Here is a 55,209-nt window from a genome sequence, read left to right as displayed (position 1 = left end):
TTGTAGATCCACACCTTGACGCCGATGCGGCCGAAGGTGGTGTGGGCCTCGTGGGTGCCGTAGTCGATCTCCGCGCGCAGGGTGTGCAGCGGAACGCGACCCTCGTGGTAACGCTCGGTGCGGCCCATCTCGGCACCGCCCAGACGACCGGAGCACACGACCTTGATGCCCTTGACCTGCGGCTGGCGCATGGAGGACTGGATGGCCTTGCGCATCGCGCGGCGGAACGCCACGCGGTTGGTCAGCTGCTCGGCGATGGACTGGGCGACCAGCTTGGCATCCGCGTCGATGTTCTTGACCTCGAGGATGTTCAGCTGGACCTGCTTGCCGGTGAGCTTCTCCAGCTCACCGCGGATGCGGTCGGCCTCCGAACCGCGGCGACCGATGACGATGCCCGGTCGGGCGGTGTGGATGTCGACGCGAACGCGGTCACGCGTGCGCTCGATGACGACGTCGGAGATGCCGGCGCGCTCCAGGCCGGTGGACAGCAGATCACGGATCTTGATGTCCTCGGCGAGGTAGTCGGCGTACTGCTTGTCGGCGTACCAGCGGGACTTCCAGTCGCTGGAGATTCCCAGCCGGAGGCCGTGGGGATGGATCTTCTGTCCCACTACTGAGCACTTCCCTTCTGGCTCTCGACGACCACGGTGATGTGGCTCGTGCGCTTGCGGACGTGGAAAGCACGGCCCTGCGCACGGGGGCGGAAGCGCTTCATGGTCGGTCCCTCATCGGCCCAGGCCTGGGCGATGACGAGGGTGCGGGGGTCCAGGCCGAAGTTGTTCTCGGCGTTGGCCGCGGCGGACGCGACCAGCTTCGAGATCGGCTCGGAGGCGGTCTGCGGGGCGTACTCCAGCATGGAGAGCGCCTCGGAGACCGACTTGCCGCGGACCGTGTCCAGCACGCGACGGGCCTTCATCGGGGTGACGCGGACGAAACGCGCGGTGGCGCGGGCGGAGGTGATGTCGTTGCTCATGGCTTATCGACGTCCCTTCTTGTCGTCCTTGATGTGACCCTTGAAGGTCTTCGTGGGCGCGAACTCGCCCAGCTTGTGGCCGACCATCGAGTCGTCCACGAACACCGGCACATGCTTGCGACCGTCGTGGACGGCAAAGGTGTGGCCGATGAAATCGGGGAGAATCGTGGAGCGGCGGGACCAGGTCTTGATGACCTGCTTGGTGCCCTTCTCGTTCTGAGCGTCCACCTTCGCAAGGAGGTGCTCATCGACGAACGGGCCCTTCTTAAGGCTGCGTGGCATTCTCTGTTCCCTCCTTAGCGCTTCTTGTTCTTGTTGGTGCGACGGCGACGGACGATCAGCCCGTCACTCGGGCGGTTGGGCTTGCGGGTGCGGCCTTCCTTCTGGCCCCACGGCGACACCGGGTGGCGACCACCCGAGGTCTTGCCCTCGCCGCCACCGTGCGGGTGGTCGACCGGGTTCATCACGACACCGCGGACGGAGGGGCGCCAGCCCTTCCAGCGCATGCGGCCGGCCTTGCCCCAGCGGATGTTGATCTGGTCGGCGTTGCCGACCTCACCCACGGTGGCGCGGCAGCGCGCGTCGACGCGACGGATCTCGGAGGACGGCATGCGCAGGATGGCGTACTTGCCCTCCTTGCCCAGCAGCTGGATGGACGCACCCGCGGAGCGGGCGAGCTGGGCGCCGGCGCCCGGCTTCAGCTCGACGCAGTGGATGGTCGTACCGGTCGGGATGTTGCGCAGCGGCAGGTTGTTGCCCACCTTGATGTCGGCGTTGGCGCCGGACTCGACGATGGTGCCCTGCTTCAGGCCCTTCGGCGCGATGATGTAGCGCTTCTCGCCATCGAAGTAGTGCAGCAGCGCGATGTTGGCGGTGCGGTTCGGGTCGTACTCGATGTGAGCGACCTTGGCCGGCACGCCGTCCTTGCCGTTGCGGCGGAAATCGATGACGCGGTACTGGCGCTTGTGACCGCCGCCCTTGTGGCGGGTGGTGATGTGGCCGTGAACGTTGCGGCCACCGGTCTTGGACAGCGGGCGCAGCAGAGACTTCTCGGGAGTCGAGCGAGTGACCTCGCTGAACTCGGAGACGGAGCTCTGGCGGCGACCCGGCGTAGTCGGCTTGTACTTGCGAATAGCCATACTTTTGCTCTTCCTTAACTTCCTCGTCGACCAGCCGTTAGGCGGCCGAACCGCCGAAGATGTCGATGGGATCGCTGCCGGCCGCGAGAGTCACGTACGCGCGCTTGGTGGCCTTGCGCTGGCCGTAACCGGTGCGGGAGCGCTTGCGCTTGCCCTCACGGTTGACGGTGTTCACGCTGGCGACCTTCACGCCGAAGATCTCCTGGACCGCGATCTTGATCTGGGTCTTGTTGGCGTCGGTGTGGACCAGGAACGTGTAGACGTTCTGCTCCATCAGTCCGTAGGACTTCTCCGACACGACCGGGGCGATGATGATGTCACGGGGATCCGCGATGGTGGCCATTACTTCTCCTCCTCCGCACCGGTGTTGCGGGCGATGAACTCGTTGAGCGCCTGCACGGCGAACACGACGTCATCGGCCTTCAGCACGTCGTAGGTGTTCAGCTGGTCCTGCGACAGGGTGTGGACGTTCGCCAGGTTGTTGACGGACTTCCACGCCGTGACGTCCTCGCGGGGGAGGACGACCAGCACGGACTTGCGATCGGTCAGACGCTCGATGAAGGTGCGCGCCGACTTGGTCGACGGGGTCTGGCCGGCGACGAGCTCCTCGACCACGTGGATGCGGTCGTGGCGGACTCGGTCGGTCAGGGCGCCGCGCAGGGCGGCGGCCTTCATCTTCTTGGGGGTGCGCTGCGCGTAGTCGCGCGGCTGCGGGCCGTGGACGACGCCGCCGCCGGTCCAGTGCGGAGCACGGATCGAACCCTGGCGGGCACGGCCGGTGCCCTTCTGGCGCCACGGCTTGCGGCCGCCGCCACGCACCTCGGCGCGGGTCTTGGTCTTGTGGGTGCCCTGGCGAGCCGCGGCGCGCTGGGCGACGACGACCTGGTGCATCAGGGCGGTCGACACCTCGGCGTCGAAGATCTCGGCCGGGAGTTCCACGGAGCCGTTCACGCCACCGTCGGCGGTGTGGACGTCAAGCTTGAGGTTCGTCATGCGTGAGCACCACCCTTCACAGCGGTCTTGACAACCAGGAGGCCGCCGCGGACACCCGGAACCGCACCCTTGATCAGGAGCAGGTTGGAGTCGGCGTCGATCTTCTGGATCTTCAGGTTCTGGGTCGTGACCCGGTCATTGCCCATGCGGCCGGCCATGCGCTTGCCCTTGAACACGCGGGCGGGCGTGGCGCAGGCGCCGATGCCGCCGACGCGACGGTGCGCGGCCTGGTTGCCGTGGGAGGCGCCCTGGCCGGCGAAGCCGTGGCGCTTCATGGCGCCGGCGAAGCCCTTGCCCTTCGAGGTGCCGGTGACGTCGACGTACTCGATGTCGCCGAACACGTCCACGCCGACCTCCTGGCCGACCTCGTAAGAGGAAGCGTCGGGGGTCCGGATCTCCACGGTGTGGCGACGCGGGGTCACGCCGGCCTTCTTGAAGTGGCCGGCCTGGGGCTTGTTGGCCTTACGGGGGTCAATCTCGCCGTAGGCGATCTGGACGGCGTCGTAGCCGTCCACGTCCTTCGTGCGCACCTGGGTCACAACGCACGGCCCGGCCTCGACGACGGTCACCGGGACGACCCGGTTCTCCTCGTCGAAGACCTGGGTCATGCCGAGCTTCGTGCCCAGGATGCCCTTGATCTCGTTTTCACTCATTATCTAGTCTCCGCTGCCGTAGTCCAGGCTCACTGAATGTTGACGTCGACGGACGCCGGAAGGTCGATGCGCATGAGAGCGTCAACGGTCTTCGGGGTCGGGTCGAGAATGTCGATCAGGCGCTTGTGGGTGCGCATCTCGAAGTGCTCGCGCGAGTCCTTGTACTTGTGCGGCGAGCGGATGACGCAGTACACGTTCTTTTCGGTGGGCAACGGCACGGGGCCGACCACTCGGGCGCCCGTACGGGTCACCGTCTCGACGATGCGACGCGCGGACGCGTCAATCGCCTCGTGGTCGTAGGCCTTGAGCCTGATGCGGATCTTTTGTCCCGCCACGCTTGTCCTCTCCTCGGTCGGCGCGCCCTCGAGGGGCGTCGACCCTGTCATTGTCTTCTGTGCGCCGGTGTGCCTAGCCGGTCATGGCCAGCGCCAGATTTTCGATGCTGGGTTATCGCTTTCGTCGTGTGACCACCGTCGTCGGGCATGGCGCAGCACAGCGCCGATGCAATCCGAGAGGACGGTCATCCCCGTGCGCATGCACGGTTCACGACCGGATATCCCAGTTCAGGAGAGGCTCCCCCGAGTTGAAGCGTGGGTGCCCTGCCTACTGCCGCTGTGTATTTGCCATGCCAACCCCGGTCCCCGCGGTCGGGCGTGTCGCCCTCATTTTGACCGCAGGGCACGTCGCCGACCCCGGTTTCCCGGTTCCGGCTCTCGTGGCCATGCTCACTTCACCAGCGGCGTCTCCCGCGGCTGCGCCGGTTCCCTGGGGCCTGGCGGGGCTCGCGTCGATGACGCCGTGTTAAAGCAACCCGTGTATTAAAGCACGGCCCGGGCGTGTCCCCCAAATCTTTTCCCCGGATGTGACGAACATCGCTCCGCGGCGGCGGCGATCGGTCGTTCGGGGGCACAATGGACCCAGACGAGGGCGGCCCCGGTCGCCCGGGAAGGGAGACCGCATGTCCGGCCCATTGAATTACGGTCCCGATTCCGGCACCGATTCCGGTTCCGGCGAACGCGGCGTTGCGGCGGAGAAGGTGACCGGCATCGTCGCAAAGCAACTGCTTGACGACGGCACGGCGCCCGAGTCGCGCGGCCGCACCGTCATCGAGGACGTCGTGGTGACCAAGATAGCGGGCCTCGCCGCCCGGGAAGTGTCGGGCGTGCATTCGCTCGGCGGGGGCGGTGCCCGATTCGTCGGCGCGGTGCGCGAGCGGATCCCCGGCGCCGGGGTCGACGTGGCGCAGGGCGTCGCCGTGGAAGTCGGCCAGTTCCAGGCCGCGGTCGATGTGTCCATCGTCGCCGAGTTCGGGGTGGCCATCCACGAGCTCGCCGATGCCATCCGCGAGAACATCATCGTGTCGGTGGAACGGATGACGGGGCTGGAGGTCACCGAAGTCAACGTGACCGTCCACGACGTGCACCTGCCGCAGGACGACGACGAGGACGGCGACCATGACGGCGCCACACCGGCCCGCGTCCGCTGACGCGCGGGCGATTGCCGCGGCCGTGTCGGCGGTGCCGTCGGTGGCGGGCCTCGACTCGGGACGCCACGGCGAAATCGCGATGTTGTATCCCGGCGGGCGCGTGCTCGGACTGAGGTGGGCCAATGGCAGGTTGGAGATCCATCTGCGCGCCGCCTTCGATCCGACCGACCCGCGGCCCCTCGCCGAGACGTGTGAACTGGCCCGCGCCGCCGCAGCCGGGGTGCTGGGCCCGTCGGCGACTCTCGACGTGATCGTGTCGGACGTTGCCCTGGCCGCCCCGCTGGAGGGTGCCGTCGCCGGCGCCCGGGAAGAGGAGAGCTGACATGGAGTACCTGAAGTTCGGCGTGTACGCGGGCTTGCTGCTGGCCATTGCCGCGGCGGCCGGTGGATTGCCGGGATTCCTGATGGGCCTGGTGTTCGCCGGCGTCGGCGGCGTGCTCGGCGCCCACCGGGACGGGCTCATCGACCTGCGCGCGATGCTCGGTTCCGCCGGCCGCGGGAGGCGCTGACCATGGACGCGGCCAACGGCGCGACCACGAAAGCCACCGCCGACGTCACATCGAAGGTCACCCCGGACGACCCCGCAGCCGCGGCGGACGGCCGTTCCCCCGGGCGGGGAGCGACCGTCATCGGGGAACGCGCGGTGGAGAAGATCGTGGCCGCCGCCATCGATTCCGTCCCCGGCACCGTTTCCGCGGGCAGCGCCATCAACCGCATGGCCGGGCGCGCCTATCCCCGCGTCGACGTCCAGATCGACGCCCGGGGCGGATCCGTGACCGTGGAAACCGACGTCGCCGTGTCATGGCCGACGCCCGTGCGCGACATCGCCCGCATCGTCCGTGACACCGTCGCCGAGCGCGTGCGCGCCACCACCGGATTGACGGTCGCCCGATGCGACGTGCGCGTGGCCACCATCGTCGGCGCCGACGGCGACCGCCCGTGGAGCCTGGTCACCCGCGACGACGTTCTGAACCACGATCTCTCCCCTCGGTTGCGGACGCCCGTCGCCACTCCCCTGGGGGTGCGGCCGGTGAGCGCGCCTCGATCGGAACCGGCGCCGAGGCGGCGAGTGCGATGAACGCTCGAGAGCCCGCCGCCGATCCCGCGGCCGAACCCACCATCGATACCGCCGACGACACGACCATCGGCACCTCCTCGGCCAGGTCGCCCTCGCCTCCGGTGCCCCTGGCCGCGCCCGCCGCCCGGCCCGTCGCCTACCTGGTCGCGCTGACCCTGGCGGCCATCAGCGTCATCGCCGGCCACGATCTGCTGGCCCGGCTCGAGGCCATCGACCGCCCCGAGGTCATCGCGGGCTTCGTCGGCTGGCTGGACGGCCACGGATGGGACGCCGTGTTGCTGCCGGCCTCCATCGCCGCGATCCTCCTGGGCACGGCTCTCGTCCTGGTGGCGGTCAAACCCCGCCGGCGCACACACGTCCGGGCGCCCGGTGACGCCGACATGTGGCTGCGGCCCGTCGACGTCGGCCGCATCGCCTCGCGCACCGCCCGCCGGTGCCCCGGCGTCTACGACGCGACCGCTATCGCGGCACCCCGCGCGGTCACCGTGACCGTCGACGGCGCGGCATCCAACGGCGATGATCCGGCCGACAAGGTCCGCGACGCGGTGGCGGCCGAACTCGCCGGCACCGTCGCCGATCCGCCCGTCGTGAAGGTCCGCACCCTGCGCGGTGCAGAAGAACGGGAAAGGCGGCCCAGACGATGAAGCGTTCCACCGCCATCCTCGACCGACTGGTCGCCGGGCTGCTCGGGGCCATCTGCCTCGTCGCCGGCCTGCTCGGCCTCGCCGCGCAGTACGGGATCGCTCCCTTCTCGGAATGGACCGACGGCCTCCGCCCATCCCGTTTGCCCGGGCACGTCGCCGCCGACTGGTTCACCTGGGCCCTAGCCGGTGCCGCCGTCACCGCCATCGTTTTGTCCATCGCCCTCCTCGCGGCGAACCTCGACCGGCGGCTGACCCGCACCCGCATCGACGAGGCGTCCGACGACACCGGCGAACTTCGGTTCCACCTCTCGGATGTGGCGGAGGCCGTCGCAAAGCACCTGCAGCTTCACGACGGCATACGCCGCGCCCGGGGCCGAGCCGAAGTGGACAGGGGCGCCGACGTCATCACCGTGATCATCGACGCCAACCACGACGCCGACGTCGAATCGATCCGGCGCACGTGCGAGGTCGCCTCCGCCGACGTCACCGCGGCGGTCGGCGACACGTGCGCCGGAACCCGGTTCCTCATCCACCTCGATCCGCCCCCGAACCGCTGAAACGGGCCCACGGCCGGGCCCCGCACCGCTGATCCCCCGCCGCGCTCGGCACCCCGGGCGCCGAGCCGCACCCCGCACACGAAAAGAGGGCCCCGCCTCCCGAGTAACTCGGGAAGCGGGGCCCTCTTTCAGGCCGCGGGTGAATTCACCGGCCAGGCCGGCGAACTCGATCCGCTAGAGCAACAAGACTTACTTGTTGATCTTGGTGACGCGGCCGGCGCCGACGGTGCGGCCACCCTCGCGGATGGCGAAGCGCAGGCCCTCGTCCATCGCAACCGGCTGGATCAGGGTGACGGACATGTCGACGTTGTCGCCCGGCATGACCATCTCGGTGCCCTCCGGCAGCTTCACGACGCCGGTGACGTCGGTGGTGCGGAAGTAGAACTGCGGACGGTAGTTGTCGAAGAACGGGGTGTGGCGGCCGCCCTCGTCCTTGGCCAGGATGTAGACGGAGCCCTCGAACTCGGTGTGCGGGGTGTAGGCGCCCGGCTTCGCGATGATCTGGCCGCGCTCGATGTCCTCGCGCTTGATGCCGCGGAGCAGCAGGCCACAGTTGTCGCCGGCCTCGGCGGAGTCCAGCAGCTTGCGGAACATCTCGATGCCGGTGACGGTGGTGGTCTGGGACTTCTCCTGGATGCCCAGGATCTCGACCTCGTCGTTGACCTTCAGGGTGCCGCGCTCCACGCGACCGGTGGCGACGGTGCCGCGGCCGGTGATGGTGAAGATGTCCTCGACGGGCATCAGGAACGGCTTGTCGGTCTCGCGGACCGGGTCCGGAACGTTCTCGTCGACGGCGTTCATGAGCTCGACGATGGAGTCGACCCACTTCTCTTCGCCATTGAGGGCGCCCAGGGCGGAGATGTGCACGATCGGGGCCTCCTCGTCGTAGTCCTGCTCGGCGAGAAGCTCACGCACCTCCATCTCCACGAGCTCGATGATCTCCTCATCGTCGACCATGTCGCACTTGTTCAGGGCGACGAGGATGTAGGGGACGCCGACCTGGCGGGCCAGGAGGACGTGCTCACGGGTCTGCGGCATCGGGCCGTCGGTGGCGGCCACGACCAGGATCGCGCCGTCCATCTGGGCGGCACCGGTGATCATGTTCTTGATGTAGTCCGCGTGACCCGGGGCATCGACGTGCGCGTAGTGGCGCTTCTCCGTCTGGTACTCAACGTGGGACACGTTGATGGTGATGCCGCGCTCCTTCTCCTCCGGCGCCTTGTCGATGGCGTCGTAGGCGAAGGACTCGTTCAGGTCCGGGTACTTGTCGGCCAGCACCTTGGTGATGGCAGCCGTGGTGGTGGTCTTGCCATGGTCGACGTGACCGATGGTGCCGATGTTGACGTGCGGCTTCGTACGCTCGAACTTCGCCTTCGCCACTGTTAGTCCTCCTGGACGTCATGGTGGCCACGACTTTCGTAGCCACAGATTGTGGTCGCCCACTCCCACGTCTCTGCGAAACCCGACGAAAGACGGTGTTTCAGGACGTAAAGAAGGGAGCGGACAGTGCATTTTCACTGTGCCAGTTACACGATCCTAGTGGGAGGGCCGGGCCCATATCAAACTCGGCTCCCCCGGATCGCTTACGGGGTAACGGCCTGCACCGCGCACCACCTCCGACGCCGGGAAACTTCATCCGGATCAGCGGTGAAAAGTGCGGGCCGCTACCCCTCCCCGATCCGCGGCACTGCGGATCGGGCGGGGATTTTCGACCGCTCCGGCCCTTCCCGCAATTGGTGCGGTACGGGCCGGCGGGCCTGGACCCTGCACCGGAAGCGATTCCGGTGCGGGCCCGAACGCGGGCTTAGTTGCCGGTGCGCTCGGAGATGATCTCTTGGGCCACGGAGGAGGGGACCTCGGCGTAGGAGTCGAAGATCATCGTGTAGTTCGCGCGGCCCTGCGTCTTGGAACGCAGGTCGCCGACGTAACCGAACATCTCGGACAGCGGGACCAGGGCCTTGACGGCCTTGACGCCCGTGCGGTCCTCCATGGAGTTGACCTGGCCACGGCGGGAGTTGATGTCGCCGATGACCTCGCCCATGTACTCCTCGGGGGTGATGACCTCGACGGCCATCATCGGCTCGAGCAGGACCGGCTTCGCCTTCTGCACGGCCTCCTTCAGAGCCATCGAGCCGGCGATCTTGAACGCCATCTCGGAGGAGTCGACCTCGTGGTACTGACCGTCGAGCAGGGTCGCCTTGATGTTGACCAGCGGGAAGCCCGCCAGGGTGCCGTACTGCATGGCGTCCTGGATGCCGGCGTCGACGGAGGGGATGTACTCCTTCGGCACGCGGCCGCCGGTGACGGCGTTGTCGAACTTGTAGGTCGCCGACTCGCCCTCCTCCAGCTCGTCCTGGTTCGGGGCGTAGGGCTCGAGCGAGATGATGACCTTCGCGAACTGGCCGGAACCACCGGTCTGCTTCTTGTGCGTGTAGTCGTACTTCTCGACCGGCTTGCGGATCGTCTCGCGGTACGCGACCTGCGGGGCGCCGACGTTGGCCTCGACCTTGAACTCGCGCTTCATGCGGTCGACCAGGACGTCGAGGTGGAGCTCGCCCATGCCGCCGATGACGGTCTGGCCGGTCTCCTCGTCCAGCTTGACGGTGAAGGTCGGGTCCTCTTCGGCCAGGCGCTGGATCGCGGTGCCCAGCTTCTCCTGGTCGGCCTTCGACTTCGGCTCGATGGCCACGGAGATGACCGGGTCCGGGAAGGTCATGGACTCGAGCACGACCGGGGCGTCCTGGGCGCAGAGGGTGTCACCGGTGGTGGTGTCCTTCAGGCCGATGAACGCGTAGATGTTGCCGGCCACGGCCTCGTCGACCGGGTTCTCCTTGTTGGCGTGCATCTGGAACAGCTTGCCGACGCGCTCCTTCTTCTCCTTGGTGGAGTTGAGCACCTGGGCGCCCGGCTCCACGCGACCGGAGTAGACGCGGACGAAGGTCAGCTTGCCGAAGAACGGGTGCGCGGCGATCTTGAAGGCCAGCGCGGAGAACGGCTCGTCGGCGGACGGCTTGCGGGTGAGGTCGACGGACTCGTCGCCCACCTGGTGGCCGTGGACCTCGCCGACGTCCAGCGGGGTCGGCAGGAAGTCGACGACCGCGTCGAGCAGGGGCTGGACGCCCTTGTTCTTGTAGGCGGTGCCGCAGTAGACCGGGTAGATCTCGGAGTTGACGACCATCTTGCGGATGGCGCCCTTGATCTCGTCGATGGTCAGCTCTTCGCCGCCGAAGTACTTCTCCATGAGCTCTTCGTCGGACTCGGCGACGGTCTCCACGAGCTTCTCGCGGTACTCGTTGGCCTTGTCGACGAGATCCGCGGGGATCTCCTCGATGGTGGCCTCGGTGCCGATCTGGGTCTTGCCGCGCCAGGTCAGGGCCTTCATCTGCAGCAGGTCGACGACGCCGTCGAAGTCGTCCTCGGCGCCGATCGGGAGCTGCATCACCAGCGGCTTGGCGCCGAGGCGATCGATGATGGTGCCGACGGTGTACTCGAAGTCGGCGCCCAGCTTGTCCATCTTGTTGACGAAGCAGATGCGGGGGACGTCGTACTTCTGGGCCTGTCGCCAGACCTGCTCCGACTGGGGCTCGACGCCCTCCTTGCCGTCGAAGACGGCGACGGCGCCATCGAGCACGCGCAGCGAGCGCTCGACCTCGACGGTGAAGTCGACGTGGCCCGGCGTGTCGATGATGTTGATCTGGTTGTCGTTCCAGAAGCAGGTGACGGCGGCGGACGTGATGGTGATGCCGCGCTCCTTCTCCTGCTCCATCCAGTCGGTGGTCGCGCCACCATCGTGCGTCTCGCCGACCTTGCGGTTGATGCCCGTGTAGTAAAGGATGCGCTCGGTCGTGGTGGTCTTACCGGCATCGATGTGAGCCATGATGCCGATGTTGCGGACCTTGTGCAGGTCCTTCTTTACGGGAAGTGCGCCTTCTGCCACTTGATTCCCCACTCGTTTCAAATCGTGTGGCGGGGGCATCGGACGCTATCGACGTCGTCGCCTCGACCGCCAGCGGTCGGGTTGCTCGATCTATCTTGCCACCGATTGGGCCCGGTGGCTCGCCTTAATTTTCCCCGGGGAGCGCGATGGCCCCCGGGCGCCGGCGCCGGACGCGGCCCCTGGGGGCCTCATCCGGCGTTCGCGATGACTACCAGCGGTAGTGCGCGAAGGCTCGGTTGGCCTCGGCCATCTTGTGGGTGTCCTCGCGGCGCTTGACGGACGCGCCGAGGCCGTTGGAGGCGTCGAGGATCTCGTTGGCGAGACGCTCCATCATGGTGTTCTCGCGACGCTGGCGCGAGAACATGAGCAGCCAACGCAGGGCCAGGGTGTTGCCGCGGCCCGGACGGACCTCGACGGGGACCTGGTAGGTCGCGCCGCCGACTCGGCGGGAGCGGACCTCGAGGGCCGGCTTGACGTTCTCGATGGCGCGCTTGAGCGTCAGCACCGGGTCGGTGCCGGTCTTCTCGCGGCAGACCTCGAGGGCGCCGTAGACGATGCGCTCGGCGGTCGACTTCTTGCCGTCCTGCAGCACCTTGTTGATGAGCTGGGTGACCAGCGGCGAGCCGTACACCGGGTCGTTGACGACGGGACGCTTGGGGGCGGGACCCTTACGAGGCATGTTTTACTTCTCCTTCTTCGCGCCGTAGCGGGAACGGGCCTGCTTGCGGTCCTTGACGCCCTGGGTGTCGAGGGAGCCGCGGACGATCTTGTAGCGGACGCCCGGGAGGTCCTTCACTCGGCCACCGCGGACGAGCACCATGGAGTGCTCCTGCAGGTTGTGGCCCTCGCCCGGAATGTAGGCGGAGACCTCGATGCCGGAGGTCAGGCGGACACGCGCGACCTTTCGGAGAGCCGAGTTCGGCTTCTTCGGGGTGGTGGTGTACACGCGGGTGCACACGCCACGGCGCTGCGGCGAGCCCTTCAGGGCGGCCGTCGACGTGGCCGACTTCTTGTCGTGGCGGCCCTTGCGGACCAGCTGCTGGATAGTGGGCATGAAGCCTCTTTCTTTTTCGTGCCGATCACGCTGCGGCGTCCGTCTGGCCGGGCGGTGGATCGGTTTTTAAACGTGCGAAACCCAGTCAGCCGCTCTCGCTGGCCTACCGGGTGATGTCGTCGAACTCCCAAACAACTCTTGGGACTGTTCATTGACAGTAGTGCAACCTGCGACGATCACCAAAAGTCGCAGGTCGGAAATCGGAAGAGGGGCCGTCGCAAAGCTCGTTTTGCTTTGCGACGGCCCCGCACGACCCGTGGGGCCGGTCCGGAGACGTGGCCGGCTCCGCCTGAAGGGGCGGGGGCCGTGCCGGGTCGTGTTACGGCTTGGCGAGTGCGTCGGACTCGCGGACGAGCTGGTTGTGCTCGTCGATGTCGTCCTCGTGGTTGGAGCGGATCCGGGTGACCGCGATGCACGAGGTCAGGGAGATCGCGGCGAGGAAGAGGCCGACCGCGAGGCCGCCGTAGGCGTCGGCGAGCGGGGCGGCGATCAGCGGCGGGATGGCGCCGCCGAGGATGGCCGCGATGTTGTAGGCCAGGCCGGCGCCGGTGTAGCGCAGGTCGACGCGGAACATCTCGGGAAGCATCGCACCGGCCGGGCCGTAGGAGATGCCGAAGATGACCATGGTCACGGTCAGGCCGAGGGCGAAGTGCCAGATGGTGCCGAAGTCGAGGACCCAGAACAGCGCGGGGGTCCACAGCACCGCCAGGACGGTCGAGGTCAGGATGACCTTCGTGCGGCCGATGCGGTCGGAGATGGCGGCGGAGGCTGCGATCGCGGAACCGAAGATGATCGCGGCGCCCATGCCGACGGCGAGGATCTGGATGCGCTCGAGGCCGAGCTTCGCGGTGCCGTAGGACGTCAGGTACGAGGTGCCCATGTAGAACAGCGAGAACAGGGAGGCCAGCGCGATGCCGCCGGTCATGGCCTCGCGCCACTGGTAGCGGATGGTGTCCATGAAGGGAAGGGTGCGGCGGACGCCGTTGGCCTTGTCTTCGGCGCGGCGCTCCTGCTCCTTCTGGAAGGAGGGGGTCTCCTGGATGGCGAGGCGGACGTACAGGCCGACGAAGACCATCAGGATCGACAGCAGGAAGGGAATGCGCCAGGCCCACTCGAGGAAGGCGTTGGAGGTCTCGCCGATGGCGAGGAAGACGACCACGAAGGTGCCGGAAGAAAGGAAGAAGGCGATGGCGGCGCCGAGCTGCGGGAACATGGCGTATGCGCCGCGCTTGCCCGGCGGCGCGTATTCCGCCGTGAGCAATGTCGCACCGGCCCATTCACCGCCGACGGCCATGCCCTGCAGGAATCGCATGACGACCAGGAGCACCGGGCCCCAGACGCCGATGCCGGATTCGAAGAAGCCGAATACGCCGGTCTCATAGCCCGGCAGCAGGCCGATGAAGAGGGTCGCGATGCCCATCATCAGCAGCGTCCACACCAGCGTGCGCTTGCGACCGAGGATGTCGCCGAAGTGGCCGAAGACCACGGAGCCCAGGGGGCGGGCGAGGAAGGCGACGCCGAAGGTGGCGAAGGACGCCACGGTCGACAGCATCGGGGTCATGTTCGGGAAGAACACCGTCGGGAACACCAGCGCGGCGGCAGTGCCGTAGATGAAGAAGTCGTAGAACTCGATCGTCGTGCCGACGAGGCTGGCCGTGGCCACCCGCCGCAGCGAGGGGCCCTTCTTGAGGTCGTCCGGCGAACCGGGGCCCGCGGGCCCGGTGCCGATGGTGGACGAGTCGTCCACCGTCAGGGAGTTGGTCATTGGCGTCTCCTGCCTTGGGGACGGCCCCTGGGGACCATCCGTTCAACAATGTGACGCAGAACATATCCAGGCGTGACGGGCGTCTCACATACCCGAAAGAGGGTGTTATGAAGATAGTTGTTAATCGCGAGTAGCGGTTTCGTTCACGATTGAGAAGTATCGCCGGGCTGGAATCGTTTTCCACCTGCGGCGATGGATTGGCCAACGGCGTTCGCAATCTTCGCCAGCGGCAGCGGAAATTGTGCGGAAAACTTTGCCGATCGGGGGTTCATCCGCGTTCACGCGCCCGTTTCAGGCACCCTCACTCCCCCTCCCCGCACGCCCCCGGATCAGGGAATGAGGCCGAGCACGCGGGCGCGGCTGACGGCCGCGTGCCGCCCCTTGGCGCCGAGCTTGGCGCTGGCGTTGCGCAGATACGCCTTCACGGTTTCCACGCTCAACGACAGGCGCGCGGCGGCCTCCGCGTTGGTGCAGCCCAGCGCGACCTGGGCCAGTACGTCCAGCTCCCGCGCGGTGAGCGCCGGGACCTCCGTGGACGGCTCCACGGCAGCGTTTCGCTCGGCCCCGGGCGCCGTCGCATCCCCGACCCCGGGGAACAGCATCGCCGCCAAGCCACCGGAGGCGGCCAGCAACTTGTCGCGCGCGTCGGGGTCGGCGGTCGTCGCGGCGATCGCCCGCAAGTCGGCGTGCAGCTCGCGCAGGCGCTCCAGATCGGACGACCCCGGCCCCTCCCCCGCCTCGCGAATTTCGGCCGTGCTGCGGTGGGCCATGCCGATCCGGCGGTCGACCTCGTCTCGGATGCGCAATTCCGTGGCGGCCTTGCCGGCGAGCTTCATGGCCACGCCCCGAATCCTGTCGCCGAACTCGAACTGCTCGCGGTGGGCCCCGTAGAGCACCATGCGCGTTTCGCCGATCGTGGAGAGGATGGGCACGGCCATCACCGGCCCGAGGCCCTCGTTGTGCACCTGCAGGCGGTAGCTGTCGGTGATGGTGCGCGCGGCCTCGTAATCGGCGACCGCGGCCGGCCTGCGGTCCCGCAGCACGCGACCCCCGAGCCCCTCCCCCGGCACGACGGTGATCCCCCGGACGCCGTCCGGGCGCAGCCCGATTCCCTCCCCGATGGTCACGCCGGCTTGCCCGCCCATGCCCAGGAACACCACCGGGAGGTCGGCGTCCCTGCGCAACTCCCGCACAAGCTGCTTCGCCAGGTCGCGGTCTCGCGGCCGGTTGTGCGGCATGGGTCCCTTTCATCGTCGCGGCCCCGGTTTCCGGGGCCGTGGATGACGCGCATCGCCGAAACGGGGCGCATCGAGGTCGTTTGCGGGGCGTGTTCCCCGTTCGGGACATCGTAGCGGGCATTGTTCTCCCAGCGAACATTCATCCCCGACGGGTTAACCCGATCAACGGCATTCAAACGTTTTTCCTTGGGGTACGATCGCCCCGACAACTGAATATTCCCACGGGAGCGCCCACCGAACCGGCGCTGAGAGGGCATCGGGAATCCGGATGCCGACCGTTCGAACCTGTCCGGGTAATGCCGGCGTAGGAAAGGACCCGCGATGGCGAAGCACGCCTCCAACCCCATGGACGAGGCCCGGGACCAGGTGACCACCGGCCCGATTTACCGCTCCGAGAAGCTTTACGACGACGTCGTGTTCGACGGTTCGCCGTTCGATTCGGAGGACGCCGTCCTCCGCATCCCGGTGCGCCGCATCAACCTCACCGATGGCACTCATTTCGACGCCTACGACACGTCCGGCCCGTACACGGAAACGGACGCCCATCGCGATCTGCACGGCGGCCTGCCGAAGATCCGCGAATCCTGGCCGACGCCGGCTCCCGCGCCGGCGTCGTCGGAAAGCCCCGAACTGGCCGCGTCGACGCAGCTCGCCTGGGCGCGCGCAGGCATCACGACCCCGGAGATGGCGTTCATCGCCGCACGCGAGGGCGTCGACGCGGAGCTGGTGCGCACGGAAGTCGCCGCCGGCCGCGCGGTGATCTGCGCGAACAAGAACCATCCGGAGCTGGAGCCGATGATCATCGGCAAGAAATTCGCGGTGAAGGTCAACGCGAACATCGGCAATTCGGTGGTCACCTCGTCGATCGCCGAGGAGGTGGAGAAGATGGTGTGGGCCACCCGCTGGGGCGCCGACACGATCATGGACCTGTCCACGGGCGCCGACATCCACGAGACCCGCGAGTGGATCCTGCGCAACTCCCCCGTCCCGGTGGGCACCGTGCCCATCTACCAGGCGCTGGAGAAGGTCAACGGCGACCCTGCGGCGCTGACGTGGGAGATCTACCGCGATACCGTCATCGAGCAGGCGGAGCAGGGCGTCGACTACATGACCGTCCACGCCGGTGTGCTGCTGCGTTACGTGCCCTTGGCCGCCAACCGCGTCACGGGCATCGTTTCGCGCGGCGGGTCGATCATGGCGGCGTGGTGCCTGGCCCACCACCGCGAGTCCTTCTTGTACGAGAACTTCGCGGAGTTGTGCGACATCTTCGCCCGGTACGACATCACCTTTTCGCTCGGCGACGGTCTGCGCCCCGGCTCCATCGCCGACGCCAACGACGAGGCGCAGTTCGCGGAGCTGCGGACGCTGGGCGAGTTGACGAAGATCGCGAAGTCCCGGGGCGTGCAGGTGATGATCGAAGGGCCGGGACACGTGCCCATGCACAAGATCGCGGAGAACGTCCGGCTCGAGGAGGAGTGGTGCGAGGAGGCGCCGTTCTACACCCTCGGCCCGCTGGCCACCGACATCGCGCCGGGCTACGACCACATCACCTCGGCGATCGGCGCGGCGATGATCGCGCAGGCCGGCACGGCGATGCTCTGCTACGTCACCCCGAAGGAGCACCTGGGGCTGCCCAACCGCGACGACGTGAAGGTCGGCGTGATCACCTACAAGATCGCGGCGCACTCCGCGGACCTGGCCAAGGGGCTGCCCCGCGCCCAGGAGCGCGACGACGCCCTGTCCAAGGCCCGCTTCGAATTCCGCTGGCACGACCAGTTCGCGCTGGCCCTCGACCCGGATACGGCCCTGGACTACCACGACGAGACGTTGCCGGCCGAGCCGGCGAAGACCGCGCACTTCTGCTCTATGTGCGGGCCGAAGTTCTGCTCCATGCGCATCTCGCAGGACGTCCGCGAGTACGCGAAGGAACACGGGCTCGAGACCGTCGAGGCGATCGAGGCCGGCATGGCCGAGAAGTCCGAGGAGTTCGAGGCGGCCGGTGGCCGCGTCTACCTTCCGCTGTCCGCGGAGTAATCGGAGTCGTCGCGCCGGGGCCCATGAGGCGAGCATCACCCCGGCGACCGGACTTTGTTCACCTTCCGTTCACCTTTACTCTTTGATCGGGACACCTGCGCGGTACAGACTCCGTGACGAGAATGCCCTCGCCCCACCCGGACGTCGGCATGTGACCACCCTGCTCGACGGGAAACACCCCGCCACATCAGGAATCGAGAGAGCCGATGACGACTTCCCGCCACCCCGGCGACGACGCCCGCGCCCCGGAGAACGACGCCGCGCCGGCGACCACCGCCACCCTCGACCACCCCGGCGGCATGGATGCCGAGGTGTCCGCCAGCGACGTCCCCCACGGCATCCGCCGCCTTCCCAACTGGGTGCTGACCCTGCTGGCGATCGGCACCCTCTACATGCTGATCGTCGCCATCGGCGTCATCGGCGACGGCTTCAAGGGCCTGGGCAAGGACGCGGCCGAGGGCCTTTTCGATTTCGCCACCAACCCGTTCATCGCGCTGTTCGTCGGCGTGCTGGCCACCGCGATCATCCAGTCGTCGTCGACGACGACGACGCTGGTGGTCACCGCGGTGGGTGCGGGGGCGTTGCCCATCGAGGTCGCGGTGCCCATGATCATGGGCGCCAACATCGGCACGTCGGTGACCAACACGCTGGCCTCCTTCGGCCACGCGGGCCACAAGGACGAATTCCGCCGCGCCTTCGCGGCCTCGACGGTGCACGACTTCTTCAATCTCTTCGCCGTCATCATCCTCCTGCCGATCGAGATCTTCTTCCATCCGATCCAGCGCAGCGCCGAGTGGTTGGCCGGTGCATTGTTCGGCACGGTGCTGCCGGATCCGGGCCAGGCCGACCTCGTCGGCACCCTCACGGACCCCGTCGTGGATCTGCTCGGCATGGACGGGTTGACCGGCCTGTTGCCAGGCTCCGATGTCGTCGCGGGCACCCTGACCATCCTTCTCGGCGTCGCCATGATCTTCTTCGCCGTCTCCTGGCTCGGCAAGATCCTGCAGCTGATCATGGTGGGCAAGGCGAAGGCGATCCTGGAGAAGTCCGTCGGCGGCCACCCGCTTACCGCCATGGGCGCGGGCATGCTGGTCACCATCGCCGTGCAGTCCTCTTCTGTGACCACGTCGGTGATGGTCCCCTTCGCCGGTTCCGGCGCGCTGACCACCCGCCAGATCTACCCCCTGACCCTGGGCGCCAACGTGGGCACCACCGTCACCGCGCTGATCGCCGCAATGGCGGTGACCGGCGACGGCGCGAAGCTGGCGCTGACCATCGCGCTGGTGCACACCCTGTTCAACGTGTTCGGCATCCTCATCATCTACGGGCTGCCGTTCCTGCGGTCCCTGCCGCTGCTGGGCGCGGAAACACTGGCGCACGTTGCGGCGGAGCGCAAGATCTACGCCGTGGCGTGGGTGCTGACGGTCTTCATCATCGTTCCGGCCCTGGCCATCCTCATCAAGGTCCTGTTCACCTAGTCCCGCCGACCACGCACCAGGAGCATTGCCATGACGAACTCCCCCATACGGGACGAGGAACCCCGCGACATCGATTCCGCGTCGGTCGACGAGCTGGAGAAGATGCTCGCCAACGCCGAGCGCAACATCCACGCCATCCGCGCAGAGCTCGCCGAGCGGCGTTCGGAGAAGCGCCACGAGCAGATCGAGGCGCTCCCCGACGACATCTCGACGTTCGAGGGAAGCTGGCGCAGCATCATCAAGATCCTCCGCGACGTCATCCGCGAGGAAAGGGAAGCCCGGGGCGCGGCCAAGGACGGCGAATAGGGATTGCCCGCGGACGCCTTGTCCGCCGCCACGGACGACGAACGCCCATCCGCCGCACGCAGATGGGCGTTCATTATTCGTTAACCTTGCGTTTACCCTCCGGGCCCGGTACGTTCGTCGGCTAACCTGGTTATCCGGGTGTGATTCACGTCGCATGCAATGAGCGCATGCCCGAAGCGATCAGTGAGGTGACCGCCATGTTCGACTGTTCCCGGAACGTCCCCGGCCCCGACGGCGTCTCGCCGTCGCTCACCGACGATCAGCGCCACGCGCTCTTCGTCGCACAGCTCCAGGTCCTGCCCGACGATTGGTCGCGGGCGAAGGCATCCTGGACCACCTGGCGGGACTTCGGCCGCGCGCTGCGCGCCGAGCTCTCCGCCCCTCCCATGGCGGCCTGATAACGCATAGAGTCGGGGCCATGAGCGCCCCCGACGGCCGGGCCACCGGCGACGACCCCCAGCCGCGCCCCCTGCGGGCGACGGACGACGAACGCCGCCGCGTGGCCGACGAATTGTCGGAGGCCCTCGGCCGCGGCCAAATCGACCTGTCCGAGTTCGACGAAAGAACGAACCGGGCCTGGGCGGCGCGCACGCGCGACGAGCTCGCCGACCCACTCGCCGATCTCGTAGACGACCCCTGGGCGATCATCATGGATCGGCCGCACCCGAACGCGGGAGGCGCGGTGGGCGGCATCGAGCCGTTTCGGCCCGCATCGCCCGCGGCGCATCGGCCTCCCGGAGAGGTGGCGGGGCCGTCGTCACGCGACCTGTCGGCGGTGGCGAAGGCGCACGTCACCGGCGAAACCGGTGGATCGACCTTCAGCGTCGCCGTCATGTTCGGCGCCGACCAGGGCGGCGACTGGATCTGCCCGCCCACCCACTACTCCATCGCCGTCATGGGCGGCGTCGGCGTCGACCTGCGGCGCGCTCGATTCGAAACGCACGAAACCGAGATCGTCGCCGTGGCAATCATGGGCGGCATCGAGATCATCGTTCCCGAGGACATTCGCCTGACCGTCCAAGGCACCGGCCTGATGGGCGGATTCGGCACGTCGAAGTCCCGCGACGTGGTCATCGCCGGCCACGATCTCCCGCCCGACGCCCCGCGCGTCCGGGTCACCGGCATCGCGCTGATGGGCGGCGTCGACGTCCGCCGCGTGCCCCGGTCCGACCGGCGCGAGCTGGAGTAGCCGGCCGCCGTTTTTCGCGCGGCCGGCCTTCCACGCGGCCGGACCATGGAAACGACGAAACCCCTCCCCCGGCCATTGGCCGGGGAGAGGGGGTCGTCGTAAAGCGGCCGTTTACTGGTCGTACGGGATGTCGTCCAGCGGAACGGCGCGGCCGGTCGGCTCGCCGTAGGTGTCCTCCGGGCCGTAGAAGCCCTCGCCCAGCGAGGCGAACGGGGCGGCGGCCTGGCGGGCGGCCTCCTCGGTCGGCTCCACCGCGATGTTGCGGTAACGGGAGATGCCCGTGCCGGCCGGGATCAGCTTGCCGATGATCACGTTCTCCTTCAGGCCGATCAGCTTGTCGGAGCGCTTGTTGATCGCGGCGTCCGTCAGCACTCGGGTCGTCTCCTGGAAGGAGGCGGCCGACAGCCACGAATCCGTGGCCAGCGAGGCCTTGGTGATGCCCATGATCTCCAGTCGCATCTGGATGGCCTTGCCACCCTCGGCGACCGCCTGGCGCGACGCGGCCACGGCCTCCGCGTGCTCCACCAGCGAACCCGGCAGGAACTCGGTGGTGCCCGAGTCGATGACGGTGACGCGGCGCAGCATCTGGCGGACGATGACCTCGATGTGCTTGTCGTGGATGGCCACGCCCTGATCACGGTAGACCGACTGGACTTCCTCGATCAGGTGGCGCTGCACGCCGCGGCGGCCGCGGATGCGGAGCACCTCGTGCGGGTCGGCGGCGCCCTTCATCAGCTGCATGCCCATCTCCACGGTGTCGCCGTCGCGGATGGTGCGGCGGCGGCCGTCGACGGTGATCTCCGCGAGGCCCTGGCGCTTCGACAGCTTGTCGAAGACCTCCTCGTCGGAACCGTCGTCCGGGACGATGGTCAGCGTGAAGAAGTGGTCGTCCTCCTCCAGGCGCACGCGGCCCGTGGCGGTGGCCAGCGGGGCGCGGTTCTTCGGCACGCGGGCCTCGAACAGCTCCTGGACTCGGGGCAGACCGCCGGTGATGTCGCCGCCGACGCCGCCCTGGTGGAAGGTACGCATGGTCAGCTGCGTGCCGGGCTCGCCGATGGACTGCGCGGCGACGATGCCCACGGCCTCGCCGATGTCGACCATCTTGCCGGTGGCCATGGAACGGCCGTAGCAGGTGGCGCAGACGCCGGTGGGCGTGTTGCAGGTCAGGACCGAGCGGACCTTCACCTTGTCGATGCCGCGGGAGAGCAGATCGGTGATCTCCTCGTCGCGCAGATCGGTGCCGACGGGCAGGATCTCGTTGCCGTCCGCGTCGACGACCGGGGCCGCCAGGTAGCGGGCGATCGCCGAGGTCTCGACGTACTGCGCGCGGCGCAGCTCGCCGGTCGGCTGGCCGTCGGCGCCGAGCACGTGCTCGCCGATCTCGACCTCGACGCCGGCGGTGGCGCCGCAGTCCTCCTCGCGGACGATGACGTCCTGCGCGACGTCCACCAGACGACGGGTCAGGTAACCCGAGTCGGCGGTGCGCAGGGCGGTGTCGGCCAGGCCCTTGCGGGAACCGTGCGAGTTGTTGAAGTACTCCAGCACCGACAGGCCCTCGCGGAACGAGGTCTTGATCGGGCGCGTGATGTACTCGCCGCGCGGGTTGGTGACCATGCCCTTCATGCCGGCCAGGGAGTGGATCTGGCCCATGTTGCCGGCGGCGCCGGACTTCACGATCATCGGGATCGGGTTGTCGTCGGGGTACAGGCCCTCGACCTTCTCGCCGACCTCCGCGGTCGCGGCCTTCCACAGGTTGACCAGCGAGTCGTGGCGCTCCAGCGGCGACAGCTTGCCGCGGCGGAACTTCTTCTCGATGGTGTCGGCCTTCTGCTCGTAGGAGTCCAGGATCTCCTTCTTGTTCGGCAGAACCAGCACGTCGGACATGGCGATGGTGACGCCGGAACGGGTCGCCCAGTAGAAACCGGCGTCCTTGAGCTTGTCGACGGTCTGCGCGACGGTGATCATCGGGTACTTCGACGCGAGGTCGTTGATGATCGCCGCCTGCGGCTTCTTGGCCATGACGCCCTCGACGTACGGGTAGTTCCACGGCAGCAGCTCGTTGAACGTGACCCGGCCCAGGGTGGTGTTGGCGGTCCAGATCTGGCCCTTCTCCCAACCATCGGGGAAGTGCTCGGCCTCGATGTCGGCCGGCGGGCGCAGGTGCGAGATGCGCACCTTGATCGGGGTCTGCAGGCCGATCGCGCCACGGTCGTACGCCATGATGGCCTCGGCCGGGGAGGCGTAGATGCCCTGCTCCGGACGGTCCTCGGTGGCGTCGGCGTGGGCGCCGGGCAGCTCCGGCTTCTCCAGCGTCAGGAAGTACAGGCCCGTGACCATGTCCAGTCGCGGCATGGCCAGCGGCTTGCCGGAGGCCGGCGACAGGATGTTGTTCGAGGACAGCATCAGGATGCGGGCCTCGGCCTGCGCCTCCGCGGACAGCGGGAGGTGCACGGCCATCTGGTCGCCGTCGAAGTCGGCGTTGAACGCCTCACACGCCAGCGGGTGCAGCTGGATGGCCTTGCCCTCGACGAGCACGGGCTCGAAGGCCTGGATGCCCAGGCGGTGCAGGGTGGGGGCACGGTTGAGCAGCACCGGGTGGCCGGTGATGACGTCCTCGAGGACGTCCCAGACCTCCGGGCGCTGGCGCTCGACCATGCGCTTGGCCGACTTGATGTTCTGCGCGTAGCTCTTGGCCACGAGCTCCTTCATGACGAAGGGCTTGAACAGCTCGAGGGCCATCAGCTTGGGCAGGCCGCACTGGTGCAGCTTGAGCTGCGGGCCGACGATGATGACCGAACGGCCCGAGTAGTCGACTCGCTTGCCCAGCAGGTTCTGGCGGAAACGGCCCTGCTTGCCCTTGAGCAGGTCGGACAGCGACTTCAGCGGGCGGTTGCCCGGTCCGGTGACCGGACGGCCGCGGCGGCCGTTGTCGAACAGCGCGTCGACGGACTCCTGCAGCATGCGCTTCTCGTTGTTCACGATGATCTCGGGCGCGCCGAGGTCGATCATGCGCTTGAGGCGGTTGTTGCGGTTGATGACGCGGCGGTACAGGTCGTTGAGGTCCGAGGTGGCGAAACGGCCACCGTCGAGCTGCACCATCGGGCGCAGCTCCGGCGGGATCACCGGGACGCAGTCGAGGACCATGGCGGCCGGGTCGTTGCCCGACTGCAGGAACGCGGCGACGACCTTCAGGCGCTTGAGGGCGCGCAGCTTCTTCTGGCCCTTGCCGTCGCGGATGGTCTCGCGGAGAGACTCGGCCTCGGCGGCGAGGTCGAAGTTGCGGATCAGCGTCTGGATCGCCTCGGCGCCCATGCCGCCGGTGAAGTAATCCTCGTAGCGGTCGACGAGCTCGGTGTAGATGCTCTCGTCGATGACCATCTGCTTCGGCTCGAGCTTCAGGAAGGTGTTCCAGATCTCGTCGAGACGATCCAGCTCACGCTGCGCGCGCTCGCGGATGTGCTTCATCTCGCGCTCGGCGGCGTTCTGCACCTTCTTGCGGGCGTCGGCCTTCGCGCCGGCGGCCTCGAGCTCGGCGAGGTCCTCTTCCAGGGTCTGGGCGCGCTCGGCCAGATCCTGGTCGCGGTCATCCTCGACCATCTTCTTGTCGACCAGCATGTCCGCCTCGAGGGTGGTCTGGTCGTTGTGGCGCGCTTCCTCGTCGACGGAGGTGATGATGTTCGCCGCGAAGTAGATGATCTTCTCGAGATCCTTCGGCGCCAGGTCCAGCAGGTAGCCCAAGCGCGACGGAACGCCCTTGAAGTACCAGATGTGCGTGACCGGCGCGGCCAGCTCGATGTGGCCCATGCGCTCGCGGCGCACCTTGGACTTGGTCACCTCGACGCCGCAGCGCTCGCAGATGATGCCCTTGAAGCGGACGCGCTTGTACTTGCCGCAGGCGCACTCCCAGTCGCGGGTGGGGCCGAAGATGCGCTCGCAGAAGAGTCCGTCCTTCTCCGGCTTGAGCGTGCGGTAGTTGATCGTCTCGGGCTTCTTGACCTCGCCCCGCGACCAGCGGCGGATGTCGTCGGCGGTGGCGAGCCCGATCCGGAGCTCGTCAAAGTTGTTGACGTCGAGCACCTGTTATCCCTTTCCCCCGGCATGTGTTCACGGGGTTTTCGTGCGTGCTTTGAATGTGCGTACTTGAAGTGGGTTGTTTCGCGCGAGCGGGGCGCCCGCGCCGAACGCCGCGGTTAGGCGGTGTCGGCGTCGGAACGCTCGTCACGCGACAGGTTGATGCCCAGCGAGGCCGTGGCGTGGTCCAGCTCGTCGTCGTCCGTGGAGCTGAGCTCCACCGGGACGCCGTCGGCGGACAACACCTCGACGTTGAGGCACAGCGACTGGAGCTCCTTGAGGAGCACCTTGAACGACTCCGGGATACCGGGATCCGGGATGTTGTCGCCCTTCACGATCGCCTCGTAGACCTTCACGCGGCCGACGACGTCGTCGGACTTGATGGTCAGCAGCTCCTGCAGGGTGTAGGCGGCGCCATACGCCTGCATGGCCCACACCTCCATCTCGCCGAAGCGCTGGCCACCGAACTGGGCCTTGCCGCCCAGCGGCTGCTGCGTGATCATCGAGTACGGGCCCGTGGAACGGGCGTGGATCTTCTCGTCCACCAGGTGGTGCAGCTTGAGCATGTACATGTAGCCCACCGACACCGGGAACGGGAACGGCTCACCGGAGCGGCCGTCGATCAGCTGCGCCTTGCCGTCCGCGTTGACCAGCACGTCGCCGTCGCGGTCCGGACGGGACGACGCCAGCAGGCCGGCGAGCTCCTCGTTCTCCGCACCGTCGAACACCGGGGTGGCCACGAGCGAGTCGGCCGGGACGTCGTGAAGCTCCGCCGGAAGGCGCTTGGCCCAATCCGGGTCGCCCTCGATGGTCCAGCCGGCCTTCGCCAGCCAGCCGAGGTGCACCTCGAGAACCTGGCCGATGTTCATTCGGCGCGGCACGCCGTGGGTGTTCAGCAGGATGTCGACCGGGGTGCCGTCCGGCAGGAAGGGCATGTCCTCCTGCGGCAGGATCTTGCCGATGACGCCCTTGTTGCCGTGGCGGCCGGCCATCTTGTCGCCGTCCTGGATCTTGCGCTTCTGGGCGACGTAGACGCGGATCATCTCGTTGACGCCCGGGGCCAGATCGTCGTCGTCCTCGCGCGAGAACACGCGGACGCCGATGACCTTGCCGGACTCGCCGTGGGGCACGCGCATGGAGGTGTCGCGCACCTCGCGGGCCTTCTCGCCGAAGATGGCGCGCAGCAGGCGCTCCTCCGGGGTCAGCTCGGTCTCGCCCTTCGGCGTGACCTTGCCCACCAGGATGTCGCCGTCGCGGACGTCGGCGCCGATGCGCACGATGCCGCGGTCGTCGAGGTCCTTGAGCATGTCCTCGCCGACGTTCGGGATCTCCCGGGTGATCTCCTCCGGGCCCAGCTTGGTGTCGCGCGCATCGATCTCGTGCTCCTCGATGTGGATCGAGGTGAGGATGTCGTCCTCCACCATGCGCTGGTTGAGGATGATCGCGTCCTCGTAGTTGTGGCCCTCCCACGGCATGAAGGCGACGAGCAGGTTCTTGCCCAGCGCCATCTCGCCGTTGTCGGTGCCCGGGCCATCGGCGATGACCTGGCCGGCCTCGACGCGGTCGCCCTCGTCGACCAGGGGCTTCTGGTTGTAGCTGGTGCCCTGGTTGGTGCGCTCGAACTTGCGCAGGATGAACGTGTGGCGCTGGCCCTCGTCATCCATGATGGTGATGAAGTCCGCGGACACGGTCTCGACCACGCCGGCGCACGGCGCGATGACCAGGTCACCGGCGTCGTATGCGGCGCGCTGCTCCATGCCGGTGCCCACGAAGGGGGCCTCGGCGCGCAGGAGCGGCACGGCCTGGCGCTGCATGTTCGCGCCCATCAGGGCACGGTTGGCGTCGTCGTGCTCGAGGAACGGGATCATGGCGGTGGCGACCGACACCATCTGGCGCGGCGACACGTCCATGTAGTCGACCTCGGTGGCGCGGACGACCTCGACGTCGCCGCCCTTCTTGCGGACGGGCAGCGTCTCGTTGACGAACTGGCCGTTCTCGTCGACCGGCGTGTTCGCCTGCGCGACGACGAAACGGTCCTCTTCGTCGGCGGTCAGGTAGTCGACCTCGGTGGTCAGCTTGCCGTCGACGACGCGGCGGTACGGGGTCTCGATGAAACCGAACGGGTTCACGCGGGCGTAGACCGACAGCGAGCCGATCAGGCCGATGTTCGGGCCTTCCGGCGTCTCGATCGGGCACATGCGGCCGTAGTGCGACGGGTGGACGTCGCGGACCTCGAGGCCGGCGCGCTCGCGCGACAGGCCGCCGGGGCCCAGCGCCGACAGGCGGCGCTTGTGGGTCAGGCCGGACAGCGAGTTGTTCTGGTCCATGAACTGCGACAGCTGGGACGTGCCGAAGAACTCGCGGATCGCCGCGGAGACCGGGCGGACGTTGATCAGGGTGGTCGGCTGGATCGATTCGACGTCCTGGGTGGTCATGCGCTCGCGGACGACGCGCTCCATGCGCGACAGGCCGACGCGGACCTGGTTCTGGATGAGCTCGCCCACGGTGCGCAGGCGACGGTTGCCGAAGTGGTCGATGTCGTCGACCTCGACCGGGACCTCGCGGCCGTCCGGGGAGGTCATGGTCTTCTCGCCGTCGTGCAGGCGCACCAGGTACTCGATGGTGGTGGCGATGTCCTGCTCGGTGAGGACCATCTCGCCGACGCCGTCGCCGCCGAGGCCCAGCTTGCGGTTGACCTTGTAGCGGCCGACCTTGGCCAGGTCGTAGCGCTTGGGCTTGAAGAAGTTGTTCTCGAGCAGCGCCATCGCGGACTCGCGCGTGGGCGGCTCGCCCGGGCGCTGCTTGCGGTAGATCTCTAGGAGGGCTTCGTCGGTGTTGGCGACGCCGTCCTTCTCGAGGGTGGCCATCATGATCTCGGAGAAGCCGAAGCGCTCCTTGATCTCCTCGGTGGTCCAGCCGAAGGCCTTCAGCAGCACGGTGACCGGCTGGCGGCGCTTGCGGTCGATGCGGACGCCGACGGTGTCCCGCTTGTCGACGTCGAACTCCAGCCACGCACCGCGCGACGGGATGATCTTGACGGAGTGCAGGGGGCGCTCGGTCGACTTGTCGATGGTCTCGTCGAAGTAGACGCCCGGGGAACGGACGAGCTGCGACACGACGACGCGCTCCGTGCCGTTCACGATGAAGGTGCCCTTGTCGGACATCATCGGGAAATCGCCGATGAAGACCGTCTGCGACTTGATTTCGCCGGTCTCTCGGTTGGTGAACTCGGCCGTGACGTACAGCGGCGCCGAGTAGTTGATGTCCTTGTCCTTGCATTCGTCCACCGTGTTCTTCACGGAGTCGAACCAGGGGTCGGACAGGGTGAGGGACATCTTCTGCGAGTAGTCCTCGATCGGGGACAGCTCGTCAAGGATGTCCTCGAGTCCACTGGTGACCTGAGCCCCGTCGCCGAGTTCCTCCTGCCGGCGGGCGCGCCACTCGGGCGTGCCGATGAGCCATGCGAACGACTCACGCTGCAGATCGAGAAGACCCGGAACCGGAATCGGCTCGCTGATCTTCGCGAAAGAGTACCTCTTCGAAGCTCCGGGAATACCGGCCACTGCCTTGGTCTGGCGGGAGACTGCCAAGATGGGTCCTTCCAGCACCTCACGCGGTGGGGGCGCCGGCAACCGGTGGCGCGCCCGTCCGCTTGGATTTAAGCGTTTGGTTTGCAGGAATCACACGGTAGCGGGCAGGACCTCGCGGACGATGCTCGTTTCAGGACATGGTCGGGGGTTGCAAAGTTGCAGTTCACAGGCTTTGCGACGCCCCCGATATCCCGAACGGCACGTCAAGTGGGGACACTACGACACACCTAATTCCAGCGCAACGACTCAGCCTATACCATCACTGGCCGCAAGTCCACCGGATATTGCGATCGCGTGTCCATCGGGTGTACGGGACGCCAACCCGGGGTTGCCGGGATGGATCGGGAACCGTCGGCATGGGCGCGCTGGATCGCCCACCGATTCTCGCCGCTATCGCCCGCGCACGTTCTCGGGCGCGTCTTCGAGCTTCGTTTCGCGGCGCCGTCCCCGGGCGTTCTCGGCATCGCCCTTGCGATTGCCGTCGGGGCCGTTGCCGCGTTCGCGGCCTTCGGGGCGCATGGCGCCGACGATTCCGCCGAACGCCAAGATAGCACCGATCACGAGAAGCGCAATCGACCACGGGCGCACCGGCGCCGTGTCTGCGACTTCCAGGGCCTGCTGCAGCAGGCGGGCCGACGACTGGTCGTCGATGCCGCCCGTGAAGCGCAGCGCCGTCCGCAGCCGCTCCCCCTCGCGGGACTCCCAGCGCAAATCCAGATCCTCGTCGATGTCGACGACCATCCCGCTCTCCGGCTCGACGAGCCAGTCGCGGGTGCCCTGGTACATCAGGAACCCGGTCTTGCCGTCGACGTCGATCTGCGACGTGTTCGAGCGGTACAGCGTCGCGAGGTTCGTCGGCTCGACCGTCTGCCGGTAGCGCAGCACCTCGTTGCCGCCGCGCTCCTCCGCGCCCACGAACTCGGCGGGGACCGTGCGGCGGAGGAAGTCGTCGAAGACCGGATAGGACACCGGGCCGGCGTCGGCGGGGAACTTCACCCAGTAGCCGTCGACCGGAACCTCCACCGGCACGCCGGCCATCTGGTCCGTCAGCATGGCGGGGCCCAGGAACTCGCCGCCGAGCCGGTCGATGGTGAACGTCCACACGGCGGCGTCGACCAGCTCGAGGATCGGGTCGGTGCCCATCACCTCGGGCGGCAATTCGCGCGTCGTCGAGGTGCCCACGCGCACCGACACCCGGCGCTCGTCCGCCGGCTCGATCAATTCGCCGTGGAACTGCCGGCGGATCGGCCCGACGGCGTCCTCCCTCGTGCCGTCGGGAAGCAACCGCGAGGACACGCCGTCCTCGGCCCGCAACGCGTACGTGGTGTCGGGCAGATCCAGCGGAATCCGGGGATCGTCGGACACCAACCGCGGCAGGAAAGCGCCGGCGGCGATCATCGCCGCACCGAGCCCGATGATCAGGACGGCGATGATTCGCGAACGGGGAAGCATGCGCCCATCCTACTCAACGGTGGGACGCGAAAAACCGGGCCCTGCCGCGCATGCTCGTGGCATGCGGGCGGGGCCCGGTGAAAAGCTGGCGCGGGGATGCCGCGGCGCAGGTCCCTTACTTCAGGGAAACCTTGGCGCCGGCCTCCTCGAGCTTGGCCTTGGCGGCCTCGGCGTCGTCCTTGGACGCGCCCTCGAGGATGGCCTTCGGGGCACCCTCGACGAGCTCCTTGGCCTCCTTCAGGCCCAGGCCGGAGACGAGCTCGCGGACGGCCTTGATGACGCCGATCTTCTTGGCGCCGGCGTCCTCGAGCACGACGTCGAACTCGTCCTGCTCCTCGGCGGCGGCGGCACCGGCGTCGGCGCCGGCGGCGGCCACGGCGACCGGGGCGGCGGCGGTGACGTCGAACTCGTCCTCGAACGCCTTCTTGAACTCGGTCAGCTCAACGAGGGTCATCTCCTTGAACGCCTCGAGCAGCTCCTCGGTGGTGTACTTAGCCATGATGTTTCTCCTGTGAAGTCAAGTGCGGCCGGAACCGCGGGGTGCGGGCCCCGTCCGGGGCGCCCGCGAATATGGGTCTGTGGTGCCGGTGCTCTACTGCTTCTTCTCCTCGAGCGCCGCGGCGAGGCGGGCGACCGAGGAGGTGGGGGCATCGAGCAGGCCGGCGACGTTCGCCAGAACGCCATTGAAGGCACCGGCCAGCTTGGCCAGAGTGGTCTCGCGGTTGTCCATGTCCGCGAGGGCCTGGAACTGCGCGGCATCCATCGCCGCGCCGTCCATGTAGCCGCCCTTGATCACGAGGTTCTTGTTGTCCTCGGCGAACTTCTTGATCGCCTTGGCCGCGTCAACGGCCTCGCCCCTGATGAAGGCGACGGCGGTCGGTCCGGTGAGGTGCTCGTCAAGACCCTCGACGCCCGCCTCGGCGGCGGCGAGCTTGATCATGGTGTTCTTGGCGACGGAGTACTTGACGTCGGCGCCAAGGCTACGACGCAGCTCGGTGATCTCCGCGACGGACATGCCGCGGTACTCGGTGAGCACGATGGCGGTCGACTCGTCGACGTCCTTCTTGATGGACTCGACGGCGGCCTGCTTAACGGCGTTTGCTGCCATGGGTACTCTCGCCTCCTTCCTGATAAGTCGTGGGTTCGACGCCGGTCTCGGTCGGGTCGGAAACGACGAACGCCCCGGGCGCAAAACGGCCGGGGCGCGAAGGGGGCGGCACGCGGCCACCGTGATCTTCACGACTCCAAGTCATCCTGCGCGGGCCGTCAGCGCTTTCGCTGAACCTTCATCCTGGCGAACCAGGTGACCGGCGGTCTTCGGTGAAACTTGAGTCTCCGGCTTCCCGAAGGAGCCGGTCAAACTTCATGGCGGTACGTTACACGCCGCGTTGCGCATCTCCAAAATCGCCGGTCCCGGGGGCCGTCGGCCGGCCCCGGCGCGGGCGGCGGGACCCGCAGCCGCGGCCGCGGCCGGTGCTTGTGCCGGTGTCGGCATCCATCGCCCCCGCGTCCCGCCCGAGTTCGCGCTCGAGCTCCTGCTCCAACTCCCCGGCAATGGTCCGGTCGGTCTTCTCCCGCTCGTGCACCGCGATTTCGACGTCGGCGAAGAAGCACAGCAGTTCGGGGTCGCCCGCCATCAGGATCCGGTCGGCGAACCTGCCGGGCAACCGCGGATAGGCCAGTGGATGTGCGCCCGGCCCGACGGCGTCGAGCACGGCGGCCGCCAGGTCGAGGCCGGCGGTCAGCACCGGGTCGGCGCCTTCCGCGCGTTCGCGGAGTCGCTTGACGACGTCGACCAGTTCGACGGCGTCCATCCGGCACAGGGCCCGCAACGTCCGCAGGGCCACCACCCGGGCAGGGGGATCCCCGGCGATCGCGTCGTCGACGGCCGCGTAGAGAAGCCCCATCACATGGCCGTCGTAGCCGAGGCCGAGCTTGAGTTCCGCCAGGAACGGCTCGGATGCCACGCGCACGGACGGAAGGGTCCGGATCTCGGGGTCGAGCGCACCGAGAGTGGCCTCGAGCTCCCCGAGGACGAATCCCGATCCGTCGTCGAGCTCAGCCAAGCGCAGGATCCCGCGGAGGGCGGACTCCTCTCGGGGGTCCTCCCCGGACGGGCTGAAACTGTTGTGCATGGGCAAAACGATATCGGCGCCGGTTCCCCGCGGGGCCGGAATCGGGCAAAAGCGGCCCGCGCCGGCGTTCCGGCGGTCCGGTCGGGCGACCCGAATGAACTCCGGATCGGGGCCTGACATGGGCCCGGCCATCGAAAACCGCTCGGCACCGCGGCGGCGCCGCAATGAAAAAACCCGGCCCCGCGCAGAAGCGCGGAGCCGGGCATTTCGGCGGGAAAACGATCCCGCGAGGGGCTTACGCCTCCTCGGCACCCGTGTAGTTCTTCACCACGGAGGAGTCCACGAGGACGCCCGGGCCGTTGGTGGAGGACAGGGTGATCTTCTTCAGGTACTTGCCCTTGGCCGCGGACGGCTTGAGGCGCAGCAGCTCGTCGAGCAGGGCGCCGTAGTTCTCGGCCAGCTGCTCGGCGGTGAAGGAGGCCTTGCCGATCAGGGCGTGCAGGTTCGACGCCTTGTCGACGCGGAAGGAGATCTTGCCGCCCTTGACCTCGGTGATGGCCTTGGCCACGTCCGGGGTCACGGTGCCGGTCTTCGGGTTCGGCATCAGGCCGCGGGGGCCCAGGACGCGCGCGACGCGGCCGACCTTGGCCATCTGGTCCGGGGTGGCGATGGCGACGTCGAAGTCGGTCCAGCCGCCCTGGATCTTCTCGATCAGCTCGTCGGTGCCCACGAAGTCGGCGCCGGCTTCCTCGGCCTTGGTGGCGTTCTCGCCGGCGGCGAAGACGGCGACGCGGACGGTCTTGCCCGTGCCGTTCGGCAGGGAGACGGTGCCGCGGACCAGCTGGTCGGCCTTGCGGGGGTCGACGCCCAGGCGAATGGCGACGTCCACGGAGGCGTCGTACTTCTGCGAGGAGGTCTCCTTGACCAGCTTGGTGGCCTCGATGGGGGCGTAGGCGCGGCCGGCGTCGATCTTCTCGGCGGCGGCCTTGTATGCCTTGGACTGCTTGCTCATGGTGAATCCAATCGTTTCGTTGGAGTGGTGGTACGGGCCGAAGCGGGCCCTGCCACGGTCAATGGTCGCCGCCCCGGTGCGGGGCGGCGGTGGGCGTGATGCCCGGTGTTACTTGCCCTCGACGACGATGCCCATGGAGCGGGCGGTGCCGGCGATGATCTTCGCGCCGGCCTCGATGTCGTTGGCGTTGAGGTCCGGCTTCTTCTGCTCGGCGATCTCGCGGCATTGGTCCATGGTCACGGTGCCGACCTTGTCGGTGTGCGGGACGCCGGAGCCCTTCTGCAGGCCGGCGGCCTTCAGCAGCAGCTTCGCGGCCGGCGGGGTCTTCAGGGCGAAGTCGAACGAGCGGTCCTCGTAGACGTTGATCTCGACCGGAATGACGTTGCCGCGCTGGTTCTCGGTGGCGGCGTTGTACGCCTTGCAGAACTCCATGATGTTGACGCCGTGGGCGCCCAGGGCCGGGCCGACCGGCGGGGCCGGGTTGGCCTGACCGGCCTGGATCTGCAGCTTGATGACTGCCTGGAGCTTCTTCTTCTTCGGAGGCATCGGGGACCTTCTTCCTTGTTACCGGGCGCGCCGCCGCCGTGATGCCGGGGCCTGCGGCCACCCGTCCGGATGCCGACCGCGCACGGCCAGCCACCGGGGATGAAAAAATTCGTCGCGCGCCGTGTTGGCGCGCGACGAATCAGATTACCTGCAGCGGGGCCGCCGACCCAAATCGTCGGAAGGCGGACTCCCGGCGGCGACTAGGTGAGCTTCTCGACCTCGTCCAGGCCCAGCTCGACCGGGGTCTCGCGGCCGAAGATGGACACCAGGGCCTTGATGCGGCCGGTGGAGGCGTCGATCTCGGAGATCGTGGCCGCGACGGACGCGAAGGGGCCGGAGAGGATGGTGACGGACTCGCCGACCTCGTAATCGACGGCGACCTTGTCGTCCTCGACCTTCGGCGCGGAGGCGACGGACAGTTCGGCGGCGTCGCCCTGCTGGGCGGCGTCGGCGGTGACGGTCTCCTTCGGCATCAGGAACTTGGCTACCTCGCGGATCTTCACCTGGGTCGGGTGGCCCTCGGAACCGACGAAGGACGTGACGCCCGGGGTGTCGCGGACGACGGACCAGGACGGGTCGTCCAGGGACATGCGGACCAGCACGTAGCCCGGCAGCAGCTTGCGCTTGACGGTCTTGAGCTTGCCGTCCTTGCGCTCCTGGACCTCTTCGATGGGAACGATGACCTCGTGGATCTGCTCCTCGACGCCCAGGGTCTGGGCGCGCATCTCCAGGTTGGTCTTCACCTTGTTCTCGTAGCCCGAGTAGCACTGGATGATGTACCAGTCGCCGGGGCGGCGCTTGAGCTCGCGCTGGAATTCGCGCAGGCGCTGGCGGTACTCGGCCTCGGGGTCGACCTCTTCGGCCTCTCCCCCGGCCTCGCCGTCGGCCTGGTCCTCCACGCCCTGGCCCTCGGCGCCTTCGGCGACGGCGTCGGCGGCCTGCTCGGTCGCGCCGGCCCCCTCGAGGCCCTCGGCGGCGTCCTGGCCCGCGCCCTCGGCGGCGGCCGTGGCGCCGGCGTCGACGTCGGTCTCCGCGGCCTCCTTGGCGGCGTCGATGATGGCGTCGCCGATGGGGCCGGTCGAGCCCTCGGCGTCGGAGAAGATGTTCTGACCGTCGTTCATTCGGTGCGACCCTTCCAGTCTGTGCGTGTCACGCTGTGCCTGTCGTGCAAAAGTTAATCCCGCCTACCGCGTGGCGCGGTGGCGGGATGAAACATCGTTGACGAGGAGTATACCCTAGCCGCCGAAAATCGACTGAATGCCCATTCCGGCGAGGGCGTCGACGCCCCACACCAGCGCCACCATGAAGACGAGGAACAGGAGGACGACGATGGTGTAGACGACCATCTGCTTGCCGGTGGGCCAGATGACCTTGCGCAGCTCGGAGATGACCTGCTTGACGAAGGTCACCGGGTTGCGGGTGCCGAGCTTTTCCTCGTCGTTTCGCTTGACGGGGCGGCTGTCTCGCGCCGCGGTGGCGGGGGCACCGGAAACCTGACGCTTGCCCGTGGGCCGCGCTGCTGCGGTGGTGCTCTTTTCCTCTGCCACGTCTCTCCTCGAGGGGGTGTCCGGCGTAAGGGGTATTGCAGGGGCGACAGGACTTGAACCTGCAACCTGCGGTTTTGGAGACCGCTGCTCTGCCAATTGAGCTACGCCCCTTCGTCGCGCGAAGACCGCGCGACGGTTTCCCACCCTAGCACGAGGGCTAGCCGGGGATGGTGAACGTGGTCACCAGTAGCGATGGGGGGGATCGAACCCCCGACCTCACGATTATGAGTCGTGCGCTCTCACCATCTGAGCTACATCGCCCCAGATTCTTCCGCGCCGGCGCGGGCCGGAAAGCAGGCGCCGGACAAAAGAATGGAGCCCCCTGACAGAATCGAACTGTCGACCTTTTCCTTACCATGGAAACGCTCTGCCGACTGAGCTAAGGGGGCATGGCGACAAAGTTCGCGCTTGCGGTCTTGTGGACCCTCGGGCGCTCCCTGCGAAGCCGAGAGAAAGACTAACCCGACCCCGATGACATACACAAATCCGCAGGCCAACCCCGAAAAAACAGCTCCGGGAAACGTGGTCTTTCCGGGCCCACCACAAGCCCATCGCACGTGAGCGGACGCAGGCCGGCGGACGCACGCAAAAGACCGGCGCCCGGATCACTGGGTGATCCGGGCGCCGGTCGAAACTGTGCCAGATGATGGATTCGAACCATCGAAGGCAAAAGCCGACGGATTTACAGTCCGTTCCCTTTGGCCGCTCGGGCAATCTGGCGTACACCCCGTGGGTGCGAAAAGAATGCTACCCAGTACTTCCCGGGGCTCCAAATCAGCAGGTCGAAGGCCAAAGTGCGCCCTCGCCGGAGCGTGGCGGAACGATCAGCCCACGCGCTCGACGGTGTACTCCGCCACGTGGCGCAGCGCCGCCTTGGCGGGGATGTCCGGCAGGCCGGCGATGACACCGTCGGCCTCGGCCACCAGGTCGCGGACGAGCGCCAGGGCCCGGGCGGGGCCGGTGGAGCGCTCGAGCAGCTCGAGGGCCTCCTGCAGCAGGGCCTCGTCGGTGACGGGGCCGACGAGGATGTCGCGCAGGCGATCGCCCACGGGCCCCTCCTCGCGCAGGGCGTAGAGCACCGGCAGGGTGAAGACGCCCTCTCGGAGATCGGTGCCCGGGTTCTTGCCGGACTGCGCCGAATCCGAGGCGATGTCGATGATGTCGTCGACGATCTGGAAGACCAGGCCGACCAGCCCGCCATAGCGGGACAACGCCTCGACGGTCTCGTCGTCGGCACCGGCGTGCAGGGCGCCGAGGTAGCCGGACGAGGCGATGAGGACGCCGGTCTTCTCGCGGATCACCTGGAGGTAATGCTCGACTTCGTCGGCGCCGTCGGGGCAGCCGATGGATTCGCGCATCTGGCCGGTGACCAGTTCGCCGAAGGTCTGGGCGAAATGGGCGACGGTGTCGGCGCCCAGCCGCGCGAGCAGGCGGGAGGCGGTGGCGAAGAGGTAGTCGCCGGAGAGGATGGCCACCGAGTTCGACCAGCGGGCGTTGGCGGACGGGACGCCGCGGCGCATGTCGGCCTCGTCCATGACGTCGTCGTGGTACAGCGTGGCCAGGTGCGTCATCTCGATGACGGTCGCGGCGGTGATGACGTTGTCCGCTTCCGGTTCGGGGCCGAACTGGGCGGCGAGCATGGCGAACATGGGGCGGAAGCGCTTCCCGCCGGCGTCGGCGAGGTGGCGGACGTGCTCGACGAGGAATTCCTCGCCGCGGCTGAGTTCGGTGGTCAGCAGGTCCTCGCTGGCGCGCATGCCCCGGGTGACGACGCGTTCGAGCTCGGCATCGCCGAGTTCGACGCTGGCGACGCGTTCGCCGCCGGTCCGCTGGATGCTCGGTGCGTCGGAAACGCGGGTTGCGCCGTTACGCATTCGGGTCCTGCCTCGATTCGGGTCGTCGTCGGTTCGTCCGTCGCGCGCCGCCGCGGCGGGTCCTGCCGTCGGCTCGGGCGCCCCGTCGGCCGCCCGGGCGAAGCCCGCGCCGAACCTGTGGATATGCCGAACATACCGTAATCCACCGTCGCCCATGCCCCATCATCCGGCCCCGCGTCGACCGTCTCCCCCACCCCGTTCGGCCGCCCGGGCCCGTATAGCCTTGTCCACCATGAGCTCCCCGTCGCCCAGCCCCCAGCGTCCCCGGTCCAGCGCCGACGTCGTCGTGATCGGCGCGGGCCCGACGGGCGCGGCCGCCGCCGCCCATGCGGCCGATCGCGGGCTGGACGTCCTGCTGGTCGATGCGCAGACGTTTCCCAGGGACAAGACCTGCGGCGATGGCCTGACGCCGCGCGCGATCGCGGAGCTGGAACGCCTGGGCGTCGCCGATGCCGTGCGGTCCCGCACCCGCAACCGCGGGCTGAAGCTGCACGGCTTCGGCGGTTCGGTCACGGCGCCATGGCCGGAGGGCGCGTTTCCCGCAGAGGGTTCGGCGGTCCCGCGCACCATTTTCGATTCGATGCTCGTCGACCATGCGGTGTCGCGCGGCGCGGAACTCCTCGACGGGTGCCCGGTCACGTCGGTGGAGCGGGGCCCGGGCCGCAGCGTCGCCGCCGTGTCGGTTCGGCTTCACGACGGTTCGGCCCACCGCGTCGCCGTGAAATGGCTGTTGGTCGCCGATGGGGTGCGCAGTCCCGTCGGCAAGCAACTGGGACGGGTGTGGCACCGGGACTCGGTGTTCGGCGTTGCCGCGCGGTCGTACTGCGACACCACTCGCGAGGAGGAGTGGATCCACTCGCACCTGGAGCTTCGCGACGCCGACGGCACCGTGCAGCCGGGCTACGGGTGGATCTTCCCGTTGGGCGAGGGCCGCGTGAACCTGGGCTGCGGCGCGCTGGCGACGTCCGCGCGGCCCGCGAAAGTCAACGTGAAGAAGCTGCTGCACCACTACGCCGGGCAGGTCCGCGACGAGTGGGGCCTGGGCGAGCCGGAGTCGGTGACGTCGGCGCTGCTGCCGATGGGCGGCGCGGTCAGCCACGTCGCCGGCCCGAACTGGGCGCTGCTCGGCGACGCCGCGGCACTGGTCAACCCCCTCAACGGCGAGGGCATCGACTACGGCATGGAGTCGGCGCGGCTGGCCGTCGGCCTGATGTGCGACGTCGCGGGCGATCCGGCCGGGCTGGAGCATTCGTGGCCCGCGATGCTGCGCGATCACTACGGCGAGGCGTTCTCGCTGGCCCGACGGCTCGCGGCGGGCTTGACCGTGCCGTGGTTGCTGCCGGCCGGCGGACCGGTGACGCTCGGCGCACCGTGGGGCGACGCGGTCATGGGTGCGGCCGCGCGGTTGATGGGCAACCTCGTGACGGACGACGACCGCGATCTCACCGCCCGACTGTGGCGGGCCGCCGGCCGCGCGTCGCTGGCGCTGGATTCCCGCGGTCCCTGGAGCTGACCGCCGGCTGCGCCGCGCACGACGGACAAACCGACGTGATGGCGGCGCCCGCCCCTACGCCGGCTTGATCGCCGAGTGCAGGGCGGCGATGCCGAAGGTCATGTTGCGCCACCCGCATTCGGCCCAGCCGTTGCGGTTGATTTCGCGGGCGAGCTCGTCCTGGCCGGGCCAGGCGCGGATGGACTCGGCGAGGTAGACGTACGCGTCCGGGTTCGAGGACACTGCCTTGGCCACCGCCGGCAGTGCCCGCATCAGGTACTCCTTGTACAGCGTGGAGAACACCGGCACCGTCGGGGTGGAGAACTCGCACACGGTCAACCGGCCGCCGGGGCGGGTGACGCGGGCCATTTCGCGCAGCCCGGCGCGGAAGTCATGGATGTTGCGCAGGCCGAAGCTGATGGTCACCGCATCGAAGGTGCCGTCGGGGAACGGCAGGTCCATGCCGTCGCCGCAGACCTTCGGCACGTCGCGGTGGGCGCCGGCGGCGAGCATGCCGCGGGAGAAGTCGCAGGCGATGACGGTCGCCCCGGACTTCGACAGCTCCACGGTCGACACGGCCGTTCCGGCGGCGAGGTCCAGGACCAGCTCCCCCGGGGCCAGGTCGAGGCGGCGCCCGGTTTCGCGGCGCCAGTGCGCGTCGATGCCGGCGCTGAGCACCGTGTTGGTGATGTCGTAGTTCTTGCCGACGCCGTCGAACATCGTCGCGACGTCGCGGGGGTCCTTGCCCAGATCTGCCCTAGCCACCCCGCCAGGCTACGCGACCGCGCGGCCGCGCAAGGAACCCGGGTGCGTGCCGCTGACGGCGGCGTAGTGGTCCATGAGCTGGTCGCACAGGGCCGACCAGGTGCGCTGCCGGACCGTGTCGCGGCAGACGTCGCGCATGGCTTCGGCGCGCTCGGGCTCACCCGGGAACGTCAGCTTTGCGACGGCCGCCGGCAGCTCCCGCTCGAAGGTCTCCGGGTCCAACAGGTCCCCGTTGACGCCCGGGGTGATCAGGTCGCGCGGGCCGCCCGCATTGGGGGCGATGGCGGGCACGCCCGAGGCGTGGGCCTCCTGCACCGCCTGGCAGAACGTCTCGAAGTCCCCGGTGTGGACGAACAGGTCCAGGCTGGCGAACGCCTGCGCCAGTTCCTCGCCGGTCAGCTGCCCGGTGAACACTGCGCCGGGCATCATCGCGGCCAGCTCGGGGCGCTCCGGCCCATCGCCGACGACGACCACCTGCACGTCGCCGCGCGCGGCGATCCCCGCCAGGCGCTCCACGGACTTCTCCGCGGCCAGGCGGCCGACGTAGCCCACGATCGGCTTGCCCTCCGGGCTCCACAGCTTGCGCAGCGCCGCCGACCGCTTCGACGGGTGGAAGCGCACGGCGTCGACGCCGCGGCCCCACTTGTGCACGTTGCGGATGCGGTGGCGGTCCAGGTCGGCGATGGTCGGCGACGAGGGCGCGAGGGTGCGTGCGCAGGCGTTGTGGATGACCCGGGTCCAGGCCCACGCGGCCGTCGACAGTCCCGCCAACTTGTAGTTCTTGGCGAAGCCCGCGACATCGGTCTGGTACACCGCCACGGCGGGGATGCGCAGCGTCTTCGCGGTGAACGCGCCCGCCGCGCCGAGGACGAAGGGCGAGGCCAGGTGCACCACGTCCGGCTTGAACTTGGCCAGGATCGCGGCCATGCGGGCCTCGGGGACGCCGATGGGCAGGGAATCGACCATCGGCACCATGACCGTGGGCACCCGCTCGATGCGGAATCCCCGGTAGGTCTCGTGCTCCTCCTGGAAGGGTCTCGCGCCAGGGGCGATCACCAGCGCCTCATGCCCATGGTCGGCCAGGTACTCCAGCACCCGGAGGACCGAATTGGTCACGCCGTTGATGTTCGGGAGGAAACTCTCCGCCACAATCGCAACTCGCATGCGCTCCACCATCACATCCCCACCTCACCTCGCGGTGTCGCCGGGGTAACGGTTGCGGGATCATCAAGTGAACGCCTGGTGGCCCTGATGCTCAGCCACCACAGCGGCGCCGCGATGATCAGTCCCACGACGATGATGCTCAGCGCCGGAACGACCGACAGCGTCCACCGCCTGCCCTCCACGCGCACCCGCTCGGGCTCGGCGCGGTCGTATTCGACGCGCACCCGCTGCCCCTCCTCCAACCCGACGGGGAAAAGCAGCCCCGTCGGCGGCGACCGGAACTCGCCGGTTTCGTCGATGAAGTCCACGGCCGTGCGCAACACCCCCACGTGCCGCACCGCCGCCACCGCCCGCCCGGTGTCCGACTCGATCGCCCGGTCGTCCGCCCAACTCCCGTAGACGAGACCGCCGGCGACGACGAACAGGCAGATCAGCAGGAACAGGATCAGCTGGCGCAGCCGCCGCGGCCACCCGCGGCGGAACCCCGGGCGATCCCGCGTCGTCGTACCCGGCGTCGTCGTGCCCGGCCCGCCGGACCGGCCCCCGGCACCGGTCACGTCGGCGGCACCCGCCTCTTCTCCCCTCGGCCGCTGCGACATTTAACCCAGAGCCGCTTTCCGCGCCAGGCCGTCGTGAAGCTCCCTGCGCCCCGCCCGCGACGTCGTGACCTCGATGACCCGGATCCCGTCCACGTCCGTGTCCGGGTGCAGCAGGGCCAGCAGATCCCCGAGGTCGGCGGTCTCCTCGTGGACGACCCCGTACGCGTCGCACAGAGCCGCGATGTCCACCGTGTGCGGAGTGCCGAAAACGCGCTCGAAGCCGCCCCGCAACGCGGGTGCACCCGCCTCGAGGGTCTCGAAGATGCCGCCGCCGGAATCGTTGGCCACCACGATGGTCAGCGACTCCGGGCGCGGCTCGGCGGGCCCGATGTTCAGCGCGCCGGCGTCGTGCAGGAAGGTCAGGTCGCCCATCAGCGCCAGCGTGCGCGGCGGGCGGATCTCGTCGGCGTGCGCACGGTCGCGGGCCAGCGCGACGCCGACGGCGGTGGCCACCGTGCCGTCGATGCCCGCCGCCCCGCGCCCGGCATGGACGTCGACGCCCGGGAACGGCAGCCCCGCCCACGACGCGTCGCGCACCGGATTCGACGCGCCCAGCACCAGCTGCTCGCCCGTGCGCAGGCTGTCGGCCACCGCGGCGGCGACGTGCAGGCCGGTCAACTCGTCGGCCGTCTCGCCCAGCACCTCGCGCACGGCGGAGGCGCCCAACTCGGAGGCCGCCTCGCACACGTCGAGCCACTGGTCCGGGCACTCGCCGGAGACCTCGACCGCCGCGACCACGCGCCGGGCGTTGGCGCTGACGTCCGGGTAATCGTCGCCGGCGGCCACCACCGTGACGTCGATGCGCGGGTCGGCCAGCAGCCGCGCCACCCCGCGGTGCAGCGTGGGCCGGCCCAGCACCACGATCTGCTCCGGACGGCAGTCGTCGCGCGCGAACGTCGCCGCCGCCAGCGGATGCACGGGCGTCTCCGGCGCGGGCGCGTTCGGTTCGGCGATGGTGGGCACGTCGGCGAGCGCCGGCAGGTCCGGCGCGCCGGAACCCGCGATTACCAGTGTTTTCTTCCCCAGATCGAGCTTTGCGACGCCCACGTTCCCCGCCTTGCCGGCCGCCAGATGGCGAAGCTCGGTCCACGGGCCGTCGCCACGCCCGGCGGGCAGCTCCGGCAGGTGCTCGTCGTCGTCCGGCACCAGCGGCTCGACCAGGCGGACGTTGAGGTGCACCGCACCGCCGCGCCCGGAGGCCAGGGCCGCCGCGACGAGCCGGTCCACCCGCGCCCGCAGGGCACGGGCACCGGACTCCGTGACCGGCGCCGTGCCGTCGACGTCGACCTCGGAGACGCTGGCGTCGTCGAAAAGCCGGTCCTGGACGATGGTCTGGTTCGCGCCCGTGCCCCGGTACGACGCCGGACGGTCGGCCGTCAGCGCCATCAACGGCACCCCCGAATACGTCGCCTCGACCATCGCCGGCAGCAGATTCGCCACCGCGGTCCCCGACGTCACCGCCACCGGCGTCACCGTCCCCGTCGCCGCCGCCAGGCCGAGGGCCAGGAAGGCGGCGGAACGCTCGTCGGCGCGGACGTGCAGGCGCAGGCGCCCGGCGCGCTCGGCGGACAGCAGCGCGCGGGCCAGCGGCGCCGACCGCGACCCCGGGCACACCACGGCCTCGCGGGTGCCGCAGCGGATCAGCTCGTCGACGATGAGCGCCGCCACCATCTCCGAGGGGGCCGCAGGAGCCGCCGCGGGGGTCACCGAACGCGCCTCCGCATGCGCCTCCACATTTGCCTCCGAGGGGGACGCATTCCTGTCATTGTCGTTGCCGTCCATCACCCTGCCCAGGTTAGTGGAGCGCCGGCGGGGCCCGTCGCCGCCCCGAGCACGCGGCTTGCATCACCTAACCCCGGACGCTTCCTCGGTTTCGTTGCACCAAATCCCTGAAGTGTCCGGGCTTAGGTGCACCATGTGCCGATCTGCCCCACGCCTGCACCTAACCCCGGACGCTTCCCCGATTTCGTTGCACCAAATCTCTGAAGCGTCCGGGGTTAGGTGCACGATCGGCCGATGGCACTTCTCGAGAGGCCCGAGAGGCTCAAGAGGACGAAAGCGGACGGGGTCGCTACTCTGCGGACGGTGTACGGGGGTACACGCAAGCATTCGACCCCGGAGAAATCAGCCGGGGACGATCAGAGGACTGACGGAGACAATCGGGGACGGGGGAACGGGCCGTGAATCGCCATGACCAAACGAACAACGGTGCGGGGATTCCGGCGAGCAGCACTCGGGCAAAAGACGTGCGCGAATGGCTGAGCACGCGCGAAATTTGGACGACGGCCCAGCTCAACACCATCGGGCTCGACTCCCGGTCCATCAATCGCGTCGTCGAGGAGCGATTTCTGCACCGGGTGGAGCGCGGCGTCTACGTCCGGGCTCCCGCCGATGACCACCTCCTCCTGCGCGCTCTCGCCCGCAACCGCCCGAGTCTGGTGTACTCCGGCCCAACGGCCGCTCATCTGTACGGGCACGGCCCGATGGAATGGCCGGCACAGGGCCGGGTCGCGAAAGGCACTTCGACGATGGGCAACGACCTGCTGACGCTGTCCGAAACGCGCGTGAAGGCGTTCCGCACCATTGGGGACCTCCGCGTGACGACGCCGGCCGCAACGGCCGCGGCCATGCCCGCGATGAGCGACGGCCAGATCATCACTTTCCTCGCCCGCGAGTACCGCGGCATCGGCGGCAACGACCTGCTGGCACGCGATCTGGCGGCGATGGGCAAAACCGACCGCCGCCGCATCGGGGCGCTGGCCCGGCGAGCCCCCGCGGGAGCGGCGAGCAGTTACGAGCGGACGCTGCAGGAGGGCCTGGCGGCGCGCGGCATCGACGCGGAGCTGAACCGGCGGATCGGGCCGTACACCTGGGACGCGGTCATCGCGAACGGCCGGACGGTGGTCGACATCGACAGTTGGGCGTTCCATGCGGCGCAGGGCGCGCACGCGTCGGACCGCACGTTCATCGTCGATCGATGGAAGACCAACGACGCCTTCCGCCGCGGGTGGGCGCCGCTGCGGTACACGGATTCATGCATCATGTTCGCGCTGAAGGCGGTGCTCGATCAGATCGCGGACACGGTTGCTTTTCGACGGGCCCACCGCCGCCTGCGCACCCCGAACGAGCTGAGGAGCGACGATCAACCCGTGTGGGACTGGCACCAGTCGTTGTGAGGCCCCGCCGGGATCAGGCGCCGGGATCAACCACAGAGATCAGCCGCCGAGAACCGCCACCGGGATAAAACGCCGAGACTAGCCGCCGAGAACGTCCAGCGCCGCGCCCAGGCGGCGGTGCCACCAGTCGCGGCGGTCGGCCGGTGCGGCGCATTCGTCCAGGACGGCGGCATCCGGCGTGACGGGTCCGACGGCGATGCGCCCGTCGACGATGGGTCGCTCGGCGACGTCCACGGCGAACAGGGACCCCGTCGCCAGGCCGGCGGCGTTGGGGCGGACGTGCATGCCGTCGTCGTCGGAAAGCGACGGCAACGCCGCCACCGCCCGCAGACCCGCGCCCATGCCGACCGCCGACTCCAGGGCCGACGAGACGGTGATCGGCACGCCGAAGCGGCCGATCTCCCCGGCGACGCGCAGCACCTCGCCGACGCCGCCCAACGGTGCGGCCTTGACCACCGCGACATCGCAGGCGCCGGCGCGCACCACCGCCAACGGATCGCCGGCCTTGCGGATCAGCTCGTCGGCGGCGACCCTCGCGAAGATCCCCGAGCGCTGCAGGGTCCCGCGGACGTGCGCGAGCTCGTCGACGGTGCGGCAGGGCTGTTCGACGTAATCCAGCGGCCCGCTGCGGGTCAAGGCACCGACGGCGGCGATGGCCTCGTCGGGGGTCCAGCCGCCGTTGGCGTCGACGCGCACGCGCGGGAGGATGTGCCGCTCGTCGAACCAGGCGCGGACGGCGTCGACGCGGGCGACGTCATCGGCCAGCGTCTGCCCCGCTTCGGCGACCTTGACCTTCACGGTCGTGCAGCCGGGGTAGCGTTCCAGCAGCTTTGCGACGATCTCCCCGTCCGCCGCCACATCGACCGCCGGGATGGTGGCGTTGACTTCCACGGAGTCGATCAGCGGTTCCGGCGGCGCGCCCCAGCCCATCTCGAGCGTGCACCGCAGCCACCGGGAGGCCTCCTCCGCGCCGTACTCCGGGAAAGGCGACCACTCGACCCAGCCGCCGGGGGCGTCGAAAAGCATGACCTCGCGGACCTCCACGCCACGGAAACGCGTGCGCAGCGGCAAAGCGACCACGCGGGAGCGGTCGATGAGCTCGGAGAGGCCGGGCAGGGCGGGCGGGGCGGACTGGCCGGGGGCGTCGCTGGCGTCGGGGCGGTGCATGGGCCCATCGTGCCATGCCCCGGCGCGTGGCCCGGGTCACCCGATAACCTGGGCCCATGACCGATTCAACCGCCAATCCGTTCCGCGCCGACCAGTGGCGCGCCGTGCCGGGGTTCGAGGACCTCACCGACATCACGTACCACCGCCACGCCGGCGAGGGCCGGGCCAACGGCATCGTCCGCATCGCGTTCGACCGCCCCGAGGTGCGCAACGCCTTCCGCCCGCACACGGTCGACGAGCTGTACCGCGCGCTGGACCACGCGCGCCGCACGCCGGACGTGGGCGTGGTGCTGCTGACCGGCAACGGCCCCTCCCCCAAGGACGGCGGCTGGGCGTTCTGCTCGGGCGGCGACCAGCGCATCCGCGGCCGTTCCGGCTACCAGTACGCCACGTCGCATGATTCCAACGTCGAGGGCGCCACCGCCGATTCCGTCGACGAGGCCCGCGTGAAGGTCGAGGGCGGCCGCCTGCACATCCTGGAGGTGCAGCGGCTGATCCGCACCATGCCGAAGGTGATCATCGCAGTGGTCAACGGGTGGGCGGCCGGCGGCGGGCATTCGCTGCACGTGGTCGCCGACCTGACGCTCGCGTCGCGCGAGCACGCCCGCTTCAAGCAGACCGACGCCGACGTGGGTTCCTTCGACGCGGGCTACGGGTCGGCGTACCTGGCCAAGCAGGTGGGCCAGAAGTTCGCGCGCGAGATCTTCTTCCTGGGCCGCCCGTACGACGCCGAGACGATGCAGCGCATGGGCGCGGTCAACGAGGTCGTCGGCCACGCCGAGCTGGAGGACGTCGCCGTGGAGTGGGGCCGCGCGATCAACGGCAAGTCGCCGACAGCGCAGCGGATGCTGAAGTTCGCGTTCAACCTCACCGACGATGGGCTGATGGGCCAGCAGGTCTTCGCCGGCGAGGCCACGCGACTGGCGTACATGACCGACGAGGCCGTCGAGGGCAAGAACGCTTTTCTGGAAAAGCGCGACCCTGATTGGGACGACTTCCCCTTCTACTACTGACGGGGCGGGGCCCGGATCTCGGGGGGGGCGGGGCCGTTGTAGCGTGACGACGGCCCGCCAACCGGTGGGCGACCCACAAACGCGGAACCCGCCGCGGGCCACATGACATGGCCTGCGGCGGGTTCTTCGTTCCGCTCGGGGAAGGTGCGACTTACAGGAAGTCGATGCCCACGATGTCGATGAGCTCGGGCGAGCCGGGCACGATCGGCAGCTGCGGGATCAGCTGGCCGATGCCGCCGGGGGTAACCTCGGGCAGCTCGCCGGGCTCCGCGTCCGGGTTGGTCGCGACGGTCGCATCGACCCAGCCCTGCAGGCCCTCCAGCTTGGAGTGCATGTAGGTCGCGGAGATCTCGACCGGGTTGAACAGGGATCCGACGCCCACGGACAGGACGCCGGCGACCTTGCCATCGACGAACAGCGGTCCGCCGGAGTCGCCCTGCTGCAGCTGGGCGGGGCGGGTCGAGGTGGTCAGGTACGCCTGGCTCGGCTCGTACAGCGGATGCACGTCCTTGCCCTCGACGTTGATGGCGGTGCCAGGCAGGGTGCCGGTGGCGCCGGTGCCCAGGGTGGACCAGCCGTAGGCGGTGCCGGGCTGGCCGACGACGTCGCCGTAGTTGATCTCGGCGGGCGTGACGTCCATCGGCTCGGTGACGTGGATCAGCGCGACGTCGCCGTTGGCGTTGTCGGCCTCGTAGGCATTGGCGACGGCGTTGACCTGGTGGGAGCGCACGAACTCGGAGCCCAGGGCGCCCTCGCCGGTGGTGATCATTCCGGAGATGCGGCCCTGATCATCGGTGGCCAAGCCTTCGATGCAGTGCTGGGCGGTGAGCACCCACTGCGCGGAAACGGCGGTGCCGGTGCACTCGGCGACGCCGCCCTCGGTGAGCATGTGCACGCGGACGACCGCGCCACGCTCGCTCTCCGGGCCCTCGTTCGTGCCGAAGATGAGGGCGTTGGCCGGAGCGGCGGCGACGCCGATGAGGGCGGCGGCCGCGATGACGGACGTGGTGACGCGACGGAGCATGCGTGATTCCTTCACTTGGTTGTTCATTGTCTCGGCCCGCCCCGAGGGGACGGACCGAAGCCATGCGACCCACGGGGCCACGTGTGGCGACTTCACCGAGCGTTCGCCGGCATCGTGGCGCCGTTGCGCCGACAACTTACCGACGTCCGTGGCGGATCCGTCGAAACTGTATCGAGCATATGGGCCCGCCCCCGAAAGCGAAAGAGGGGAGCGGCATTCACCCGGCAATTTACCCGGCGGCGACGCTCACCGCGAATGGGGCGTGCACCTACCCTGACAATCGTGAACGCCCACGACACCGTTACGCATCGACTCGACCTGTTGCCCATGTGGCCGGGCCTCCGTGCCCTGGAAGCCGTCCCGACCTTGGCCCATGCACTCGACGGGAAAGTTTCGCTGCTGCCCGTGCCCGCCGATGACCCGGCCCGCGCGGAGCTGTTGGCCCGCACCCAGCGCGCCGGCGATCCCATCGACGCCGACGTCGCCATCGTCGCCTGCACGTCCGGCTCTACAGGCACCCCCAAGGGGGCGATGCTCACGGCCGCGAACCTCCGCGCGTCCATCGACGCCACGCACGCCCGTCTCGGTGGCCCGGGTCAGTGGTTGCTGGCCACGCCGCCGTCGCACATCGCGGGGCTGCAGGTGCTGCTGCGGACGTTGCGGGCCGGCGAGGTTCCCGTCGCCATGGAGCTTTCCGACGGCTTCCGCCCCTCCTCCTTGGCCGACGCCATCGCGGCGATGTCCGGGCGACGCCGCTACACCTCCATCGTTCCCCTGCAGTTGGGCCGCATCCTCGGCAACGCGGAGGCCACTGCGGCGCTGGCCTCCCTCGACGGGGTACTGGTCGGCGGGCAGGCCACGTCCCCCGAACTGCTGCGCCGGGCCCGCGCGGCCGGGGTGACCGCGCTGACCAGCTACGGATCCTCCGAAACTTCCGGTGGCACGGTTTACGACGGTCGTCCCCTCGATGGCGCGGACATCTCCATCGCCGATGGCGACGGCGACGGCTATGGCGACGGTCATGGCGACGGCACGGAGGGCTGCAGTGGGGGCCGCGGCAAGGACCGCAGCGAGGAAAGCCCCCGCGGGGCAACTCCGGGAGGGGTCACCCCGGGCAAGGCGGGCCCCGGCCGCATCGTCGTGTCCGGCCCCATGGTCTCCCGCGGGTACCGCAACGTCGACGATCCCGACCTCGCCGACGGCGTGTTCCGCACCTCCGACGCGGGCAGCTTCGACCACTCCGGTGGCACCGCCGACTCGTCCGACTCAAGCGACCCGGGCGGTCCTGGCGGTGGCCCGGTGCTGCGCGTGCTCGGGCGCATGGACGACGTCATCATCTCCGGCGGCCTGAAATTCCTCCCCGGCCCCATCGAGGACGCGCTGACCTCGCTCGGCGACGTCGCCGCGGCGGCCGTCGTCGGCGTGCCGCACCCGGAACTCGGCCACGCCGTCGTCGCCGCGGTCACGCTCCACGACGCCGATTCCCCCTCGCCCGGCGCGACACCTCCCGATCCCTCCGCCGCCGACACCGGTGCCATCGAAGAACACCTCCGCGCGCGTCTCGCCCCTGTCTTGGACAAGCACCAGGTTCCGAGGGCGGTGTTCGTCGTCAAGCAACTGCCCACCCTGCCCAGCGGAAAGCTGGACCGCACGGGCCTGGCCGCGACCCTCGCGGCGCGATGGGGGATGATGTCCGAATGACCGACCGCACCACCCCCCGCCCCGCCGACCGCCCCGCGACCTTCGCGGACTGGATGGAAGGGGCGCGCCCGCACACGTGGGCCAACGCCTTCGCGCCCGTCGTCGCCGGCGTCGGCGCGGCGGCCCACCACTCCGACGTCGCCTGGGGCCGCGCCGCCCTGGCGCTGCTGGTGGCGTGGGCGCTGATCGTCGGCGTGAACTTCGCCAACGACTACTCCGACGGCGTGCGCGGCACCGACGACGACCGCTCCGGGCCGCTGCGCCTGACCGGGTCCGGCCTGGTGCCGCCGAAGCGCGTCAAGGCCGCCGCATTCGCGTGCTTCGGCGTCGCGGCCGTCGCGGGACTGGCGTTGGCGTTGCTCAGCGCGTGGTGGCTGGTGCTCGTCGGCGCGGCGTGCATCGCCGGCGCGTGGTTCTACACCGGCGGGAAGAACCCCTACGGCTACCGGGGCCTCGGTGAGGTGGCGGTGTTCGTGTTCTTCGGGCTCGTCGCGGTGCTCGGCACCGAGTTCACCCAGTCCGGGCGGATCAGCTGGCCCGGCGTCGTCGCGGCGGTGGCCGTCGGCGCGATCTCCGCGTCGGTGAACCTGGCCAACAACCTGCGCGACATCCCCTCCGACACCGAGGCCGGCAAGGTGACGCTGGCCGTGCGCCTCGGCGACGCCGGCACCCGCAAGGCGTGGGTCGCGCTGGCCTGCACTCCCCTGGTCGCGTCCGTGGCGCTGGCTTTCGCCACCCCGTGGGCGCTGGCGGGGCTGGTGGCCGCGCCCCTGATTTTCGTCGCCTCGCGGCCCGTGACCGGGAACGCGAAGGGCCCGGCGCTCATCCCCGTGCTGGGGATGGCCGGCCGGGCCATGCTGCTGTGGGCCGTGGTCACGGCCCTGGCGCTCGCGCTGGGTTAGTCCGCGCTGGGTTAGACGGGCGCGCACGCCCTCCGTGCGCGACCGCGCGCAGCCTCCGTGGGCGACCGCACGGCGCGATCGCTACATCGACTCGCGCTCCGCGAGCTGCCGGCGCACGTATTCCTTGTGCGCGCGGCGGTTGGAGTCCCACACCGCAACGCCCTCGTTGGCGCGGGTGCGCAGCTTGGGGAACAGGAACACCGACGCCGGCATGGCCACGATCAGCGCCAGAACGGCGAGGATGGCCAGCGGGACCTGGATCTCGAACAGCACGATGATTCCGACGAGCACCGCGAACACCACGAGGAACAGCATCAGCCGGGCAAGGCCGTACCAGAAGACGTCCTTGAACGCCTGGTTGCGTTGCGCGCGGTGCGCGTCCTGGTCGGGAGCGCCGGTGCCGGTGCCGGTGCCGGGGTTCTGCTTCGCATTGTCACTCACACGTGACACTCTACGTATCCTGGATTGACGTAGGAGGTGCGAGGTGGGTCGTTTGCTGATTCTGATCCTGATCATCGTCGTGATCGTGCTGGTGTGGCGCGCGTTCGGCCCCGGGACCTGGGGCAAGGGCACGGGCCGCAGCGGCATGGCCGGTCCCGGAGCGCTCGGGGGCGGGCGAGGCGGTGCCCTGGGTGGTGGACGTCCCGGTGGGCTCGGCGGCATCGGTCGCGGTGGCCGCGGCGACCGAGCGAACCTCGGGCAGCCGCGCATCAAGGGCCCCGACGATGACGAGGACTTCCTCTGGCGCCTGGAAAAGCAGCGCTTCGACGAGCAGCGCGCCCGCGAGCGTGCCGCCGAGGCCGAGCGTGATCGCCGGCGTGCGGAGGAGCAGCGCCGAAATGCGCGCGGCGCCGACGGCACCGGCAACGTCAAGGGTCCCGAGGGCCCCGAGGGCCCCGAGCCCGGGGACACCCCGCCGAACTCCGACGACGCTTAGTTCGCGGAGTCACACCTGCCTCAAATTTCCGACAATCGCCCAGAACGAGACACCCGCAGAGACCGCGACCTGGACTTTTACGCGGCCACAGTGTCCCGCTTTGGGCGACTTTCTGGCTTTTGGGGCCCGCGTTGCTGGAGTTGCGCTCTGTTGCGCGCGGCTGCGGTCAGCTGCCGTCAACCGAAGCCGGCTATCGCCGACCGCGGGCGCCGCGCCGCGACCTACACGTTCTTGCCGCGCTCGAGCAGCTGCAGCAGGTAGGCGCCGTAGCCGGACTTCGCCAGGTCACGGCCGCGCTGCTCGAGGTCGTCGTCGGAAAGCCAGCCCATGCGCCAGGCGACTTCCTCGGGGCAACCGATCTTCAGGCCCTGGCGCTGCTCGATGGTCCGCACGAAATCGCCTGCGGCCATGAGCATGTCGACGGTGCCGGTGTCCAGCCACGCCGTGCCGCGCGGCAGGATCTCCACCTTCAGGCGCCCCTGCTCCAGGTACGCGCGGTTGATGTCGGTGATCTCCAGCTCCCCGCGCGCCGACGGCTCGAGCCCCCGCGCGATGTCCACCACGTCGGCGTCGTAGAAATACAGGCCCGGCACCGCGAAATTCGACCGCGGATCGGCCGGCTTTTCCTGCAGGCCGGTGGCCATCCCCGACTCGTCGAAATCAACCACGCCATACGCCGTCGGGTCGGCGACCCAGTACGCGAAGATCGCCCCTCCCCCGGGCTCGCGGAACCGCCGCAGCTGGGTGCCCAGACCGGCGCCGTAGAAGATGTTGTCGCCGAGCACGAGCGCCACCGGCTCATCGCCGATGTGGTCGGCGCCGATGATGAACGCCTCCGCCAGGCCGCGCGGCTCGTCCTGCTCCGCGTAGGTCAGGTTGACGCCGAAGTCGGAGCCGTCGCCGAGCAGCCGCGTGAACTGCGGCGCATCCTCGGGCGTGGTGATGATCAGAATGTCCCTGATCCCCGCCAGCATCAACGTGCACAGCGGGTAGTAGATCATCGGCTTGTCGTACACCGGCACGAGCTGCTTGCTCACGGCCTTCGTGATCGGCCACAGCCGCGACCCCGTGCCGCCGGCCAGAATGATGCCCTTCATCGCGGACTCACGCCTCCCCGACGTCCTCGTTGGCCATCGCCCACTCGTCGCGCAGCTCGTTTTCCATCGCGCGGCAGTCGTCCCAGTCCGGCAGGGAACCGCCGGCGGATTCGAATTCGGCGATGGTGGGGGCCGCGGCGTCCTTGTCCGACAGGATCGGCTTGACGACGCCCACCTCCCCGCCTTCGCGGGCACCGGCGAGAATCCCCTCCACGTCGATGCCCAGCTCCGGGTCCAGGATCGACACCGCCCGTTCGATCTCGGGGTCGTAGCCGGTGGAGGTGAGGTACGTCAGGACGGAGTCGTCGGCAAGCGAAATGAAACCGTGCGCGACGCCCACCGGCACGTGCACCACCCGCCGCGACCCGGCCTCCAGCTCCACGGTGAGCACCTCGCCGAACGTCGGCGACCCGCGGCGCACGTCGACGATGACGTCCAGCACGCGGCCGGCCGGGCACGTGATCAGCTTCGCCTGCCCCGGCGGCACGTCGGCGAAGTGCAGGCCGCGGACGACGCCGGCGGCGGACACGCTCATGTTCGCCTGCTCGGGGATGAACGGGTAGCCGGTGGCGTCGATGAACGCGTCGGCCTTGAACCACTCGTGGAACGAACCGCGCGCGTCGCCGTGGATGATCGGCTCGAAAACGTGCACGCCCGGGATGGCGGTCGGCTGGAAGGTGGCTTTGTCGGTGCCCTGCGTCATGGGTCCGAGTCTAGGGCCCGGGCGGGCGTCAGGGCGCGATCGGCTTTTCGACGCGCGCGTACCCGGCCTCGGCGGCGTCGTACGCCGCGGCCCACCACCCCGGGTTGGCCCGGTACCAGTCGACGGTGGCGGCCAGTCCGGCGTGGAAGTCGCGGTAGGCGGGCTCCCAGCCGAGACCCTCCATCGACGACGGATCGATGGCGTAGCGGCGGTCGTGGCCGGGACGGTCGGTGACGTGGACGAACTCGTCGCGGCCGCGGCCGAAGACCTCCAGCAGGTCGCCGACGACGTCGATGTTGGCGCGCTCGCCGTCGGCGCCGATGAGGTACGTGGCACCGATGGCGCCGCGGTCGAGGATGGCCCACACGGCGTCGTTGTGGTCGTCGACGTGGATCCAATCGCGCACGTTGTCGCCGGTGCCGTACAGCCGCGGCTCGCGGCCGCGCAGCAGCCCGCAGATCTGGCGGGGGATGAACTTCTCCGGGTGCTGCCGCGGCCCGTAGTTGTTCGAGCAGTTGCTGATGGTCGCCGCCAGCCCGAAGCTGCGCACCCACGCGCGCACGAAATGGTCGGCCGCCGCCTTCGACGCCGAATACGGGCTCGACGGGTTGTACGGCGTCTGCGGGGTGAAGCGCGCCGGGTCATCGAGCGCGAGGTCCCCGAAGACCTCGTCGGTGGAGATGTGGTGCAGCCGAACGTCGTGCTTCGCGCATGCCTTGAGCAGCGTGACGGTGCCCACGACGTTGGAGCCGACGAACGGGTCGGCGTCGCGCAGCGAATTGTCGTTGTGCGACTCGGCCGCGAAATGCACGACGGCATCATGCTTTGCGACGAGGCCGTCGACCAGTTCGGCGTCCCGGACATCCCCGGCGACGACGTCGCAGACGTAGGGCGAATCCGGGTTCCCCGGAACCTCGCGGAGGCTGTCCGAGTTCGCCGCGTAGGTGAAGGAATCCAGCACCGTGACGTCGACGTCCGGCCGGGTGGCCAGGGTCCGCAGCACGAAGTTCGAGCCGATGAAACCGGCGCCGCCGGTGACGAGGATGCGCATGCGACCACCGTACCCCGCAGCCCGGATCACCCCGAGAGAAGAAAAACCGCCGCCGACGGCGATGCGTCGGCGGCGGTGGAGACGGCAGGGGTGGATCGTGGACCCTAGGGCCGCCCCATCCGATCGGGCTGGGGCGCGGACGCCCCGGTGGGATCCTTCGGAGCGGTGGCGTAGATGGTCATGATCAGCACGCCGGCGAGGAACAGGGCGCCGCCGGCGACCTCCACCCAGGCCGGGGAGTTGTCGGACCAGTCGGCGATGGTCAGCACCGAGCCCAGGGCCACCAGGCCCAGGGCCGCGTACAGGGCGCGCTTGGTGCCGAAGCGCCGGATCACGTCGATCGGCGCGAACGCCGCGAGGATCATGGCCACGCCGGCGACCATGGTCACCTCGCCGAGCCCGCCGGGGGCGAACACGGTGAAGAACAGGCCGATCAGGAACAGGAACGCGCCCAGCGTCAGGGAGCCCTTGTTGTTCGCGCGCATCAGTTCAGGCCGGCGTAGGAGTGCAGGCCGGAGACGACCATGTTGATGAAGAAGAGGTTGAACACCATCGTCGCAAAGCCGAGGATGTTGATCCACGCGGCCGCGGCGTTGCGCCAACCCGACGTCGCGCGGGCGTGGAGGTAACCGGCATAGACGATCCACGTCACGAAGGACACGGTCTCCTTCGGGTCCCAGCCCCAGAAACGGCCCCAGGCGACCTCGGCCCAGATGGCGCCGAACACGACGCCCAGGCCGAACAGCGGGAACGCCCAGATGGCGGTGCGGTACGCGATGGCGTCGAGGGTCTTCGCGGCCGGCAGCGGCATGGCCAGCTTGCCGAAGAAACCCTTCTCCCGCCCCTTCGGCTGCTTGATGCGCAGCAGGTACAGCAGCGAGGCGATGCCGGAGACCAGGAAGATGCCGCCGCCGATGGAGACGGTGGACACGTGGATGGGGAACCAGAAGGACTGCAGCGCGGGCACGACCGGCGCGGACTCGGCGTAGAGCGAGGTGCCGCCGTAGAACATCAGCGCCGCGACCGGGGTCAGCAGCCAGGGCCAGAAGATGCGCATCTCGTTGCGGCGCAGGACCACGGCCGCTATGACCATGGCGAACAGGCTGAACACCGAGATGTACTCGTACAGATTGCCCCACGGGAAACGCTCGGCGGACAGGCCGCGCAGGACCACCGACGCCAGGTGCACGGCAACGCCGATGTAGACGACCATCTCGGCCATCGCGCCGATGGACGCGGCCTTGCGGAACTTCGCGGCGACGGCCTCCGGGTCGTGCTCGTTGGCGTCGTAGGTGTCCGGGATGGACCCCGTGCCCGTGACCGGGTCCCCGCCCCGGCCCGCATCAGTAACGGAGTCCGCGGAGTCGGCGGAGGCGCCCGAGCCGACGAGCACCTTCTCGCCCACCATCCCGGCGCGGGCCTCCGCCCGGGCCTCCAACGCCGACAGGCGGCGCACGTAGTAGGCGATGGACAGCAGCAGCGCCAGCGCGTACAGCGCGAAGGCCGAGAAATAGGACCAATCGGAGTACTGCGCCAGTGTCTGGTTGACGGGCATCGGGGCCGCTCCAAGCATGTTCGGGGGTTCGTGCGATCGGGTATGACCGTAGTCGCGCACCGCCCGAAACCCCAACCCCCGGGGGCATCGTCGCAGGCCGGTCCCGCGATGGCGAACGGCGGGCTTGACGACGCCACGTCGTCAAACCCGCCGTTTCAGGCCGATGACGGCC

54 protein-coding genes, 4 tRNA genes and 1 riboswitch (1 of these 59 only partly in view) are annotated in these 55,209 nt (G+C 69.0%); of the genes, 17 read left to right on the top strand and 41 right to left on the bottom strand.

From position 1 onward, the window contains the following. The 8 genes in view from rpsC to rpsJ are tightly spaced (at most 37 nt apart) and all read right to left on the bottom strand, a layout consistent with a single transcriptional unit that may run on beyond the window. Positions 1-611: the 5' portion of a 30S ribosomal protein S3 gene (rpsC, locus tag CX1_RS08580; RefSeq protein ID WP_046650853.1), read on the bottom strand. 136 nt of this gene lie to the left of the window's left edge; the window shows 611 of its 747 coding nt (coding positions 1-611); it begins with the start codon at positions 609-611; its stop codon lies off the left edge, out of view. Then, positions 611-973, bottom strand: coding sequence for a 50S ribosomal protein L22 (rplV, locus tag CX1_RS08575; RefSeq protein WP_046650854.1), 363 nt, complete (start codon positions 971-973; stop codon positions 611-613). Before rplV ends, rpsC begins: the two co-directional genes overlap by 1 nt. A gap of 3 nt (positions 974-976) precedes the next feature. Next, a complete protein-coding gene (rpsS, locus tag CX1_RS08570; RefSeq protein WP_013241207.1) occupies positions 977-1,255 on the bottom strand; it encodes a 30S ribosomal protein S19 in 279 nt (92 codons plus the stop codon). Positions 1,256-1,269: 14 nt separating this feature from the next. Beyond that, positions 1,270-2,112, bottom strand: coding sequence for a 50S ribosomal protein L2 (gene rplB, locus CX1_RS08565; protein WP_046650855.1), 843 nt, complete (start codon positions 2,110-2,112; stop codon positions 1,270-1,272). Between the two features lie 37 nt (positions 2,113-2,149). After that, positions 2,150-2,455 carry a 50S ribosomal protein L23 gene (rplW, locus tag CX1_RS08560; protein ID WP_060925527.1) on the bottom strand — a complete coding sequence of 102 codons (306 nt, stop codon included), beginning with the start codon at positions 2,453-2,455 and terminating at the stop codon, positions 2,150-2,152. After that, positions 2,455-3,105 carry a 50S ribosomal protein L4 gene (rplD, locus tag CX1_RS08555; RefSeq protein WP_046650856.1) on the bottom strand — a complete coding sequence of 217 codons (651 nt, stop codon included), beginning with the start codon at positions 3,103-3,105 and terminating at the stop codon, positions 2,455-2,457. Before rplD ends, rplW begins: the two co-directional genes overlap by 1 nt. Beyond that, entirely contained in the window at positions 3,102-3,758 is a 657-nt protein-coding gene (gene rplC, locus CX1_RS08550) for a 50S ribosomal protein L3 (RefSeq protein ID WP_046650857.1), read from the bottom strand. The genes rplD and rplC overlap by 4 nt, the downstream gene beginning before the upstream one ends. Before the next feature lie 29 nt (positions 3,759-3,787). Continuing rightward, positions 3,788-4,093, bottom strand: coding sequence for a 30S ribosomal protein S10 (gene rpsJ, locus CX1_RS08545; protein WP_035121337.1), 306 nt, complete (start codon positions 4,091-4,093; stop codon positions 3,788-3,790). A 623-nt stretch (positions 4,094-4,716) separates the two neighbouring features. Between rpsJ and CX1_RS08540 the strand changes: the two genes are divergently transcribed. The 6 genes from CX1_RS08540 to CX1_RS08515 are packed head-to-tail and all read left to right on the top strand — an operon-like array spanning position 4,717 to position 7,523. Then, the gene (locus CX1_RS08540) at positions 4,717-5,244 is read left to right on the top strand and encodes an Asp23/Gls24 family envelope stress response protein (RefSeq protein WP_082719244.1); all 528 of its coding nucleotides are present in this window, start codon (positions 4,717-4,719) and stop codon (positions 5,242-5,244) included. Further along, the gene (locus CX1_RS08535; protein WP_046650858.1) at positions 5,213-5,566 is read left to right on the top strand and encodes a hypothetical protein; all 354 of its coding nucleotides are present in this window, start codon (positions 5,213-5,215) and stop codon (positions 5,564-5,566) included. The genes CX1_RS08540 and CX1_RS08535 overlap by 32 nt, the downstream gene beginning before the upstream one ends. A gap of 1 nt (position 5,567) precedes the next feature. Further along, entirely contained in the window at positions 5,568-5,753 is a 186-nt protein-coding gene (locus tag CX1_RS08530) for a hypothetical protein (protein WP_046650859.1), read from the top strand. A 2-nt stretch (positions 5,754-5,755) separates the two neighbouring features. Then, positions 5,756-6,322 carry an Asp23/Gls24 family envelope stress response protein gene (locus CX1_RS08525; RefSeq protein WP_060925526.1) on the top strand — a complete coding sequence of 189 codons (567 nt, stop codon included), beginning with the start codon at positions 5,756-5,758 and terminating at the stop codon, positions 6,320-6,322. Further along, complete coding sequence (locus CX1_RS08520; RefSeq protein WP_052753267.1) at positions 6,319-6,966, top strand: DUF6286 domain-containing protein; 648 nt, start codon at positions 6,319-6,321, stop codon at positions 6,964-6,966. The genes CX1_RS08525 and CX1_RS08520 overlap by 4 nt, the downstream gene beginning before the upstream one ends. Continuing rightward, a complete protein-coding gene (locus CX1_RS08515) occupies positions 6,963-7,523 on the top strand; it encodes an Asp23/Gls24 family envelope stress response protein (RefSeq protein WP_046650862.1) in 561 nt (186 codons plus the stop codon). The genes CX1_RS08520 and CX1_RS08515 overlap by 4 nt, the downstream gene beginning before the upstream one ends. 189 nt (positions 7,524-7,712) lie before the next feature. Here the strand turns inward: CX1_RS08515 and tuf are convergent, their stop codons facing one another. The 6 genes from tuf to CX1_RS08485 form a co-directional block, all read right to left on the bottom strand. After that, on the bottom strand, positions 7,713-8,903 hold the full coding sequence (gene tuf, locus CX1_RS08510; RefSeq protein ID WP_046650863.1) for an elongation factor Tu: 1,191 nt from the start codon (positions 8,901-8,903) through the stop codon (positions 7,713-7,715). A gap of 424 nt (positions 8,904-9,327) precedes the next feature. Next, positions 9,328-11,499 (bottom strand): elongation factor G, encoded by a 2,172-nt coding sequence (fusA, locus tag CX1_RS08505; protein ID WP_046650864.1) that lies wholly within the window; start codon positions 11,497-11,499, stop codon positions 9,328-9,330. Between the two features lie 169 nt (positions 11,500-11,668). Further along, complete coding sequence (rpsG, locus tag CX1_RS08500) at positions 11,669-12,139, bottom strand: 30S ribosomal protein S7 (RefSeq protein WP_035121345.1); 471 nt, start codon at positions 12,137-12,139, stop codon at positions 11,669-11,671. Between the two features lie 3 nt (positions 12,140-12,142). Next, positions 12,143-12,514: a 30S ribosomal protein S12 gene (gene rpsL / locus CX1_RS08495; protein WP_035121347.1), complete on the bottom strand. Its 372-nt coding sequence runs from the start codon at positions 12,512-12,514 to the stop codon at positions 12,143-12,145. A 319-nt stretch (positions 12,515-12,833) separates the two neighbouring features. Then, entirely contained in the window at positions 12,834-14,279 is a 1,446-nt protein-coding gene (locus CX1_RS08490; protein ID WP_082719243.1) for an MFS transporter, read from the bottom strand. Between the two features lie 329 nt (positions 14,280-14,608). Beyond that, the gene (locus CX1_RS08485; RefSeq protein ID WP_046650866.1) at positions 14,609-15,517 is read right to left on the bottom strand and encodes a helix-turn-helix transcriptional regulator; all 909 of its coding nucleotides are present in this window, start codon (positions 15,515-15,517) and stop codon (positions 14,609-14,611) included. Between the two features lie 211 nt (positions 15,518-15,728). Then, positions 15,729-15,845: riboswitch (TPP riboswitch) on the top strand. Here CX1_RS08485 and thiC point away from each other — a divergent pair. The 5 genes from thiC (at position 15,839) to CX1_RS08460 (ending at position 20,524) form a co-directional block, all read left to right on the top strand. Then, positions 15,839-17,551 (top strand): phosphomethylpyrimidine synthase ThiC, encoded by a 1,713-nt coding sequence (gene thiC, locus CX1_RS08480; RefSeq protein WP_046650867.1) that lies wholly within the window; start codon positions 15,839-15,841, stop codon positions 17,549-17,551. (Overlaps the previous riboswitch by 7 nt.) A 206-nt stretch (positions 17,552-17,757) precedes the next feature. Next, a complete protein-coding gene (locus CX1_RS08475; RefSeq protein WP_211255255.1) occupies positions 17,758-19,029 on the top strand; it encodes a Na/Pi symporter in 1,272 nt (423 codons plus the stop codon). Between the two features lie 30 nt (positions 19,030-19,059). Continuing rightward, positions 19,060-19,335 (top strand): hypothetical protein, encoded by a 276-nt coding sequence (locus CX1_RS08470; RefSeq protein ID WP_046650868.1) that lies wholly within the window; start codon positions 19,060-19,062, stop codon positions 19,333-19,335. 197 nt (positions 19,336-19,532) lie between these two features. Continuing rightward, on the top strand, positions 19,533-19,733 hold the full coding sequence (locus tag CX1_RS08465; protein WP_146780664.1) for a hypothetical protein: 201 nt from the start codon (positions 19,533-19,535) through the stop codon (positions 19,731-19,733). 20 nt (positions 19,734-19,753) lie between these two features. Continuing rightward, the gene (locus CX1_RS08460) at positions 19,754-20,524 is read left to right on the top strand and encodes a DUF1707 SHOCT-like domain-containing protein (RefSeq protein ID WP_060925524.1); all 771 of its coding nucleotides are present in this window, start codon (positions 19,754-19,756) and stop codon (positions 20,522-20,524) included. 111 nt (positions 20,525-20,635) lie between these two features. Here the strand turns inward: CX1_RS08460 and CX1_RS08455 are convergent, their stop codons facing one another. The 15 genes from CX1_RS08455 to CX1_RS08385 all read right to left on the bottom strand — a co-directional run bounded on the left by CX1_RS08455 (position 20,636) and on the right by CX1_RS08385 (position 36,691). Then, a complete protein-coding gene (locus CX1_RS08455) occupies positions 20,636-24,601 on the bottom strand; it encodes a DNA-directed RNA polymerase subunit beta' (RefSeq protein WP_046650870.1) in 3,966 nt (1,321 codons plus the stop codon). Positions 24,602-24,714: 113 nt separating this feature from the next. After that, positions 24,715-28,203, bottom strand: a complete 3,489-nt coding sequence (gene rpoB / locus CX1_RS08450) for a DNA-directed RNA polymerase subunit beta (RefSeq protein WP_060925523.1) — start codon at positions 28,201-28,203, stop codon at positions 24,715-24,717. Positions 28,204-28,575: 372 nt separating this feature from the next. After that, entirely contained in the window at positions 28,576-29,637 is a 1,062-nt protein-coding gene (pgfA, locus tag CX1_RS08445) for a cell envelope lipid trafficking protein PgfA (RefSeq protein WP_082719242.1), read from the bottom strand. Between the two features lie 115 nt (positions 29,638-29,752). After that, positions 29,753-30,136: a 50S ribosomal protein L7/L12 gene (gene rplL, locus CX1_RS08440; RefSeq protein WP_046650873.1), complete on the bottom strand. Its 384-nt coding sequence runs from the start codon at positions 30,134-30,136 to the stop codon at positions 29,753-29,755. A gap of 93 nt (positions 30,137-30,229) precedes the next feature. Continuing rightward, positions 30,230-30,745, bottom strand: a complete 516-nt coding sequence (gene rplJ / locus CX1_RS08435; RefSeq protein WP_046650874.1) for a 50S ribosomal protein L10 — start codon at positions 30,743-30,745, stop codon at positions 30,230-30,232. Between the two features lie 268 nt (positions 30,746-31,013). Beyond that, the gene (locus tag CX1_RS08430; protein ID WP_046650875.1) at positions 31,014-31,772 is read right to left on the bottom strand and encodes a hypothetical protein; all 759 of its coding nucleotides are present in this window, start codon (positions 31,770-31,772) and stop codon (positions 31,014-31,016) included. A 235-nt stretch (positions 31,773-32,007) separates the two neighbouring features. After that, entirely contained in the window at positions 32,008-32,724 is a 717-nt protein-coding gene (gene rplA, locus CX1_RS08425; RefSeq protein WP_046650876.1) for a 50S ribosomal protein L1, read from the bottom strand. 108 nt (positions 32,725-32,832) lie between these two features. Continuing rightward, entirely contained in the window at positions 32,833-33,270 is a 438-nt protein-coding gene (rplK, locus tag CX1_RS08420) for a 50S ribosomal protein L11 (protein ID WP_046650878.1), read from the bottom strand. Between the two features lie 200 nt (positions 33,271-33,470). After that, complete coding sequence (nusG, locus tag CX1_RS08415) at positions 33,471-34,391, bottom strand: transcription termination/antitermination protein NusG (protein WP_046650879.1); 921 nt, start codon at positions 34,389-34,391, stop codon at positions 33,471-33,473. 114 nt (positions 34,392-34,505) lie between these two features. Next, the gene (secE, locus tag CX1_RS08410) at positions 34,506-34,817 is read right to left on the bottom strand and encodes a preprotein translocase subunit SecE (RefSeq protein ID WP_046650880.1); all 312 of its coding nucleotides are present in this window, start codon (positions 34,815-34,817) and stop codon (positions 34,506-34,508) included. A 38-nt stretch (positions 34,818-34,855) separates the two neighbouring features. Further along, positions 34,856-34,928, bottom strand: a tRNA-Trp gene (locus tag CX1_RS08405). A gap of 76 nt (positions 34,929-35,004) precedes the next feature. Continuing rightward, positions 35,005-35,078: transfer RNA gene (locus tag CX1_RS08400), tRNA-Met, on the bottom strand. Positions 35,079-35,130: 52 nt separating this feature from the next. Next, positions 35,131-35,206, bottom strand: a tRNA-Thr gene (locus CX1_RS08395). A 248-nt stretch (positions 35,207-35,454) separates the two neighbouring features. Further along, positions 35,455-35,537, bottom strand: a tRNA-Tyr gene (locus CX1_RS08390). Between the two features lie 104 nt (positions 35,538-35,641). Next, complete coding sequence (locus tag CX1_RS08385; protein ID WP_046650881.1) at positions 35,642-36,691, bottom strand: polyprenyl synthetase family protein; 1,050 nt, start codon at positions 36,689-36,691, stop codon at positions 35,642-35,644. Positions 36,692-36,923: 232 nt separating this feature from the next. On the opposite strand from CX1_RS08385, the gene CX1_RS08380 reads away from it, so the two are divergent. Further along, positions 36,924-38,204, top strand: coding sequence for a geranylgeranyl reductase family protein (locus tag CX1_RS08380; RefSeq protein ID WP_046650882.1), 1,281 nt, complete (start codon positions 36,924-36,926; stop codon positions 38,202-38,204). Between the two features lie 54 nt (positions 38,205-38,258). On the opposite strand, the gene CX1_RS08375 is transcribed toward CX1_RS08380, so the two are convergent. From CX1_RS08375 to menD, 4 genes are read right to left on the bottom strand one after another with little or no spacing between them, the layout of a single operon-like run. Further along, positions 38,259-38,948, bottom strand: coding sequence for a demethylmenaquinone methyltransferase (locus tag CX1_RS08375; RefSeq protein WP_060925522.1), 690 nt, complete (start codon positions 38,946-38,948; stop codon positions 38,259-38,261). A gap of 9 nt (positions 38,949-38,957) precedes the next feature. Continuing rightward, positions 38,958-40,112, bottom strand: coding sequence for a glycosyltransferase family 4 protein (locus tag CX1_RS08370; RefSeq protein WP_046650899.1), 1,155 nt, complete (start codon positions 40,110-40,112; stop codon positions 38,958-38,960). 11 nt (positions 40,113-40,123) lie between these two features. Next, positions 40,124-40,711, bottom strand: a complete 588-nt coding sequence (locus CX1_RS08365) for a DUF3592 domain-containing protein (protein ID WP_244465507.1) — start codon at positions 40,709-40,711, stop codon at positions 40,124-40,126. Further along, the gene (menD, locus tag CX1_RS08360; RefSeq protein WP_060925541.1) at positions 40,712-42,382 is read right to left on the bottom strand and encodes a 2-succinyl-5-enolpyruvyl-6-hydroxy-3-cyclohexene-1-carboxylic-acid synthase; all 1,671 of its coding nucleotides are present in this window, start codon (positions 42,380-42,382) and stop codon (positions 40,712-40,714) included. Positions 42,383-42,891: 509 nt separating this feature from the next. On the opposite strand from menD, the gene CX1_RS08355 reads away from it, so the two are divergent. Beyond that, entirely contained in the window at positions 42,892-43,887 is a 996-nt protein-coding gene (locus CX1_RS08355) for a type IV toxin-antitoxin system AbiEi family antitoxin domain-containing protein (RefSeq protein ID WP_146780666.1), read from the top strand. A 78-nt stretch (positions 43,888-43,965) separates the two neighbouring features. Here the strand turns inward: CX1_RS08355 and CX1_RS08350 are convergent, their stop codons facing one another. Further along, a complete protein-coding gene (locus tag CX1_RS08350; RefSeq protein ID WP_046651123.1) occupies positions 43,966-45,054 on the bottom strand; it encodes an o-succinylbenzoate synthase in 1,089 nt (362 codons plus the stop codon). A gap of 56 nt (positions 45,055-45,110) precedes the next feature. Here CX1_RS08350 and CX1_RS08345 point away from each other — a divergent pair, with 56 nt between their 5' ends. Next, positions 45,111-46,067, top strand: coding sequence for a 1,4-dihydroxy-2-naphthoyl-CoA synthase (locus CX1_RS08345; protein WP_046651124.1), 957 nt, complete (start codon positions 45,111-45,113; stop codon positions 46,065-46,067). 151 nt (positions 46,068-46,218) lie between these two features. Here the strand turns inward: CX1_RS08345 and CX1_RS08340 are convergent, their stop codons facing one another. After that, complete coding sequence (locus tag CX1_RS08340; protein WP_052753303.1) at positions 46,219-47,091, bottom strand: S1 family peptidase; 873 nt, start codon at positions 47,089-47,091, stop codon at positions 46,219-46,221. A gap of 282 nt (positions 47,092-47,373) precedes the next feature. Here CX1_RS08340 and CX1_RS08335 point away from each other — a divergent pair, with 282 nt between their 5' ends. Together CX1_RS08335 and CX1_RS08330 are read left to right on the top strand one after the other, a co-directional pair. Beyond that, positions 47,374-48,792 (top strand): AMP-binding protein, encoded by a 1,419-nt coding sequence (locus tag CX1_RS08335; RefSeq protein WP_060925521.1) that lies wholly within the window; start codon positions 47,374-47,376, stop codon positions 48,790-48,792. After that, positions 48,789-49,694: a 1,4-dihydroxy-2-naphthoate polyprenyltransferase gene (locus CX1_RS08330; protein ID WP_060925520.1), complete on the top strand. Its 906-nt coding sequence runs from the start codon at positions 48,789-48,791 to the stop codon at positions 49,692-49,694. Before CX1_RS08335 ends, CX1_RS08330 begins: the two co-directional genes overlap by 4 nt. 81 nt (positions 49,695-49,775) lie before the next feature. Here CX1_RS08330 and CX1_RS12080 read toward each other — a convergent pair whose 3' ends face one another. Then, positions 49,776-50,135, bottom strand: coding sequence for a DUF4229 domain-containing protein (locus tag CX1_RS12080; RefSeq protein ID WP_240452478.1), 360 nt, complete (start codon positions 50,133-50,135; stop codon positions 49,776-49,778). 43 nt (positions 50,136-50,178) lie between these two features. Between CX1_RS12080 and CX1_RS08320 the strand changes: the two genes are divergently transcribed. Continuing rightward, positions 50,179-50,631: a hypothetical protein gene (locus CX1_RS08320; RefSeq protein WP_046651129.1), complete on the top strand. Its 453-nt coding sequence runs from the start codon at positions 50,179-50,181 to the stop codon at positions 50,629-50,631. A 221-nt stretch (positions 50,632-50,852) separates the two neighbouring features. Here the strand turns inward: CX1_RS08320 and rfbA are convergent, their stop codons facing one another. The 5 genes from rfbA to ccsB all read right to left on the bottom strand — a co-directional run bounded on the left by rfbA (position 50,853) and on the right by ccsB (position 55,037). After that, entirely contained in the window at positions 50,853-51,728 is an 876-nt protein-coding gene (rfbA, locus tag CX1_RS08315; RefSeq protein WP_046651131.1) for a glucose-1-phosphate thymidylyltransferase RfbA, read from the bottom strand. A gap of 7 nt (positions 51,729-51,735) precedes the next feature. Beyond that, positions 51,736-52,431, bottom strand: a complete 696-nt coding sequence (locus CX1_RS08310; protein ID WP_046651133.1) for a dTDP-4-dehydrorhamnose 3,5-epimerase family protein — start codon at positions 52,429-52,431, stop codon at positions 51,736-51,738. Between the two features lie 28 nt (positions 52,432-52,459). Further along, complete coding sequence (gene rfbB / locus CX1_RS08305) at positions 52,460-53,482, bottom strand: dTDP-glucose 4,6-dehydratase (protein WP_046651134.1); 1,023 nt, start codon at positions 53,480-53,482, stop codon at positions 52,460-52,462. Between the two features lie 104 nt (positions 53,483-53,586). Beyond that, positions 53,587-53,967, bottom strand: a complete 381-nt coding sequence (locus CX1_RS08300) for a hypothetical protein (RefSeq protein ID WP_046651135.1) — start codon at positions 53,965-53,967, stop codon at positions 53,587-53,589. Further along, entirely contained in the window at positions 53,967-55,037 is a 1,071-nt protein-coding gene (ccsB, locus tag CX1_RS08295; protein ID WP_046651136.1) for a c-type cytochrome biogenesis protein CcsB, read from the bottom strand. The genes CX1_RS08300 and ccsB overlap by 1 nt, the downstream gene beginning before the upstream one ends. Between the last annotated feature and the right edge of the window lie 172 nt (positions 55,038-55,209).

Source organism: Corynebacterium xerosis NBRC 16721 = ATCC 373 (assembly GCF_001552415.1).
GTDB classification, from domain to species: Bacteria; Actinomycetota; Actinomycetes; order Mycobacteriales; family Mycobacteriaceae; genus Corynebacterium; species Corynebacterium xerosis.
The sequence above is the reverse complement of the archived record's forward strand: the minus strand, read 5'-3'. Positions and strand labels throughout refer to the sequence as shown.

Excerpts from the sequence above, each read along its gene's own strand:
- rplV (WP_046650854.1), bottom strand. The coding sequence starts at position 973 with ATGAGCAACGACATCACCTCCGCCCGCGCCACCGCGCGTTTCGTCCGC.
- rpsS (WP_013241207.1), bottom strand. The coding sequence starts at position 1,255 with ATGCCACGCAGCCTTAAGAAGGGCCCGTTCGTCGATGAGCACCTCCTT.
- rplB (WP_046650855.1), bottom strand. The coding sequence starts at position 2,112 with ATGGCTATTCGCAAGTACAAGCCGACTACGCCGGGTCGCCGCCAGAGC.
- rplW (WP_060925527.1), bottom strand. The coding sequence starts at position 2,455 with ATGGCCACCATCGCGGATCCCCGTGACATCATCATCGCCCCGGTCGTG.
- rplD (WP_046650856.1), bottom strand. The coding sequence starts at position 3,105 with ATGACGAACCTCAAGCTTGACGTCCACACCGCCGACGGTGGCGTGAAC.
- rplC (WP_046650857.1), bottom strand. The coding sequence starts at position 3,758 with ATGAGTGAAAACGAGATCAAGGGCATCCTGGGCACGAAGCTCGGCATG.
- CX1_RS08540 (WP_082719244.1), top strand. The coding sequence starts at position 4,717 with ATGTCCGGCCCATTGAATTACGGTCCCGATTCCGGCACCGATTCCGGT.
- CX1_RS08535 (WP_046650858.1), top strand. The coding sequence starts at position 5,213 with ATGACGGCGCCACACCGGCCCGCGTCCGCTGACGCGCGGGCGATTGCC.
- CX1_RS08530 (WP_046650859.1), top strand. The coding sequence starts at position 5,568 with ATGGAGTACCTGAAGTTCGGCGTGTACGCGGGCTTGCTGCTGGCCATT.
- CX1_RS08525 (WP_060925526.1), top strand. The coding sequence starts at position 5,756 with ATGGACGCGGCCAACGGCGCGACCACGAAAGCCACCGCCGACGTCACA.
- CX1_RS08520 (WP_052753267.1), top strand. The coding sequence starts at position 6,319 with ATGAACGCTCGAGAGCCCGCCGCCGATCCCGCGGCCGAACCCACCATC.
- CX1_RS08515 (WP_046650862.1), top strand. The coding sequence starts at position 6,963 with ATGAAGCGTTCCACCGCCATCCTCGACCGACTGGTCGCCGGGCTGCTC.
- fusA (WP_046650864.1), bottom strand. The coding sequence starts at position 11,499 with ATGCCCCCGCCACACGATTTGAAACGAGTGGGGAATCAAGTGGCAGAA.
- rpsG (WP_035121345.1), bottom strand. The coding sequence starts at position 12,139 with ATGCCTCGTAAGGGTCCCGCCCCCAAGCGTCCCGTCGTCAACGACCCG.
- rpsL (WP_035121347.1), bottom strand. The coding sequence starts at position 12,514 with ATGCCCACTATCCAGCAGCTGGTCCGCAAGGGCCGCCACGACAAGAAG.
- CX1_RS08490 (WP_082719243.1), bottom strand. The coding sequence starts at position 14,279 with ATGACCAACTCCCTGACGGTGGACGACTCGTCCACCATCGGCACCGGG.
- CX1_RS08485 (WP_046650866.1), bottom strand. The coding sequence starts at position 15,517 with ATGCCGCACAACCGGCCGCGAGACCGCGACCTGGCGAAGCAGCTTGTG.
- thiC (WP_046650867.1), top strand. The coding sequence starts at position 15,839 with ATGGCGAAGCACGCCTCCAACCCCATGGACGAGGCCCGGGACCAGGTG.
- CX1_RS08475 (WP_211255255.1), top strand. The coding sequence starts at position 17,758 with ATGACGACTTCCCGCCACCCCGGCGACGACGCCCGCGCCCCGGAGAAC.
- CX1_RS08470 (WP_046650868.1), top strand. The coding sequence starts at position 19,060 with ATGACGAACTCCCCCATACGGGACGAGGAACCCCGCGACATCGATTCC.
- CX1_RS08465 (WP_146780664.1), top strand. The coding sequence starts at position 19,533 with ATGTTCGACTGTTCCCGGAACGTCCCCGGCCCCGACGGCGTCTCGCCG.
- CX1_RS08460 (WP_060925524.1), top strand. The coding sequence starts at position 19,754 with ATGAGCGCCCCCGACGGCCGGGCCACCGGCGACGACCCCCAGCCGCGC.
- pgfA (WP_082719242.1), bottom strand. The coding sequence starts at position 29,637 with ATGCTTCCCCGTTCGCGAATCATCGCCGTCCTGATCATCGGGCTCGGT.
- rplL (WP_046650873.1), bottom strand. The coding sequence starts at position 30,136 with ATGGCTAAGTACACCACCGAGGAGCTGCTCGAGGCGTTCAAGGAGATG.
- rplJ (WP_046650874.1), bottom strand. The coding sequence starts at position 30,745 with ATGGCAGCAAACGCCGTTAAGCAGGCCGCCGTCGAGTCCATCAAGAAG.
- CX1_RS08430 (WP_046650875.1), bottom strand. The coding sequence starts at position 31,772 with ATGCACAACAGTTTCAGCCCGTCCGGGGAGGACCCCCGAGAGGAGTCC.
- rplA (WP_046650876.1), bottom strand. The coding sequence starts at position 32,724 with ATGAGCAAGCAGTCCAAGGCATACAAGGCCGCCGCCGAGAAGATCGAC.
- rplK (WP_046650878.1), bottom strand. The coding sequence starts at position 33,270 with ATGCCTCCGAAGAAGAAGAAGCTCCAGGCAGTCATCAAGCTGCAGATC.
- nusG (WP_046650879.1), bottom strand. The coding sequence starts at position 34,391 with ATGAACGACGGTCAGAACATCTTCTCCGACGCCGAGGGCTCGACCGGC.
- CX1_RS08385 (WP_046650881.1), bottom strand. The coding sequence starts at position 36,691 with ATGCGTAACGGCGCAACCCGCGTTTCCGACGCACCGAGCATCCAGCGG.
- CX1_RS08380 (WP_046650882.1), top strand. The coding sequence starts at position 36,924 with ATGAGCTCCCCGTCGCCCAGCCCCCAGCGTCCCCGGTCCAGCGCCGAC.
- CX1_RS08370 (WP_046650899.1), bottom strand. The coding sequence starts at position 40,112 with ATGCGAGTTGCGATTGTGGCGGAGAGTTTCCTCCCGAACATCAACGGC.
- CX1_RS08365 (WP_244465507.1), bottom strand. The coding sequence starts at position 40,711 with ATGTCGCAGCGGCCGAGGGGAGAAGAGGCGGGTGCCGCCGACGTGACC.
- menD (WP_060925541.1), bottom strand. The coding sequence starts at position 42,382 with ATGGTGGCGGCGCTCATCGTCGACGAGCTGATCCGCTGCGGCACCCGC.
- CX1_RS08350 (WP_046651123.1), bottom strand. The coding sequence starts at position 45,054 with ATGCACCGCCCCGACGCCAGCGACGCCCCCGGCCAGTCCGCCCCGCCC.
- CX1_RS08345 (WP_046651124.1), top strand. The coding sequence starts at position 45,111 with ATGACCGATTCAACCGCCAATCCGTTCCGCGCCGACCAGTGGCGCGCC.
- CX1_RS08340 (WP_052753303.1), bottom strand. The coding sequence starts at position 47,091 with ATGCTCCGTCGCGTCACCACGTCCGTCATCGCGGCCGCCGCCCTCATC.
- CX1_RS08330 (WP_060925520.1), top strand. The coding sequence starts at position 48,789 with ATGACCGACCGCACCACCCCCCGCCCCGCCGACCGCCCCGCGACCTTC.
- rfbA (WP_046651131.1), bottom strand. The coding sequence starts at position 51,728 with ATGAAGGGCATCATTCTGGCCGGCGGCACGGGGTCGCGGCTGTGGCCG.
- CX1_RS08310 (WP_046651133.1), bottom strand. The coding sequence starts at position 52,431 with ATGACGCAGGGCACCGACAAAGCCACCTTCCAGCCGACCGCCATCCCG.
- rfbB (WP_046651134.1), bottom strand. The coding sequence starts at position 53,482 with ATGCGCATCCTCGTCACCGGCGGCGCCGGTTTCATCGGCTCGAACTTC.
- CX1_RS08300 (WP_046651135.1), bottom strand. The coding sequence starts at position 53,967 with ATGCGCGCGAACAACAAGGGCTCCCTGACGCTGGGCGCGTTCCTGTTC.
- ccsB (WP_046651136.1), bottom strand. The coding sequence starts at position 55,037 with ATGCCCGTCAACCAGACACTGGCGCAGTACTCCGATTGGTCCTATTTC.